Annotated in this window: 60 protein-coding genes (1 of these 60 running past the window's edge); 31 read left to right on the forward strand and 29 right to left on the reverse strand. The window is 45.3% G+C overall.

The window, feature by feature from the left end:
- Window positions 1-193: 193 nt before the first annotated feature.
- A complete protein-coding gene (locus E2R66_RS16910; protein ID WP_133232898.1) occupies window positions 194-2,623 on the reverse strand; it encodes an outer membrane beta-barrel protein in 2,430 nt (809 codons plus the stop codon).
- 242 nt (window positions 2,624-2,865) lie between these two features.
- A complete protein-coding gene (locus tag E2R66_RS16915; protein ID WP_133232896.1) occupies window positions 2,866-4,884 on the reverse strand; it encodes a M13 family metallopeptidase in 2,019 nt (672 codons plus the stop codon).
- Window positions 4,885-5,047: 163 nt separating this feature from the next.
- Here E2R66_RS16915 and E2R66_RS16920 point away from each other — a divergent pair, with 163 nt between their 5' ends.
- The gene (locus E2R66_RS16920) at window positions 5,048-6,484 is read left to right on the forward strand and encodes a Shedu immune nuclease family protein (protein WP_158288430.1); all 1,437 of its coding nucleotides are present in this window, start codon (window positions 5,048-5,050) and stop codon (window positions 6,482-6,484) included.
- A 185-nt stretch (window positions 6,485-6,669) separates the two neighbouring features.
- On the opposite strand, the gene ychF is transcribed toward E2R66_RS16920, so the two are convergent.
- Window positions 6,670-7,773 carry a redox-regulated ATPase YchF gene (gene ychF, locus E2R66_RS16925; protein ID WP_133232892.1) on the reverse strand — a complete coding sequence of 368 codons (1,104 nt, stop codon included), beginning with the start codon at window positions 7,771-7,773 and terminating at the stop codon, window positions 6,670-6,672.
- Between the two features lie 200 nt (window positions 7,774-7,973).
- On the opposite strand from ychF, the gene mgtE reads away from it, so the two are divergent.
- Window positions 7,974-9,344 carry a magnesium transporter gene (gene mgtE / locus E2R66_RS16930; RefSeq protein WP_133232890.1) on the forward strand — a complete coding sequence of 457 codons (1,371 nt, stop codon included), beginning with the start codon at window positions 7,974-7,976 and terminating at the stop codon, window positions 9,342-9,344.
- Between the two features lie 60 nt (window positions 9,345-9,404).
- A complete protein-coding gene (locus E2R66_RS16935; RefSeq protein ID WP_133232888.1) occupies window positions 9,405-9,899 on the forward strand; it encodes a DUF5362 family protein in 495 nt (164 codons plus the stop codon).
- Between the two features lie 89 nt (window positions 9,900-9,988).
- On the opposite strand, the gene E2R66_RS16940 is transcribed toward E2R66_RS16935, so the two are convergent.
- Entirely contained in the window at window positions 9,989-10,309 is a 321-nt protein-coding gene (locus E2R66_RS16940) for a DUF3276 family protein (protein WP_133232886.1), read from the reverse strand.
- Window positions 10,310-10,565: 256 nt separating this feature from the next.
- Here E2R66_RS16940 and E2R66_RS16945 point away from each other — a divergent pair, with 256 nt between their 5' ends.
- Complete coding sequence (locus E2R66_RS16945; RefSeq protein ID WP_133232884.1) at window positions 10,566-11,141, forward strand: hypothetical protein; 576 nt, start codon at window positions 10,566-10,568, stop codon at window positions 11,139-11,141.
- A 21-nt stretch (window positions 11,142-11,162) separates the two neighbouring features.
- Here the strand turns inward: E2R66_RS16945 and E2R66_RS16950 are convergent, their stop codons facing one another.
- The 3 genes from E2R66_RS16950 to parS form a co-directional block, all read right to left on the reverse strand.
- Window positions 11,163-12,950, reverse strand: a complete 1,788-nt coding sequence (locus E2R66_RS16950; RefSeq protein ID WP_133232882.1) for an ABC transporter ATP-binding protein — start codon at window positions 12,948-12,950, stop codon at window positions 11,163-11,165.
- 74 nt (window positions 12,951-13,024) lie between these two features.
- Window positions 13,025-13,474, reverse strand: a complete 450-nt coding sequence (locus E2R66_RS16955; RefSeq protein WP_158288431.1) for an RES family NAD+ phosphorylase — start codon at window positions 13,472-13,474, stop codon at window positions 13,025-13,027.
- 2 nt (window positions 13,475-13,476) lie between these two features.
- Window positions 13,477-13,962, reverse strand: coding sequence for a type II RES/Xre toxin-antitoxin system antitoxin (gene parS / locus E2R66_RS16960; RefSeq protein ID WP_133232878.1), 486 nt, complete (start codon window positions 13,960-13,962; stop codon window positions 13,477-13,479).
- A 233-nt stretch (window positions 13,963-14,195) separates the two neighbouring features.
- On the opposite strand from parS, the gene E2R66_RS16965 reads away from it, so the two are divergent.
- The 11 genes from E2R66_RS16965 (at window position 14,196) to E2R66_RS17010 (ending at window position 21,140) form a co-directional block, all read left to right on the forward strand.
- On the forward strand, window positions 14,196-15,281 hold the full coding sequence (locus E2R66_RS16965) for a Glu/Leu/Phe/Val family dehydrogenase (RefSeq protein ID WP_133232876.1): 1,086 nt from the start codon (window positions 14,196-14,198) through the stop codon (window positions 15,279-15,281).
- A gap of 52 nt (window positions 15,282-15,333) precedes the next feature.
- Window positions 15,334-16,281, forward strand: coding sequence for a transcription antitermination factor NusB (gene nusB / locus E2R66_RS16970; RefSeq protein WP_133232874.1), 948 nt, complete (start codon window positions 15,334-15,336; stop codon window positions 16,279-16,281).
- 7 nt (window positions 16,282-16,288) lie between these two features.
- Window positions 16,289-16,711 carry a DUF1573 domain-containing protein gene (locus E2R66_RS16975; protein WP_133232872.1) on the forward strand — a complete coding sequence of 141 codons (423 nt, stop codon included), beginning with the start codon at window positions 16,289-16,291 and terminating at the stop codon, window positions 16,709-16,711.
- Window positions 16,712-16,729: 18 nt separating this feature from the next.
- Entirely contained in the window at window positions 16,730-17,059 is a 330-nt protein-coding gene (gene yajC / locus E2R66_RS16980) for a preprotein translocase subunit YajC (protein WP_133232870.1), read from the forward strand.
- A 127-nt stretch (window positions 17,060-17,186) separates the two neighbouring features.
- Window positions 17,187-18,131: a CdaR family protein gene (locus E2R66_RS16985; RefSeq protein ID WP_133232868.1), complete on the forward strand. Its 945-nt coding sequence runs from the start codon at window positions 17,187-17,189 to the stop codon at window positions 18,129-18,131.
- A gap of 111 nt (window positions 18,132-18,242) precedes the next feature.
- Window positions 18,243-18,554 carry a type II toxin-antitoxin system HigB family toxin gene (locus E2R66_RS16990; RefSeq protein WP_133232866.1) on the forward strand — a complete coding sequence of 104 codons (312 nt, stop codon included), beginning with the start codon at window positions 18,243-18,245 and terminating at the stop codon, window positions 18,552-18,554.
- Window positions 18,538-18,897: a helix-turn-helix domain-containing protein gene (locus E2R66_RS16995; protein WP_133232864.1), complete on the forward strand. Its 360-nt coding sequence runs from the start codon at window positions 18,538-18,540 to the stop codon at window positions 18,895-18,897. The genes E2R66_RS16990 and E2R66_RS16995 overlap by 17 nt, the downstream gene beginning before the upstream one ends.
- Before the next feature lie 49 nt (window positions 18,898-18,946).
- Window positions 18,947-19,555, forward strand: a complete 609-nt coding sequence (coaE, locus tag E2R66_RS17000; protein WP_133232862.1) for a dephospho-CoA kinase — start codon at window positions 18,947-18,949, stop codon at window positions 19,553-19,555.
- On the forward strand, window positions 19,552-20,490 hold the full coding sequence (locus E2R66_RS17005; RefSeq protein WP_133232860.1) for an MBL fold metallo-hydrolase: 939 nt from the start codon (window positions 19,552-19,554) through the stop codon (window positions 20,488-20,490). Before coaE ends, E2R66_RS17005 begins: the two co-directional genes overlap by 4 nt.
- Window positions 20,490-20,648 carry a DUF5522 domain-containing protein gene (locus E2R66_RS28385; RefSeq protein WP_158288432.1) on the forward strand — a complete coding sequence of 53 codons (159 nt, stop codon included), beginning with the start codon at window positions 20,490-20,492 and terminating at the stop codon, window positions 20,646-20,648. Before E2R66_RS17005 ends, E2R66_RS28385 begins: the two co-directional genes overlap by 1 nt.
- A 39-nt stretch (window positions 20,649-20,687) precedes the next feature.
- Window positions 20,688-21,140 (forward strand): MarR family winged helix-turn-helix transcriptional regulator, encoded by a 453-nt coding sequence (locus E2R66_RS17010; RefSeq protein ID WP_133232858.1) that lies wholly within the window; start codon window positions 20,688-20,690, stop codon window positions 21,138-21,140.
- Window positions 21,141-21,213: 73 nt separating this feature from the next.
- Here E2R66_RS17010 and E2R66_RS17015 read toward each other — a convergent pair whose 3' ends face one another.
- Window positions 21,214-21,783, reverse strand: coding sequence for a phosphatase PAP2 family protein (locus E2R66_RS17015; RefSeq protein WP_133232856.1), 570 nt, complete (start codon window positions 21,781-21,783; stop codon window positions 21,214-21,216).
- A gap of 127 nt (window positions 21,784-21,910) precedes the next feature.
- On the opposite strand from E2R66_RS17015, the gene glmM reads away from it, so the two are divergent.
- Window positions 21,911-23,302, forward strand: a complete 1,392-nt coding sequence (gene glmM, locus E2R66_RS17020; RefSeq protein WP_133232854.1) for a phosphoglucosamine mutase — start codon at window positions 21,911-21,913, stop codon at window positions 23,300-23,302.
- A gap of 67 nt (window positions 23,303-23,369) precedes the next feature.
- The gene (locus E2R66_RS17025) at window positions 23,370-24,506 is read left to right on the forward strand and encodes a cysteine desulfurase family protein (protein ID WP_133232852.1); all 1,137 of its coding nucleotides are present in this window, start codon (window positions 23,370-23,372) and stop codon (window positions 24,504-24,506) included.
- 254 nt (window positions 24,507-24,760) lie between these two features.
- On the opposite strand, the gene E2R66_RS17030 is transcribed toward E2R66_RS17025, so the two are convergent.
- Complete coding sequence (locus tag E2R66_RS17030) at window positions 24,761-25,303, reverse strand: hypothetical protein (protein ID WP_158288433.1); 543 nt, start codon at window positions 25,301-25,303, stop codon at window positions 24,761-24,763.
- 88 nt (window positions 25,304-25,391) lie between these two features.
- Here E2R66_RS17030 and E2R66_RS17035 point away from each other — a divergent pair, with 88 nt between their 5' ends.
- Both E2R66_RS17035 and E2R66_RS17040 read left to right on the forward strand, forming a co-directional pair.
- Window positions 25,392-25,823: a hypothetical protein gene (locus E2R66_RS17035; RefSeq protein ID WP_133232848.1), complete on the forward strand. Its 432-nt coding sequence runs from the start codon at window positions 25,392-25,394 to the stop codon at window positions 25,821-25,823.
- Window positions 25,824-25,902: 79 nt separating this feature from the next.
- A complete protein-coding gene (locus E2R66_RS17040) occupies window positions 25,903-26,193 on the forward strand; it encodes a hypothetical protein (protein WP_133232846.1) in 291 nt (96 codons plus the stop codon).
- Window positions 26,194-26,487: 294 nt separating this feature from the next.
- Here the strand turns inward: E2R66_RS17040 and accD are convergent, their stop codons facing one another.
- A complete protein-coding gene (gene accD / locus E2R66_RS17045; RefSeq protein ID WP_133232904.1) occupies window positions 26,488-27,351 on the reverse strand; it encodes an acetyl-CoA carboxylase, carboxyltransferase subunit beta in 864 nt (287 codons plus the stop codon).
- Between the two features lie 273 nt (window positions 27,352-27,624).
- Between accD and fbaA the strand changes: the two genes are divergently transcribed.
- From fbaA to E2R66_RS17060, 3 genes are all read left to right on the forward strand, one after another.
- Entirely contained in the window at window positions 27,625-28,704 is a 1,080-nt protein-coding gene (gene fbaA / locus E2R66_RS17050; RefSeq protein WP_133232844.1) for a class II fructose-bisphosphate aldolase, read from the forward strand.
- An 85-nt stretch (window positions 28,705-28,789) separates the two neighbouring features.
- A complete protein-coding gene (locus E2R66_RS17055) occupies window positions 28,790-29,293 on the forward strand; it encodes a low affinity iron permease family protein (RefSeq protein WP_133232842.1) in 504 nt (167 codons plus the stop codon).
- Window positions 29,253-29,693 (forward strand): GNAT family N-acetyltransferase, encoded by a 441-nt coding sequence (locus tag E2R66_RS17060; RefSeq protein ID WP_133232840.1) that lies wholly within the window; start codon window positions 29,253-29,255, stop codon window positions 29,691-29,693. The genes E2R66_RS17055 and E2R66_RS17060 overlap by 41 nt, the downstream gene beginning before the upstream one ends.
- Window positions 29,694-29,957: 264 nt before the next feature.
- On the opposite strand, the gene E2R66_RS17065 is transcribed toward E2R66_RS17060, so the two are convergent.
- Entirely contained in the window at window positions 29,958-31,628 is a 1,671-nt protein-coding gene (locus tag E2R66_RS17065) for an amidohydrolase (protein ID WP_133232838.1), read from the reverse strand.
- A gap of 1,414 nt (window positions 31,629-33,042) precedes the next feature.
- Between E2R66_RS17065 and E2R66_RS29140 the strand changes: the two genes are divergently transcribed.
- Window positions 33,043-33,165, forward strand: a complete 123-nt coding sequence (locus E2R66_RS29140; RefSeq protein ID WP_262710306.1) for a hypothetical protein — start codon at window positions 33,043-33,045, stop codon at window positions 33,163-33,165.
- A gap of 164 nt (window positions 33,166-33,329) precedes the next feature.
- Here the strand turns inward: E2R66_RS29140 and E2R66_RS17070 are convergent, their stop codons facing one another.
- The 11 genes from E2R66_RS17070 to E2R66_RS17115 form a co-directional block, all read right to left on the reverse strand.
- Window positions 33,330-34,187, reverse strand: coding sequence for a hydroxymethylglutaryl-CoA lyase (locus tag E2R66_RS17070; RefSeq protein ID WP_133232836.1), 858 nt, complete (start codon window positions 34,185-34,187; stop codon window positions 33,330-33,332).
- Complete coding sequence (locus tag E2R66_RS17075; RefSeq protein WP_133232834.1) at window positions 34,187-35,500, reverse strand: NAD(P)/FAD-dependent oxidoreductase; 1,314 nt, start codon at window positions 35,498-35,500, stop codon at window positions 34,187-34,189. Before E2R66_RS17075 ends, E2R66_RS17070 begins: the two co-directional genes overlap by 1 nt.
- Window positions 35,501-35,802: 302 nt before the next feature.
- Window positions 35,803-38,778, reverse strand: coding sequence for a protein translocase subunit SecDF (secDF, locus tag E2R66_RS17080; protein ID WP_133232832.1), 2,976 nt, complete (start codon window positions 38,776-38,778; stop codon window positions 35,803-35,805).
- 114 nt (window positions 38,779-38,892) lie between these two features.
- The gene (locus E2R66_RS17085) at window positions 38,893-39,375 is read right to left on the reverse strand and encodes a dihydrofolate reductase (RefSeq protein WP_133232830.1); all 483 of its coding nucleotides are present in this window, start codon (window positions 39,373-39,375) and stop codon (window positions 38,893-38,895) included.
- Complete coding sequence (locus tag E2R66_RS28390) at window positions 39,372-39,545, reverse strand: hypothetical protein (protein ID WP_158288434.1); 174 nt, start codon at window positions 39,543-39,545, stop codon at window positions 39,372-39,374. Before E2R66_RS28390 ends, E2R66_RS17085 begins: the two co-directional genes overlap by 4 nt.
- 8 nt (window positions 39,546-39,553) lie before the next feature.
- Complete coding sequence (locus tag E2R66_RS17090) at window positions 39,554-39,889, reverse strand: hypothetical protein (RefSeq protein ID WP_133232828.1); 336 nt, start codon at window positions 39,887-39,889, stop codon at window positions 39,554-39,556.
- A complete protein-coding gene (locus tag E2R66_RS17095) occupies window positions 39,879-40,100 on the reverse strand; it encodes a hypothetical protein (protein ID WP_134737943.1) in 222 nt (73 codons plus the stop codon). Before E2R66_RS17095 ends, E2R66_RS17090 begins: the two co-directional genes overlap by 11 nt.
- A gap of 150 nt (window positions 40,101-40,250) precedes the next feature.
- The gene (locus E2R66_RS17100) at window positions 40,251-40,631 is read right to left on the reverse strand and encodes a type II toxin-antitoxin system death-on-curing family toxin (RefSeq protein WP_133232824.1); all 381 of its coding nucleotides are present in this window, start codon (window positions 40,629-40,631) and stop codon (window positions 40,251-40,253) included.
- Window positions 40,628-40,828, reverse strand: a complete 201-nt coding sequence (locus E2R66_RS17105) for a hypothetical protein (RefSeq protein WP_133232822.1) — start codon at window positions 40,826-40,828, stop codon at window positions 40,628-40,630. The genes E2R66_RS17100 and E2R66_RS17105 overlap by 4 nt, the downstream gene beginning before the upstream one ends.
- Before the next feature lie 25 nt (window positions 40,829-40,853).
- Complete coding sequence (locus tag E2R66_RS17110) at window positions 40,854-41,675, reverse strand: thymidylate synthase (RefSeq protein ID WP_133232820.1); 822 nt, start codon at window positions 41,673-41,675, stop codon at window positions 40,854-40,856.
- A gap of 125 nt (window positions 41,676-41,800) precedes the next feature.
- Window positions 41,801-42,175 (reverse strand): four helix bundle protein, encoded by a 375-nt coding sequence (locus tag E2R66_RS17115; RefSeq protein WP_133232818.1) that lies wholly within the window; start codon window positions 42,173-42,175, stop codon window positions 41,801-41,803.
- A 127-nt stretch (window positions 42,176-42,302) separates the two neighbouring features.
- On the opposite strand from E2R66_RS17115, the gene ispE reads away from it, so the two are divergent.
- On the forward strand, window positions 42,303-43,109 hold the full coding sequence (ispE, locus tag E2R66_RS17120; protein ID WP_133232816.1) for a 4-(cytidine 5'-diphospho)-2-C-methyl-D-erythritol kinase: 807 nt from the start codon (window positions 42,303-42,305) through the stop codon (window positions 43,107-43,109).
- A 91-nt stretch (window positions 43,110-43,200) separates the two neighbouring features.
- On the opposite strand, the gene E2R66_RS17125 is transcribed toward ispE, so the two are convergent.
- The 5 genes from E2R66_RS17125 to E2R66_RS17145 all read right to left on the reverse strand — a co-directional run bounded on the left by E2R66_RS17125 (window position 43,201) and on the right by E2R66_RS17145 (window position 48,990).
- On the reverse strand, window positions 43,201-43,479 hold the full coding sequence (locus E2R66_RS17125) for a hypothetical protein (protein ID WP_133232814.1): 279 nt from the start codon (window positions 43,477-43,479) through the stop codon (window positions 43,201-43,203).
- An 880-nt stretch (window positions 43,480-44,359) separates the two neighbouring features.
- Window positions 44,360-45,262 (reverse strand): DMT family transporter, encoded by a 903-nt coding sequence (locus E2R66_RS17130; protein WP_133232812.1) that lies wholly within the window; start codon window positions 45,260-45,262, stop codon window positions 44,360-44,362.
- The gene (locus tag E2R66_RS17135) at window positions 45,263-46,378 is read right to left on the reverse strand and encodes an LptF/LptG family permease (RefSeq protein ID WP_133232810.1); all 1,116 of its coding nucleotides are present in this window, start codon (window positions 46,376-46,378) and stop codon (window positions 45,263-45,265) included.
- The gene (tgt, locus tag E2R66_RS17140; protein ID WP_133232808.1) at window positions 46,379-47,509 is read right to left on the reverse strand and encodes a tRNA guanosine(34) transglycosylase Tgt; all 1,131 of its coding nucleotides are present in this window, start codon (window positions 47,507-47,509) and stop codon (window positions 46,379-46,381) included.
- A 44-nt stretch (window positions 47,510-47,553) separates the two neighbouring features.
- A complete protein-coding gene (locus E2R66_RS17145) occupies window positions 47,554-48,990 on the reverse strand; it encodes a DUF1593 domain-containing protein (RefSeq protein WP_133232806.1) in 1,437 nt (478 codons plus the stop codon).
- Window positions 48,991-49,155: 165 nt separating this feature from the next.
- On the opposite strand from E2R66_RS17145, the gene E2R66_RS17150 reads away from it, so the two are divergent.
- The 6 genes from E2R66_RS17150 to rsmG all read left to right on the forward strand — a co-directional run bounded on the left by E2R66_RS17150 (window position 49,156) and on the right by rsmG (window position 52,787).
- A complete protein-coding gene (locus tag E2R66_RS17150) occupies window positions 49,156-49,605 on the forward strand; it encodes a DUF6934 family protein (protein ID WP_133232804.1) in 450 nt (149 codons plus the stop codon).
- Window positions 49,606-49,632: 27 nt separating this feature from the next.
- Complete coding sequence (locus E2R66_RS28395) at window positions 49,633-49,794, forward strand: hypothetical protein (RefSeq protein ID WP_158288435.1); 162 nt, start codon at window positions 49,633-49,635, stop codon at window positions 49,792-49,794.
- Between the two features lie 78 nt (window positions 49,795-49,872).
- On the forward strand, window positions 49,873-50,103 hold the full coding sequence (locus E2R66_RS17155) for a hypothetical protein (RefSeq protein ID WP_133232802.1): 231 nt from the start codon (window positions 49,873-49,875) through the stop codon (window positions 50,101-50,103).
- Between the two features lie 353 nt (window positions 50,104-50,456).
- Complete coding sequence (locus tag E2R66_RS17160) at window positions 50,457-51,575, forward strand: glycosyltransferase (protein ID WP_133232800.1); 1,119 nt, start codon at window positions 50,457-50,459, stop codon at window positions 51,573-51,575.
- Window positions 51,566-52,171 carry an RNA polymerase sigma factor gene (locus E2R66_RS17165; RefSeq protein WP_133232798.1) on the forward strand — a complete coding sequence of 202 codons (606 nt, stop codon included), beginning with the start codon at window positions 51,566-51,568 and terminating at the stop codon, window positions 52,169-52,171. The genes E2R66_RS17160 and E2R66_RS17165 overlap by 10 nt, the downstream gene beginning before the upstream one ends.
- Window positions 52,161-52,787, forward strand: a complete 627-nt coding sequence (gene rsmG / locus E2R66_RS17170) for a 16S rRNA (guanine(527)-N(7))-methyltransferase RsmG (RefSeq protein WP_133232796.1) — start codon at window positions 52,161-52,163, stop codon at window positions 52,785-52,787. The genes E2R66_RS17165 and rsmG overlap by 11 nt, the downstream gene beginning before the upstream one ends.
- On the opposite strand, the gene E2R66_RS17175 is transcribed toward rsmG, so the two are convergent.
- Together E2R66_RS17175 and E2R66_RS17180 are read right to left on the reverse strand one after the other, a co-directional pair.
- Window positions 52,788-54,518 (reverse strand): M56 family metallopeptidase, encoded by a 1,731-nt coding sequence (locus tag E2R66_RS17175; RefSeq protein WP_133232794.1) that lies wholly within the window; start codon window positions 54,516-54,518, stop codon window positions 52,788-52,790.
- The gene (locus E2R66_RS17180; protein ID WP_133232792.1) at window positions 54,515-54,892 is read right to left on the reverse strand and encodes a BlaI/MecI/CopY family transcriptional regulator; all 378 of its coding nucleotides are present in this window, start codon (window positions 54,890-54,892) and stop codon (window positions 54,515-54,517) included. Before E2R66_RS17180 ends, E2R66_RS17175 begins: the two co-directional genes overlap by 4 nt.
- 315 nt (window positions 54,893-55,207) lie before the next feature.
- On the opposite strand from E2R66_RS17180, the gene dprA reads away from it, so the two are divergent.
- Window positions 55,208-55,760 carry the 5' portion of a DNA-processing protein DprA gene (gene dprA, locus E2R66_RS17185; protein ID WP_133232790.1) on the forward strand. It continues 548 nt past the right edge of the window, so 553 of the gene's 1,101 nt are visible here — the first part of the coding sequence; its start codon is at window positions 55,208-55,210; its stop codon lies beyond the right edge, outside the window.

The raw sequence follows: 55,760 nt of genomic DNA on the forward strand, positions 1-55,760 counted from the left end.
CTCCCAACACTTTTCATCAGTTGAGAATTTCTCAGTAAACTCCAGTATATTTAATCCTTGAAACATAATTTTAGCTTGTTTGGTATCTATAGGTTAAATATACTAAAATTATTAGCAATACTCAGGCGCCTTATTCTACTATTAAATTCTGTCCATTTTATAAATTCGTTCAATTCGAGTTCAGACAAAAATCCTACCCATTCCCCACCCGTTCTATCTCGTCACTTGCACTGCCGCCGCTTCGTTTTACGGTTTTGTATTGTTTGCCAAAACGGTAGGTGAAGGATATACTGTAAACCCGGCTATCTCTGCGCAACAAAAAGTACTCCGTTGCGCTGGGGAAGGTGGTAAAGCCTTCCATGGCATTGGTGTAGAATACATCGCGTGCGCTTATTTTCAGCGTGCCTTTTTTGCCAAACACAGGGCGCGATAAACCTACCGACATTTGGCCGGTGGGGTAAAGCAACTCCGCCACATCGTTACGCGCGCGGGTGGTATAAAAGCCCGATAGCTCGGCTGTGTATTTTTTGCCGATGCTGAATTGGTTGCTGGCATTCAGGTTCAACTGATCAATCTGCGTGGTGTAGGTATTGCCATTGAAGCCTTTTAACTGCTTGTGGTTGTATTGGGCCTGGGCAGTAAGCTGCCACCAGCTTGTGGGCGTGGTAGTTAAAGTGAGCGATGCGCCCAGGTTATGGGTAGTGCCTACGTTACCCTGGGTGTACAGTAAAATGGCATCATTACTTGGGGCGGCCACAAATATCTGCGAGAAATAGTTTTTGATACGGTTGTAGGATACTGCCGTGCGCAGCAGGTTTTTATACTGATGACTCAGCTCAAAGTTCCAGCTGAATTGCGGCAGCAGGTATGGGTCGCCGGTGATGTAGGTGTATTTATTTACAATAAGGTAAAAAGGATTAAGGTTTTGAAAGGCCGGCCGGTCTATACGGCGACTGGCGGTTAAGGTGAAACTGTTAGCGCTATCTGCCTCCATACTTAAATAGCCGCTCGGGAAAAACTGTCCGTACGAGCGCGAGAACGACGAATCTTTCTGCATGGCATTGCCCAATTGGCTGGCATCGTAACCGGTGTGCTCATAGCGCAATCCAAACTGCCCACTTACTTTACCCAATTTGGTATCATACGAAGTGTAGAGCGCGTTTATCCGCTCCTTATAAATAAAGTGGTTGTTCTTAACATTGTCATCCGTCCAGGTACCGCCAATCAGGTTCTGGTAATCAGCCAGGTTATCTGTATTGCTAAACGAGGCTTTGCCGCCAAATGCCAGTACGTCGCTTTTCTTTAGCTTGATGGTATAATCCACCTTGGCGGATCCTATACTGATGGTAGTGGGGATATTTCCGCGCGATACTTCCAGGTAACCATTGGGGCCACTAAGCTCGTTTTGGAAGTTTTGGTTGGCTTTGATGCTGTAGTGCAGGTAATCGGCATCAAACGCAAGATCCTGATTTGCCGTAACCTTATGCCTGAGGTTAAGGTTGATGGCACCATTACGGAAATGGTTTTTGCTGGTGTTGGTGGTGTAAATGGACGAATCTACCACGCCTTGCGGGTTTTGCCAGTCGGCGTTGGCACGGTTGCTGGTATTGCGGTTAACGGCAGTACCGGTGAGCACAATGCCGATGGTGGTTTTATCGTTCAGGTAATAATCCAACCCGGTTTTTAGCGTGTTGTTTAGGGCTTTGATCGGCGAATACGAAAACTGATCGAGCAGGGCGGTAAGCTGGTTATTGCTGTCGTAGTATTTGCGCAGCGCATATATACTGAAAAAGTTGACGTTATAATTTGCGCTGTAATTGAGGAAAGTATTGAACTTCCCTACCCGGTAATTCAGCGTGAGGCTATTATTGGTTTTGGAGTAAACCCCCTGGCCAAAAGAACCGGTTACCGAGCCATTGAAACCCTTCACCGTACTCTTTTTGGTTTTGATGTTGATGATGCCTGCATTGCCGCTGGCATCGAATTTTGCGGTAGGGTTGGCAATCAGTTCAATCTGCGATACCTGTGTAGCGCTCATGCTGCCCAGCAGGTTGGCCAGTTCGGTACCCGATAGGTAGGTGAGCTTATCATCTATCATTACGGTTACGCCGGGCTTGCCGTTTAGCGCAATGCCACCGTTGCGGTCTACTGTTACGCCGGGCGAACGCTCCAGCACCTCCAGCACGGTAGAGCCAGTGTTGGTAACGGATGCGTTCACATCCAGCACCACCTTGCCTTGTTTATATTGTACAGGCAGTGTTTTGGCGGTAATACTTACTTCGGTGAGCCCGGTGCTGGCGGCTTGTAGGGTAACAGAATCTTTGCTGATGCCGGGGATATGGTACGCGCGCGTGGTAAGGGGCGTATAACCTGTATAGGTAATCACGAAAGTATAATCGCCTGTTTTAATATTGCTAAAGCTGGCCATGCCCTGCAAGTTGGTGAGGGTAGTTTGCAGCACAGTACTCCCTTGTTGCAGTTTAACGGTAGCAGCCTCGGCAGGCTGGGCTTTTTCTACAGATACGATGAGCGTGAAACGGTGCGCATTATTGGGCTGGCTGTGGGCATATAGGCAAAAAAAGCATAGCAAGGCCATGCAGGCACTCGTTTTTAAATAATTCATCGATCAGTATTTTTTGTAAGACTCCCGCACTTCTTTAATAGTTACAGGTCGCCTTAGCAATATTTAAAGCGTATAGTTACTGTTGGTAGAGAAATAGATAACGCAGACAGTCAATGCTTTTAAGTTAATGAGATGCTGTAAAGTTGATTTCACGCAAAGGCGCGAAGAATTTTAAGCTTTTAACTTTGCGGTCTTGGCGCCTTTGCGTGAAATCAGTCCACTTTATATTCAAAATCGAAGCCCTACCAAATCCTTATCCTCTCATTTTCGGCTTTATAATTTTTATCGCCCGGCTGTACGTTAAACGCCCCATAAAACGGGTCGAAATTCATCAAAGGGCCGTTTACACGCCACATGGCAGGCGAATGCGGATTGGTATTTACATAGGTGCGCAGGAACGCGTCCCTTGTTTTTACGCGCCATATCCGGGCAATCGACAGGAAAAAGCGTTGGTCGGGCGTAAAGCCATCAATTTTAACATTTCCCTTTCCTTGCTCTGTCATCTTGAAAGCATCATAAGCTATGGCAATACCGCCGTTATCGGCAGTGTTTTCGCCCAGCGTAAGTGCACCTTTTACATGAACAGTATCTAAAACCGTAAATGAACCATATAACTTAACCACCTGGCTTGTTTTAGCTTTGAATTTTTCATAATCCTCCTTGGTCCACCAGTTTTTTACGTTGCCATCCTTATCAAATTGGGCACCCTGGTCGTCAAAGGCGTGTGTCATTTCGTGACCTATGACCATCCCGATGCCGCCGTAGTTAATGGCATCGTCTGCCGAAAAATCAAAATAGGGGAACTGCAGGATGCCTGCGGGGAACACGATCTCGTTATACGACGGGTTGTAGTAGGCGGTAACCGTAGAAGGTGTGGTGCCCCACTCGGTTTTATCAACAGGCTTATTCAGTTTTGCCAATTGAACCTGGTAGTCGTTTTGGTTAAGCGAGAGTACGTTTTCAAAATAGTGATTGCGGTTGATACGCACCCTGTCGTAATTACGCCATACATCGGGGTAGCCTATTTTTTTGGTAATAGCATACAGTTTTTCTTTTGCCTTTTGTTTGGTGCTATCGCTCATCCAATCCAGGTGATTGATCCTGTTTTCGAACGATTTTTGCAGGTTATTCACCAGCACCAGTACGCGTTTTTTGGCATCCTCGTTAAAATACCTTTTTACATACAACTGCCCCAATGCCTGGCCCAAATAGTTATCTACATCATCGGTGATGATTTGCCTGCGCGACTTTTGCTTATTCTGCCCCGATAATACTTTACGGAACTCAAAAGAAGCATCTACAAACGGTTTGCTCATTGTGCCGGCGTAGTTGATAAGTGTATTGGCTTTTAAGTAGATTTTCCAATCGTTTAAGGGAACAGACTTTAACAATGCATTCACCTTATTGTAGTAAGCAGGCTGCGCCATGTCGATCGTATCGGTTTTGGCACCTAAGTTGGCAAGCAATACTGCCCAGTTAATGTTAGCCTGCGTTTTGCCAAGGGATTTGACAGCCACTTTATGGTAATTGGCATTGATGTCCCTTAACTCGATATTGGTTTTATGCGATGCTACAATTTGTTTCTCAATGCTATAACAAACGGCGGCATTCCTGGTGGCTGTAGCGGCACTGCTGCCAGTCAATTGAAATAAGGTGCTGATGTATTTTTTATAGGCTTGCTGCGTGCGCAGGGTAGAAGAGTCTGTTTTTAAATAATAACCCTTTTCCGGTAAGCCGGTGCCACTTTGGTAAGCATGGGCTATGTTAATACTGCTATTCTTGTTATCGGGCGAGATACCGAAGCTAATGATGGAGGAGTTGCCCGTTTTTGCTTCATCCGCTACAAATTTCATGAGCGATGCAACGTTGGTTATCGCATTGATACGAGCCAGTATAGGCGCAACAGGCTGGTATCCGCGTTTGTTGATGGTTAAGGTGTCCATGCCCGAAGCATAAAAATCGCCAACTTTTTGGTCGATGCTGCCCATGGTATTTTTCGTTTTCGAAACACTATCCAGGATATTTTGCAGCAGTTGCTTTTGCGGGATATTGAGGAACGAGTAAGACCCCACGCCGGCCTGGTCATCCGCAATTTTGGCGGTATCGTACCAGCGGCCGTTCACAAAACGGAAGAAATTGTCGCCCGGCTTTATAGTGGAATCTATTCCGGCTACATCAACGAAACGTTTTTTGGGCCCATCCAAAAAGGTCCATGCGCTCAGGATACATAAGGCTAAACAGGTGTAAAGTACTTTCTTCATAACATTTATACAATTGTTTAAAGATAGAAACTTTTAAGTTATTAAACGCCGAACACCGAATGCCAAACGCCGAATTGCGAAGTGAAAAAGATTTTTATGTTTACCGATTTAATACTTTGGTTGGTCCACAAAACATATGTACTTTCACCTTAAACAAAAACTTATGGCCCTTCCTTACCCGTCTGAATCCCTGCAACCTGAGGGACTATTGGAAGTTGAGCAAATTTCTGATTGTCTTTATAGAGGGTATTTTACACCTCCCGCAAATGCAATCTCTCAATATGATAGAAATCCTGACCAGTACAAAAGACGCATAGCAGAAGTTGATATCCAGTTAAAAACCATTACGATTGTGCCGTTTAAGGTTTGGAGTCTGGTCCCAATGAGCAAACGTTACTTTAAATTAGCGGAAATAGTTTTTGAGCTTTCAGGGTATGAGGAACGATATCTTGAAGGAGCCTGGGATTTTGAAGGTTTACTTTCTATTGCAGTACCTGAAGTCTTCACACAAGATATCAATTATGGCTTTGGCTTCAAAAAGCACTATACGCATATCGCTTCTATTCTTGAGCAACTGGATGTTGAAAAACTAGTAATTACCACGAAACAGAAAACCAATATTGATGCTGCTAATCACATAGCTACCATTAACAGGTTCGACTTGGACGGATTCAAAAGAACGGTTGATACAATCATTCGGCGTTCCCAAGCGCTTACTGTCAATATGAAGCGGGATGCGTTGAGTGCTGCGCTATTTGCTGCTCTTCAAAATTCTGATACTACTGTAAAAACTCCTGGGAAAATATCCAAAGAGGAATTTGTAACTCTTGTCGGAAAAACTAACCGATTCGTTGAGAATGGAGCAACTTCGACTGAACGAAAAGAGGCGCTTACCGTCATACATAAAAATGTAAATAAGATTTTTGAGCAGCAGCCTCAAGAATTTATCAAATTGAAGAATGACCTGGAGCTCGTTAATTTGGAAAAATTGATTGAAAGGTTTGAAGGGATGATTGAGAAGAAGGTAAGTGAAGCGCAATGGCAGACTCTTTTCCAACAAAATCCCTTTGTCATCAACATGGCGTTCGGAATCCCAGTCGTGAGCGTTCAGGGCCAAGCTTCCGTCGGGGGGCGCCGGTTGTCAGGGGGCGGAGAAAAAATAGCGGACTTTTTGGTCAAAAATTCCCTTAGTAACAATACCGCAATAGTGGAAATTAAAACTCCAGCCACTAATCTGATTTATGCAACGGCTTATCGAAGCGGCGTTCACGGCCCTTCGCAAGAACTTAGTGCGGCTGTCACTCAAGTGCTTGATCAAGTTTATTTTTTACAAAAAGAAATCAATAGCATAAAAGTAAATTCAAAAATTTATAACATTGAAACTTATCATGTCCTCGGAATATTGATTGTTGGTTTAACACCAAAGGGGACTGATGAGCAGAAATCCTTTGAATATTTCAGAGCTAACTCTAAGAATGTACAAATTATTACTTTTGATGAGCTGTTAGAAAAACTGAAATATTTATATCAGTTCCTCTTGCCAGATAAGCCTCACACTACATCTTCCGTAGATAGTGTTGACGATGACCTTCCGTTTTAATGAATTATTAAATTTGAAACATCGCATATTTACGTGTGGGCACCTTGACCAGGCGAATGGTTATTAAACGCCGAACACCGAATGCTGAACGCCGAATTGCGAAGTAAAAAATCACTTCATCATTCATCATTCGAAATTCGGTGTTCAAAATTCTATTCCCCCTTCAGGGGGTTAGGGGGCTTCGCTTACACGTTAAACCTAAAGTGCATGATGTCGCCATCCTGTACAATATAGGTCTTGCCTTCTATGCCCATTTTGCCCGCTTCTTTGATAGCTGCTTCCGAGCCGTTATGTTTTACAAAATCTTCGTATTTGATAACCTCCGCGCGGATAAAACCTTTTTCGAAATCGGTATGGATAACGCCCGCAGCCTGCGGTGCTGTAAAGCCCTGGGTTATGGTCCAGGCGCGAACTTCCTGCACACCGGCGGTGAAGTAAGTGGCGAGGTTAAGCAGGCGGTAAGCTGCTTTGATCAGTTTATTTACACCCGATTCGGCCAGGCCCAGGTCCGATAAAAACATCTGGCGGTCATCGTACGAATCCATTTCGGCAATCTCTGCTTCAATCTGTGCAGAGATAATAAGCACCTCGGCATTTTCTTCTTTAGCTACGGCTTTTACGCGTTCTACATAAGCATTGCCTGTAACAACCGAGCCTTCGTCCACATTACAAACGTACATTACCGGTTTAGCGGTAAGCAACCATATATCGGCAATATATTCCTGGTCTTCTTCGGCAACAGGGGCGGTACGGGCGCTTTTACCTTCCAGCAGGTGGTTGCGGTAAATGGTCAGCACATCGTAAGCTTTCTTGGCTTCTTTGTCACCGCCGGTTTTGGCCATCTTTTCTATTTTCGATATCTTTTTTTCTATCGAATCCAAATCCTTCAGTTGTAATTCGGTATCAATGATCTCCTTATCGCGGATAGGATCTACCGAGCCATCAACATGTATCACGTTATCGTTATCAAAGCAGCGTAAAACGTGGATAATCGCATTGGTGGCACGTATATTGGCCAAAAACTGGTTGCCCAAGCCTTCGCCTTTGCTGGCACCTTTTACCAGGCCGGCAATATCTACTATTTCGATAACGTTTGGCATTATGCTCTTGGGCTTCACTATTTCGGTAAGCTTGGTGAGGCGCTCATCCGGAACAGTAATTACGCCCACGTTGGGCTCAATGGTACAAAACGGAAAGTTAGCCGCCTGTGCCTTGGCATTTGATAAACAGTTAAAAAGCGTCGATTTCCCCACGTTTGGCAAACCCACTATACCACATTGTAAACCCATATTTTATTTTTTAGAATCAAGAAGCGAGAATCAGGATGCAAGACAAAAATCTTGATTCTTGACTCTTGTTTCCTGACTCTTTTAAAGGCGCAAAGATAACAGAAAAAAAGCCTTGAAATTTGAAAAAATAAACGACTTTTGCCAGCATAACAGCAGGGTATAAACAAGGTTAAAAAGATGTAAACAAGAGGGTTTGTGGTATGGAAGAAATGGTTGAACAGGTAGAACTATTGCTGGAGCAGGAAAACGCAGCGCAACTGCAGGATTATTTGAACAACCTGAATATATCTGATGTTGAGGAACTTATAGGCGAAATTCCCGAACACGGCCCCAAAATAATTGCTACCTTATCGCTCAACCGGGCGGTAAACGTATTCCGCATACTCGATTTCCCCACCCAGGAGCGCATCATCAAAAAACTTACCGGCCAAAAAGTTGGCGAGATATTGAATGCCCTGCCGCCCGATGACCGCACCTCTTTTTTTGCCGAATTGCACGGCGATGCGGTAAAGAACCTCATTCTGCATCTTAGTCCGGAAGACCGCAAAGAAGCCCTTTCCCTATTAGGTTATGAAGAGGAAAGCGTTGGCCGTTTGATGACGCCGGATTACGTGGCCGTTAAGAAAACATGGGACGTAACGCGTGTACTATCGCACATACGCCGCTACGGTAAAAACTCCGAAACCATCGACGTTATTTATGTGATCGACGAGAACGGCGTACTGCTGGATGATATCCGTATCCGCGAGATATTGCTGGTAAAACCCGAAACCAAGGTAAGCGATTTGATGGACGGCCGCCTGATAGCCCTCAGTGCGAGCGATCCGCAGGAAGAAGCCATCAACGTTTTCAGGATGAACAACCGCACAGCCTTGCCGGTGACAGATGCAGAAGGCATATTGCTGGGCATTGTTACGGTAGATGATATCTTGTGGATAGCCAACGAAGAATACACCGAAGACATCCAAAAGATTGGTGGTACCGAGGCCTTAGACGAGCCTTACCTCGATATCAACCTGTTTTTGCTGGTAAAAAAACGTGTTGGCTGGTTGGTAATATTATTCCTGGGCGAAATGCTAACCGCTACTGCTATGGGCTTTTTTGAGCACGCTATTGAAAAGGCTGTGGTGCTGGCATTGTTTATACCACTCATTATTTCCAGCGGCGGTAACAGCGGTTCGCAGGCATCAACATTAATTATACAGGCAATGGCCCTCGGCGAAGTAACCATTGCCGATTGGTGGCGTGTAATGCGCCGCGAAATATTGTCCGGTTTAATGTTGGGAATAACTTTGGGTGTTATCGGCTTTTTCCGCATAGCGGCATTCAGTTTGTTTAGCACTATGTACGGCCCGCACTGGATATTGGTTGGGGCTACCATCGGTTTTTCATTGGTAGGGGTGGTGCTTTGGGGTTCGCTGGCGGGCTCTATGCTGCCATTGCTATTAAAGAAACTCGGTGCCGACCCGGCCACCTCTTCCGCACCATTCGTAGCTACGTTGGTTGATGTAACGGGTCTCATTATCTACTTTACGGTGGCTGTGCTTTTCATGAAAGGCGTTTTATTGTAAATTTTGTTGGCGTTTGCGTAGTTTTTTTATATTTTTAAAAGAAATACTTAAACCCAAACAATGGAACTACCACTACCACCTCAAGAAACATTTCCGCCGGCAGATCAGCCGCAAATCGTACTTACCGACGAAGCAAGATATTACTTGCAAAAAGCAGGGCAATGGGCCTATTTTTTAGGTATTATGGGCTTTATAGGGACGGCTTTTATTGCAATAATGGCCTTGTTTGCAGGTACTTTGTTTACAACCATGGCTCGGGCAAATCCTTTAATGGAAGGGATGGCCGCTGGCTTGGGTACTTTAATGACTGTAATCTATTTACTGTTGGCAGTATTTAGCTTTTTTTTTGCTTTATACCTTTACCAATTTGGTGATAAGATAAAAAATGCAGTAGCTTATAACAACACTGCCGAGGCAACCCTGGCCTTCAGTAAATTGAAGTCTTTTTTTAAACTATGGGGTATTACCACAATCGTTTACCTTTCATTTACAGCATTGGTACTTGTTGGTAGCATAGTGGTCGGTATCGGTGCAGCATCTATGATGAGCCGCTAACGCCATTTTCAATTAGCCATAAAACAAAAATACCCTGCCTTTCGGCGGGGTATTTTGCTTGTAATATTCAGGTTTAAATTAGGGCCTGCTTAATAAGAGAAATCTTCGTCAGCCTTGGCAACTTCATGCCCCTCGCTAAACTCGTAACGTTTCTCTACCACCTCCTGGTGTTCTTTGATGTAATCTACCGTATCTTTCAGTCCTTCGGCAAATTTTTCGAAATCTTCCTTGTATAAAAATATCTTGTGTTTTATAAAAACTCCGTCTTCCAAACGTTTCTTGCTCTCAGTAATCGTAACATAGTAATCGTTGGATCGGGTTGCTTTCACATCAAAAAAATAAGTCCTTTTCCCGGCTCTCACCTTTTTCGAATACACCTCTTCACGTTCTCTGTTGTCAAAATCTCCCATAAATAGTTATCGTAATAGTTTTGGTTGGGATAAATATAACTAATTTTTTAAACCACAACTATTAATTATAACAATATTGAATATTTATTAAAACTAAAAGGCAATAAAAATGTATGGTGCGGCGTTTGTGAAAAATTTTTTTAAACGAGTGGAACTTCCTTTGTACATAGATAATCCATCCGGCGAGCGTTTTAATGCTCACTATTTATTTGTACAGATGCGCTTTGCCGTAATTTATATATAAATTTAACACCCAATGGGCCTTGATATTTCTATCGCAACCAACAACTACGAGGAAGTTTATTCTCCGGATTATTACGACGAGGAGAACAACTATTTTTCTACACATAATTTAAGCAGGACCTTCTGCAATTTTATATGCCGCCGGAACGTAATAAGCCACGAACCAGAGCTAGACCAGATTGGGAAACTAACCGGCGTAGATATTAATCCGATTTACAGCATGGAAGATTACCCTGTTGGCGATGGGCTGGAATTTTTCCTTGAAAAGGCTGAAACGGAAGAAGAAAGGCAGGCCATTTTACGCGACGCCAAAGAACGTAAAGAACAACTTGAGGGGAACATTGATTTGGTGATTGCAACCATCTCCAACCTGATTGCCAATTTGGCGATGATTAAAAACCTGCCGGCGCTGCTGCAGCAAACCGATTTTGATTCATTGGATAATGACGACTATTTTTCTGATTTCGATATTGACAAGGGCGATGGGTACATCGGTAATAATTTTGGGCAGGATTTAAGGAATTTCGAACGGTCTTTAAAATTCGCAAAAGAGAAAAATGCAACTACTGTTTGGTTTACTTACGGTTAAGGATACAGGAAAATTAAAACTTTAAGCCTTCTCCGCTTCCTCCAGCAACTGCATTTCATAAAGCTCAAAGTATGCAGCTTTCATTTCCATTAATTGCTCGTGTGTGCCTTGCTCAATAATTTGGCCGTTATCAATCACCAATATTTTGTCGGCGTTTTTAATGGTAGATATGCGGTGCGATATAATGACGCTGGTTTTGCCCTGCATAATACGGCACAGGTTGCTCAGTATCTCTTCCTCGGTACGTGTATCTACGGCGGATAGGCAATCGTCGAATATGAGCACCTGCGGCTGTTTTACAATGGCGCGGGCAATACTCACACGTTGCTTTTGCCCGCCGCTTAGGGTAACGCCACGCTCGCCAATCAAGGTGTCGAAGCCTTTCTCCAGCTCCATAATGTTGTTATAAACGGCGGCATCTTTAGCGGCCTGCTCTACGCGCGGCATATCCAGCACATCGGCACTAAAAGCAATATTGTGCGATATGATATCCGAAAACAGGAACACCTCTTGCGGTACGAAACCGATTTGCGATCGGTAACTATCCAGGTTTAGTTGTTTTAGCGGCTTGTCGTCAACCAGAATCTCTCCGCCGGTGGTATCATACATCCGCATAATTAAATTGCCGATGGTTGATTTGCCCGAACCCGTACGCCCAATGATGGCTACCATTTCGCTCGGGTTGGCCACAAATGATACATGTTGCAGCGCTTTAATGCCTGTATCCGGATAGGTGAAGGATACGTCCCTGAACTCGATTTTGCCTGTCAAGGCATGCGGCAATGCTTTGGGCGATTGTATTTCCGGCTCTTCCTGCAAAAACTCGTTTATCCGCTTTTGCGAGGCAGCTGCCCGTTGTACCAACGAAGTTACCCAGCCCAGAGAAATCACCGGGAAAGCCAGCATGTTAAGGTAAACGATAAACTCGGCAATGTTGCCCGCAGTGATGTTTCCCTTCATCACCTCTACGCCACCTATGTAGATAGTGATAACGTTGCTCAGGCCTATCAGTAATAGCATCGATGGGAAAAACATGGCCTGTACTTTGGCCATGGCCATGCTCTGGGTTTTGTAGTCCTCGCTCTCGGCGGCAAATTTATCGCGCACGAAACCCTCGCGCACGTACGATTTGATAACCCTGATACCGGAGAAATTCTCCTGCACAAAACTGGATAGACCCGATAAGCGCTTTTGTATCTGCTCGCTGCGGTGCTCGATAATGGTATTTACATAAAAGATGATCACGGCCAAAATGGGCAAGGGCAATATCGAGAATATGGCCAGCCGCAGGTTAACCGTAACCATGGCGTATATCACCAATATAAAAAGTATGACGGTATTGATGCTGTACATAATGCCCGGCCCCAGGTACATGCGCACGCGGCTCACATCCTCGGTAACACGGTTCATGAGGTCGCCGGTGTTGTGGCGGCGGTAAAAAGCGAGCGATAAACGCTGGTAGTGGCTGTAGATCTCGTTCTTCATATCATACTCGATATGGCGCGACATGAGGATGATCGTCTGCCGCATAAAAAACAGGAATAGCCCCCTTAGCAAAGCAAGCAACAAAACCAACAAGCCGAACAGCAATAAGCTGCTGCCAAAAATATCATAAATGCCGTTTTGCCGCTCGAATCCGTTAAATAACTGATAAGTGCTGATGTTCTCGGTAACCAGATCGAACGCTACCCTAACCACCTGCGCCGGCAATACCGCAAATATGTTCGATATGATCACAAACAGCACACCGGGTACCAGCCGCCAGCGGTATTTGTAAAAGAATTTATTGAGGTATGCGAGTGCTTTCATTGGCTGTGGCCAAAAGTAGGCAAAAGCCAACAAGGTTAGAAAGATAAAAAACGAAAGATGGCGTTGCCATGGCGTTATTTCACCAGCCGCATATCAAACCTGAAGGGCTGGACATCGCCAATTTGCAAACTGGCAGCTTCCCGATGCATGGGGTTTATTAAAACATTTTTAGCCAGCGGGTCAATTGCGCTGGGGATATATAGCAGCAACGCACCTTTTGATTTTAACCAGGCGTTTCCAATCCGCTGCAGTATAGCAGGTGCAGGGTATTTGCGCCAGTTAAGCGGCAATTGGGCAATTTCAATCCGTTCGCTGCTTGCATCGTCGGGTATGATGATGCTTACCGTCACCAGGTCGTTATGTATCTCGCCGGTTTGTAGGTGTACCAATTTCTCTAAAATAGAAGTGGATGAATTTACCGACGCATATATCACCGGGATATGCTTATGCCAGCGCGCTATTGATAGTAAACCGCCTTTACCACTTAAGTCACGGGCGTATTTTTCCCGGGTTATCCTGTACACTATCACGAGTAAAAGCCGTACTCGATGTTAGAAAGCAAATCATTAACCATACGCGCACCCTCGCCGGTATCGAGCAGTTCTATGGGCGATACTTCGCCCAGGGCCATATTGGGGCGGGCCAGCCAGGCATCAATGGAGGCAGCATCGCCAAGGATATCCAGGCCGCGGGTGTAAATACGCGTAAACTCGTATAAAAAATTCGATTGCTCTATGGAGAGACGTTCGTCTTTTTCGTAACGGTTTAATTGGCGGGTACTAATGTGCAATATGTTGGAAAGCTGCGTGCGCGAAATATTGGTTTTTGCCAAAACCGTATCAATGGCCTGCTTGGGTAGGCCATCGCGGATTTTATCGATTGCGTTTTCCGTAGCGGTGGTAGCGTGCTGATAAACAGCACTTGGTTCTGCTAACAAAAAGTTTAGCACACTATCGCTCTCTGATAATTCGTATGGGAGCGATGATATATCGAATAGTTTAGGCTCTTTCATCTTTCATCTGCTTTATGTCCTCAAATATACAGACATTTGTCTTGAATTTGAAATTTTTATTTAATTTTTAGCATCCTATCTACTCATACTTTACTTCTTTCCAACTTTTCTAACCTTTTTAACACTTCCAACCTTTCTAACCTTTATTTACTCGCGCTAATAAACTTTGCGCCTATTAAAAAAACCCCTACTTTTGCAGAACTGAAAAACTAATACTTTTTTGCCGTTCTGTAATGCCCTCTAATCAACCAACCGATAGTATTTTTAACCAGCTCGACGCTTTCGGCCACAAAAAAGTTGTGTTTTGCAGTGATCCGGAGACCGGGTTGAGGGCCATCATCGCTATTCATGATACGACACTGGGCCCTGCTCTAGGCGGCACCCGTTTCTGGGCTTACAAAACCGAGCAGGAAGCGCTGCAGGATGTGTTGCGCTTATCTAAAAGTATGACCTATAAATCGGCCATTGCGGGTTTAAATCTGGGTGGGGGCAAGGCCGTTATCATCGGCGATTCGCGCAAGGATAAAACCGAGGCCCTGTTGCGCAAGTTTGGCCGTTACATTAAAAACCTTAACGGAGAATTTATTACCGCCGAGGATGTGGGTACCAACCCGCGCGACATGGAATATATACGCATGGAAACCCAGCACGTTACCGGCGTGCCCGAAACCATGGGTGGCAGCGGCGACCCGGCACCCATTGCAGCCTTAGGTGTTTTTATGGGTATAAAAGCCTGCATAAAAGAACTTTACGGAAACGATAATGTGACCGGTAAATCAGTTATAGTACAGGGCATAGGCCACGTTGGCGAGCAGTTGGTGAAGCTGTTGCGCGAGGAGAATGCCAAGGTTTACATTAGCGATATTGATGACGAGCGCACCCGCCAGGTATCAAAAAAATACGGGGCAGAAGCGGTATCAAACAATAGCATCTTCGATATTAATGCCGATATCTATGCGCCATGTGCTTTAGGTTCTACCATCAATACACAAACCATTGGCAAACTACAGTGCGGTATCATAGCCGGATCGGCAAATAACCAGCTGCAGGATGAGGCCCTGCACGGGCAAATGCTGTTAGATAAAGGTATCTTATTTGCCCCCGATTACGTAATAAACGCAGGTGGCATCATCAATTGTTATTCAGAACTGATGGGTTTCAGCAAAAAGCGCACCATGCAGCTTACCGAGAATATTTACGAGGCTACCCGCAATGTGTTGCGCTTATCTAAGGCCGAGGGAATTTCTACTACCATGGCGGCAAACAAAATAGCCGAAAAACGTATTGCAGATATAAAACAAGTAAAATCAACCTATTAATATATTATCATAAACAGCCCCGGTTTACGCGGGCATAATCGTTCTTACAAACATGTTAAACAGAAGACATCTCAGGGTAAAGGTATTACAATCGTTATACGCATACCACCAGTCGAACTCAAACGACATTAAACATCACGAAAAGCAGCTGCTGAGCAGCATAGACCAGGTATATGAAATGTACATTTGGATGCTATCGCTCATTAGCGAGGTAATCGCCTACACCGAGCGCGATGCTGAAGAAAGGGCCAATAAGCATTTGCCTACAGCCGATGACCTTAACCCTAACCTTAAGATATTAACCAATAAATTCTATACATCGCTTGGCGATAACAAAGAGTACCTGGTTTCGCTCAAGAAGTACAAAGTAGATTGGTCGTTCGACCCGGAGCTGGCAAAATCCTTGTTCATTACGCTAAAAAACTCGACAGAATACGCCGATTATCTGGCCAAAACAGACGATACCATCGGTACAGATAAAGACATTATCAAATTCATCTTCAAAAAAGTTATCCTGAAATCGTCGCTCGCGGAGCAGGTTTTCGAAGATAAGTTCATCTACTGGCCGGTGGATAGGGAAGTACTACAGGCCTTGATAGCCAAAACATTCAAGAATTTTGCTTACGACAATCCTAAAGAAAACCAACTGGCTGAAATTAGTGGTAACTGGGTAGAAGACCGCGAATTCGTAATCAACCTGTTCGAACAAACCATTCGTTTCGATACGCCCTACCAGGAACTGATAGCCGAGAAGACCCAAAACTGGGAGCCCGACCGTATTGCCATGATGGATACGCTTTTAATGAAGATGGCTATCGTAGAATTTATTAATTTTACCTCCATACCGGTTAAGGTAACCATAAACGAATACCTGGAAATTTCAAAGGAATTTAGTACGCCTAAGAGTAATTCGTTTATAAACGGTATCTTAGACAAGATTTTGGCCGAATTGAAAGCCGCAAATAAAGTAAAGAAAATAGGCAGGGGATTAATAGAATAAACATATCATGAAAAAGTTGATTTTAGGTATGATGACAGCCGCCGCATTGATGACGGCCTACACTTCTTGCACACAAGCCGGCGGGACTGCCGCTGTCAACACCGCGAGCGCAACCAACGTGCCGGTTATTAAGTTTGAAAAAGAAACGCATGATTTTGGTAAGATAAAAACCGGCGACAAGGTAACCTACGAGTTTAAGTTCACCAATACAGGTAAATCGCCACTAATTATTAAGGATGCCATAGCAACCTGCGGATGCACCAAGCCCGAATGGCCGCAAAAGCCAATACAACCCGGCGAGAAGGGTGCCATTAAGGTCACTTTTAACAGCGCAGGTAAAATAGGCCTGCAGGATAAACAAATAACCGTTACAGCCAATACCAACCCTGCACAAACCATGGTGCACCTAATTGGCGATGTAGCTAAATAAATTTTACACAAACAAAAAATGACAGCAACAATTTTTTTACAGGCAGCAGCCCCTACTATTTTTGGTATTAACCCCCAGATCCTGATGTTTGGGTTAATTGCCATCGTATTTTATTTCTTTATGATACGCCCGCAAATGAAAAAGGCCAAAGATCAGAAGAAATATGTAGAAGAACTTAAAAAAGGCGATAAAGTGATTACTACCGCTGGCATACATGGCAAGATTTACGAAGTTGCCGAAACCACTTTCCTGATAGAAGTAGAAAACGGTGGCCGCATCCGCTTCAGTAAATCGGCTATCTCTTTAGAAGAATCCAGGGCTTTGAATACCCCTGCTGTAGTTAAATAGCGAAAAGCCTAAGGCATAAAGCCAAAAGCACCCGGAAACAAATAGAAGCGAAAAGCTTAAAGCACGGCAATAAACCTTATTTTTGCTAACGCTTTAAGCTTTTCGCTTTCTGCTTTAAGCTAAATAAATGGCAATAATCAAGTTATCGGCAATAGAGCGCAGGCGGTTATCCGCATTTGCTACATGCCTGGTATTGTCGGTTTTTGCCTGGTTGTTTACAGCGTTGTCCAGTCAACAAAAGTATAAAGTAAAGCTTTTGGCTGTCTTTAAGAATTCACCGCAAAAACGCGCTTTCCACTCCCTGCAGCCCGATAGTATTTATGCCACTGTACAAGGCACAGGCTGGAAGATGCTGTTTTCGCGCATGAATGGCGACGACAATAAAATAAGCATAGATCTTAGTGCCCTCGAGAACAAAAACTACGTTGTTTTAAGCACGCAGCTAAAGCAGATAAATGCAAAAAGGGATATAGAGCGGCAGGTAGTTTCAATAGACCCCGATACACTGTACTTCGATTTGTCTAACAGGCTGATCAAGCGCGTGCCCGTAAGATTAGTTACGGCGCTTAACTACCAGCAACAATTTGCCCAGTCGGATGCTATCAACATAAAACCATCCTACGTAACCATTAGCGGCCCGGCAGATGTATTAGCAAAAATTACCTACTGGCAAACCGATTCCCTTATCCTTAACAACCTCAACGAGAGTTTTAACGCCCGGGTAAACTTACACCCTCCGGCAGAAGGGAACCTGACCGTGCTTCCCAAAAGCGTAACTGTAAAAATACCCGTAGACGAGTTTACCGAGAAAACCATGCAAATACCCGTAAAACTCATTCATAATCGTAATTTTTATGATGTAAAGATATTTCCGCAAAAGGTGAAGGTTACGTTTACTACATCCTTAAAAGATTATCCCGATATCAACGAGGACGATTTTGAGGCGGTTGCCGATCTGGATCAGTGGTTACAGGGTTACCGTGTACTTACCGTGCGACTTACGCACATGCCATCATACAGTAAAATAGTTAAGATAGAGCCGATGAATGTTGATTTTATCGTAAAAAAATAACTTAAGTACTTACTGCACGGGATGCTTTCAGCGTCCGGTTTTTTTGCGTCTTACAACTTCTATTTATTTTCCATGTTACCAATTTGGTAACAATAGCGTATCTTTGTAAAGATGCGTGTAATAGCTATAAAAACCTTAAAGGATTATATTACAGAATTTCCTCAGGCAGAGCAGGCTTTGCTAAGCTGGCATGAAGAAGTAGCAGCTGCCTCTTGGGATAATCCAAATGAATTGAAAGCGCAATATAGAAATGCATCTGTGCTAAATGAAAAGAGGTTGGTATTTAATATCCATGGGAATAGCTATCGTTTAATAGTGGATATTGAATACCGTTTAAAAATTGTTTTTGTTGTGTGGTTCGGAACGCATAAACAATATGATAAAATAAATGCTAAAACAGTAAGTTATGCTAAAACCAATTAAAACAGAAGATGAGTACAATGATGCATTGGCGCGTATCTATGAACTTATGCAAACAGATATTTTAGATGGTTCTGCAAATTCCGATGAACTGGAGATCCTGAGTATATTAGTAAAGGAATATGAACTGGTTCATTATCCTGTTGCCTATCCTAATCCCTTGGAGGCAATAAAATTCCGGGTAGAACAAATGAATTTATCGGAGAGTGAGCTAAGCAATATCTTAGGAAACAGGTCAAGGAAATCTGAAATTTTATCGGGGAAAAGGAAGTTAAGCTTGTCGATGATTCGTAAACTAACCGAAATGCTGAATATTCCTGCAGAAGTTCTGATTCAGGCGTATTAATGATTGCATCTGATCACCTCTGTTTTAATATAATAGTTGTTAAAAAGTAATGTTTAAAGTAGGCATCACAGGCAATATCGGCAGCGGTAAAACTACCGTTTGCAAAATATTCGAAACGCTGGGTATACCCGTTTTTTATGCCGATGACGCCGCAAAAAAAGTAATGGTAAGCGATACCATATTGATCGAAGCCATCAAAAAGGCCTTCGGTGCCGAATCGTACCAAAGTGACGGCACGCTTAATCGCAAGCATATCTCAGCCATCGTATTCAGCAGCGAAGAACAACTGGCTAAACTAAATGCCCTAGTACACCCTGCTGTTTTCCGTGCATTTGATGTATGGGTAAAGCAGTTTGAAGGGCAGAAGGACGTGCCTTACGTTTTAAAGGAAGCGGCTATCCTGTTCGAGAGCGGATCTTATAAAATGTGCGATCGCTCATTAATGGTTTCTGCGCCGCAATCTTTACGAATCCAAAGGGTAGTGCAGCGCGATAACATACCCGCCGAAGAAGTGCAGAAGCGCGAAAGTCGCCAAATGGCCGAGGAGCAGAAGCTGCAACTGGCCAACGATGTAATTATTAACAACGATACCCAACTGGTGATACCCCAGGTGCTCAGGTTGCACCAACTATACCTGTCTCTGGCCAATCAAAAATGATATTAGAAGATTTTTTGCGCATCAATGCCAACGGCATATACTGCCGCTACGGCGATTTCTACCTCGACCCTAAAGAGCCTGTAGATAAGGCCATTATAAGCCACGCCCATGCCGACCATGCTGTTAGCGGCAACAACAATGTTTACGCTACGGCGGCCACAATTGCTTTTATGCAGTTGCGCTATGGCAAAAGCGCAGGCAAGGTAATATACAGTGCTGCCTACCATGCACCGTTCAACGTTGGTGGGGTGCAGGTAACTTTTATATCTGCCGGCCATATGCCCGGCTCGGCACAGATACTGATGGAATATCAGAGCACCCGCTACCTGTACACCGGCGATTATAAGCTACAGCCAGATGCTACTTGCGAACCTATGCAGTTTGTTGAGGCCGATGTGCTGATAACCGAAACCACTTTTGCTAACCCTGATACCGCCCACCCCGACCCGGTTGAAGAGATTAAAAAGCTGAACGATATCAAAATAAATATCCTGCTGGGTGCTTACAGCCTGGGTAAAAGCCAGCGGCTGATAAGGATGATAAATGATTACGCCCCGCAGAAAAAGATACTGGTGCATCACCGCATTATGCCCATCAACGCCATATACCAGAAAATGGGTTTTGAACTGGGCAAACACCAGATGTATGGCCGCAAGTTGATGAAAACACAGGAGGAGTGGGTGTACATTGTGCCGCCATTCACTTTCGATAGTTATTTACGGGCAACAGGGGTGAAGCGGTTGTTTGCTTCGGGGTGGAAAAACCTGCAGGTAAACGTAAATGATACGCTTTATATATCAGACCATGCCGACTGGAACGATATCATCTACACCATTAATCAAACCCGGCCAAAGCAGGTATGGACCCTGCATGGCGACGGAAAACAGCTGAAAGATTATCTCAAAAATGATATTTTTGTAAAGTTATTAAACTAATGTTGCAGGAAAACGTAGACTATTACATTAACGCCGATGGCAATTTTGTGTTTACTGAAGCCTATCACCTTAAACGAGGCTACTGCTGCAAAAACAAATGCCTACACTGCCCCTGGAAATACGGCAGGGAAGACGAGGATGAACAAAAAGAAAAATAAATATTTATATTTGCATCAAAATCAAGCTATTGCGCTATAATGGGAATTGAGGAAGATATAAAAAGTACGAATTTTGAGGATAACTACCACAAGGCAGTTATCAACTTGTCGTACACGTATGGCTGGATGGCTAATATTTCCAGGCCGAAATTTGAGCAATATAACCTTACGCAGCAGCAGTTCAATATACTGCGTATACTGCGCGGGCAATACCCTAAGCCGGCTACGGTTAACTTGCTTAAAGAGCGCATGATCGATAAGATGTCTGATGCATCGCGCATAGTAGATAGACTGGTACAAAAGGGCCTGGTATCGCGTTGCACCAATAGCAAGGATAGAAGGGCCGTTGATATAGGCATTAGCCAGGAGGGCCTACAGATACTATCTAAAATGGATAAAGAATTCAAGACGAAAGATATTTTAAAAGATAACCTTACCGAAGAAGAAGCCGGTCAGTTAAGCGATCTGCTGGATAAGATGCGAGGGGCGTAGGGGAGAAGCAGGACTAAAAGAACCAGGAATCAAGGAAGATATGAAGGCATTCGTGAATGCGAATGCCTTTTTGCTATGCCACAAAACCCGGCTGCCATTTTTTAAATCCTGTAAAAAATAACCAACTCACCAATCCCCCATAAATTGCGCCGGCGGTTACATCAACCGGATAATGCACCCCCACATAAATCTGCGCAAAACAAATCAGGGCGGCCCACACGATAGCCGCAGGTACCACCCACTTCCATTTTTTGCCAAATGCCAGGCATAAGAATATGGCTAACGCAAAATGGTCGGTAGCATGGGTAGAGGGGAAGCTGTAGCCTGTGCCGCAGGGCACCCGACTGATGACAGTTTGGGATGTTACAACATCCCGGCAGGGCCTGTCGCGCTGCACGTATTTTTTAATAAGGCTGGCGCTGGTAAAATCGGCGAAGCCTGCCGCTAAGGCCAGCATCAGTACCAGTATAGCGCCCTGTTTTTTATATCGCCATATGGTGAACGCGATGATGAAGATATACAGTGGTATCCAAAACCTGGGGTTACGCATCAAGGGCATTATCCAATCAAAAAAAGCATTGGATAAATCGTGATTGATGAAGTAGAAGAAATGCCTGTCGAGCTGTAAAAGGAAATCGGGCATTGGTATTGGGCAGATAAATAACGTTTATCCCGCAAATATAGCCAATAAATTCAGCCTTAAAACTACGCGAATTTTACATTGCTATTAGTTAAATAGCTTATTTTTGCACCCTAAAACACGGTACATTTTGACACTGATTAAATCGATTTCGGGCATAAGGGGCACCATAGGCGGTGCGGCGGGCGAGGGCTTAACCCCCTTGGATATCGTGAAATTCACCTCTGCTTATGGCAGTTGGGCGGTAAAACGCTCGGGCAAAAATAAGATCGTTATCGGCCGCGATGCACGCCTTTCCGGCGATATGGTGAACAACCTGGTGATTGGTACTTTGCAGGGTTTGGGTATTAATGTAATAGACCTTGGCCTATCTACCACCCCAACCGTAGAAGTAGCCGTGCCCGATGAAGAGGCAGCAGGCGGTATCATCCTCACGGCCAGCCACAACCCCAAACAATGGAACGCCCTTAAATTGTTGAACGCCGATGGCGAATTTATCAGTGATGCCGATGGCAAAGAAGTACTGGAAATTGCAGAGAACAGCGATTTTACTTACGCGGGCGTAGATGCTTTGGGCAAAGTAACCAAAGACGATAGCTACCTGCAAAAACATATCGATAAAATACTCGCACTGCCATTGGTGGATGTGGAAGCTATTAAGGCCGCCGATTTTAAGGTGGTGATTGATTGCGTAAATTCTACAGGAGGTATATTCGTACCGGCTTTATTGAAAGCCCTTGGCGTGAATACCATCCATGAATTATACTGCGAGCCGGATGGCCATTTCCCGCATAACCCCGAGCCGCTGCCCGAGAATTTGGTAGCGCTTTCGAAAGAAGTATTGAAGAACCGCGCCGACATAGGCATAGCCGTAGACCCTGATGTTGACCGCCTTTGCTTTGTTTGCGAGGATGGGAACGTATTTGGCGAGGAATACACGCTGGTGGCCGTTGCTGATTATGTGCTGAAGAATAACAAAGGCAACACGGTATCCAACCTGTCGAGCACCCGTGCCCTGCGCGATGTTACCGAAAGTGCCGGTGGCGAATATCATGCTGCCGCAGTGGGAGAGGTGAATGTAGTTAACAAAATGAAGGAAGTTGGCGCTGTTATAGGCGGCGAAGGCAATGGCGGGGTTATTTATCCCGAACTGCACTACGGTCGCGACGCTTTGGTGGGCATTGCTTTGTTTTTGACCCATCTGGCTAAATTCGGCAAGCCGGTATCGGTTTTAAGAGCATCTTATCCCGGTTACTTCATCTCTAAAAATAAAATTACGCTTACGCCCGAGATGCATATCGACGCACTATTGCTGAAGGTTGAAGAGAAATACCAAAAGCAACCGCATAGTACAATTGATGGCCTCAAAATAGAATTCGACAAAGAATGGGTACATTTGCGCAAATCGAATACCGAGCCTATTATCCGCATCTATTCTGAGGCAAACTCAGAAACCGTTGCGAACAATCTGGCCGAAAAGATCATCCGTGATATAAAAGAAATATTAAATTTAAACGATTAGAGATAGCCCGAAAGTCCGAAAGACGAAAATCTAACCTCTAATTATCTGTCCTCTAATCTCTAAACACATGCGCGTTTACTTTGATAATGCTGCCACTACCGCTCTCGATCCTGAAGTTATAAAGGAAATGTATAAAGTAATGGAGGGCCAGTTTGGCAATCCATCATCCATCCATGCCCATGGCCGCGAAGTGCGTACGCTGCTTGAACGTTCGCGCAAAACCGTAGCTAATTTGCTGCATACCTCACCAGCGGAGATATTCTTTACCAGTGGCGGTACCGAGGCTGATAACACCGCTATCCGCTGCGGCATTATCGATCATAAACTTACCCACGCCATTACGACCAAACTGGAGCATCACGCGGTTATCCATACTTTGCAGTCGATGGAGAAATCGGGCGTTATCAAGTTAAGCTATGTGGACGTTGATTGTAAAGGCAACGTAGATTACGATCATTTAGAAACGCTGCTGAAGGATAATGAGCGTAGCTTTGTATCCCTGATGCATGCCAATAACGAACTGGGTACCATTACCGATATCGAGCGCGTAGGCGACCTTTGCGAGGCCTACAACGCCATATATCACAGCGATACCGTACAGACCGTCGGTCATTACAAACACGATCTGAGCAAGCTGAAAGTACACTTTATGGTATGCGCGGCCCATAAGCTACACGGTCCCAAAGGCGTTGGCTTTTTGCATGTAAACCATAAAGTAAAAATCAACCCCATGATATACGGCGGCGCGCAGGAACGCAATATGCGCGGCGGCACCGAAAACGTTTACGGCATAGCCGGCCTGGCCAAGGCGCTTGAACTGGCCTACGCCGAAATGGATGCTCACCAGGCTTATATACAAGATCTGAAAAGCTATATGATGGCCAAACTGCAGCAAGAGATTGCCGGCGTGGCCTTCAACGGCGAAACAGACCCGGCAAAAAGCCTGTACACAGTACTCAACACCTCCTTCCCGGAAATGGACATGGCCGATATGCTGTTGTTTAATTTAGACATAGCAGGCATTTCGGCATCGGGCGGTAGCGCCTGTAGCTCGGGCTCCGATATCGGCTCGCACGTACTTACCGCCATTGGTGCCAGTGCCGATAGGCCGTCCGTTAGATTCTCTTTCTCTAAGTACAATACTAAAGATGAGGTGGATTATACTGTAGCCAAGCTAAAAGAGCTTTGCATGGTGAGTGCGTAAACGGGTATTACGCAGCCAATCATTCCTCATCACATTTCACCGCCATGTCATCCCGAACGAGCGGTAGGGCATTGCGCGCAGGGGCGAGGAGGGAACTTGTTCGCACTGCAATTCAGTGGTTCTAAGCCGCCAAACATACCGCAGAAGTTCTCTCCTCACGCCATCCCACGACCCTGCTCCGATTCGTTCGAGAAGACATAGCGGGAGCGTTCCCCGAAAAGTAATTCGGGCTTGAATTGCGGCTTATTCCACGTTTATTCTCTTGAAAATATGATGGCCTGACCTAAGATGAGGTCATCAATCGGGATGATAAGCTCGTAAGGTGAGCTGTTGCCCATCAACACCCAGGTTTCAAAGTTATTGTCAATATTTGTCAAGGTGATGCCCCAACAAGGCGTTTTGTGCCCCAAAATATTTTCTTTGTTCCTAACAGTATCAATCTTCCAGCGCCCGGTTGCCGATATCTCCGGACTTCTTTCTGCTTCTTCACCACCAAAAACATTTGGAATCTTTTGTATTTGGTAAGTCCCGTCCGGTTTCAAAATGATTGTACTTTTTTTAGAGCCGGCAATTGAATGTTCAGCTACAGTTCCTCCTTTAAGTTGGTAAAATCCAACCACGTCGGTTTTTGTTGGCTGCTCTGTAGTAAAATCCGTTTCGTATGGTCCTTCATAGCAACCGCTAATCACCAATATAAGCATTACCACAGCGGAATTTACCAGGCGTTTCATGCATCCAATATAATTATAAATAGGTGCCGGCGCCAATAAAAAAGCATATTTCATTGCCAATACCATTTTATTAATTATTTCTTTTTAGGATAATTATAAAAACATTAGGTTAATTACTAGGTTATATTAGTAACAAAACAAACTATAAAATCCTATGAACATTAACGAGCAAAATGCCTGGGATGCCCAGGACGAAACACAGAATTACGGGTCGGGCTTTGCAGTAGCCGATTCACAAACTATCAATGGCTTCACCTCTGCTGATTCAACAGAAGGCGAAGATGGTGAGCTGGAAACAGCCTACGAACCTAATGCTGAGGAAGATTTTGATACCGAAGAGGAGTTAGGCACCGAAGATGACTTGGATACAGAAGAGGATCTGGATACCGAAGAGGACTTAGGCACCGAAGATGATCTGGTTACCGAAGAGGATTCGACAACCGGCGATAGCCTGATTGATGACGATGACGACCTTGTAAGCGATGACGATGCCCTGGCTGACGAGGATGATTTGGCCGATGACGAGGACGAAAGTTTGCTGGATGATACCGAAGGCGGCGCGGCTGCAAGGCCGGGGTTAATTTAAAGGTTAAATAAATAAACTGTCTAGCGACTTTGGTACTGTTTTTGGTATTTTATTTAAACAAAAATTAAAACTAAACATTATGGAAACCAACGAAATCAATCCGGAATACAATCCGATCCATAACCCGAACGAAACACCTGAAGAACGCGAAAGTGGCGAAGGCGGTTCGGGTTATCGCCCGCAAACAGAACAGGAACAGCAGGAAGATGGTAACGATGCATCTTACAGTGAACAGACTGATGTAACGCCACCAAACCAACACGAGTTCCCGTCTGAAGGGGTAGCCACTAAAACTAATTTCGAAAGCCGTCCGCATGGCCGCACAACAGGTCGCATGGTAGGGCATGAGCCTGGTACGGAAGGGATATAAACACGCCCGCCACCCCCCTGAACGGGGAGTTTTTGAAAAGCATAAACAGGCAAGGCTTCACAAAATGTGAAGCCTTGCCTGTTTATTTACCACCCCGTCATTGCGAGGAACGAAGCAATCTCCCGATTAGCAGAGCGGCATGCAATAGCCGATAAGCAGGGTTGCCATTCCTATGAGATTGCCGCGTCGCCCCTGCGCTCAGTTCCCTGCCGCTCCTCGCAATGACAATTGGGCTATAGCAAACAAAAAAGGCCACCCCGAAAGGCAGCCTTGATATCTTGATAATGATAATTATTAAACTTCGTTAACTGCTACCGGTGCCAACATTTTTAAGAATGTGGCCAGTTTTTCTTTCATTTCCCTGCGGTCAACTATAAAATCAAGGAAACCGTGTTCCTGCACAAATTCCGCAGTCTGGAAACCTTTTGGTAAATCTTTTTTAATGGTTTCTTTAATAACGCGTGGACCGGCAAAGCCTATTAGCGAACCCGGCTCGGCAATGTTGATATCGCCAAGCATGGCATATGATGCCGTAACGCCGCCTGTGGTTGGGTCGGTAAGCAAAGAAATGTATGGGACTTTTGCCTGGCTCAGCAGGGCAAGCTTGGCCGATGTTTTAGCCATCTGCATCAGCGAGAAGGCTGCTTCCATCATCCTGGCACCGCCAGATTTGGATATCATCAGGAAGGGTACCTTGTTTTTGATACTGTAATCGATAGAGCGTGCTATCTTTTCGCCCACTACCGAACCCATAGAGCCTCCGATAAAGTTGAAATCCATGCAGGCAATCACCAGGTCCTCGCCGTTCATTTTGCCCACGCCTGCGCGTATGGCATCCTGTAAACCGGTTTTCTTTTTGGTTTCTACCAGGCGGTCGGTATATTTTTTGGTATCGGTAAAATGCAATGGGTCGCCCGATGTGAGGTCGCCAAACAGTTCGGTAAACTGGTTATCATCGAATAAAATAGAAAAATATTCTTTGGAGCCAATGCGTATATGGAAACCACAGTAGTGGCAAACGTATTGGTTTTCAACCTGTTCCGAGTAGTGAAGGGGTTTCTTACAGTTGGGGCATTTGTTCCAGATGCCATCGGGGGCTTCTTTCTTCTCCTGTGTAGTCGTAATTATCCCTTTGATTTCTCGCTTAAACCACGCCATATCTATATCTAAGTCTTTCAAGTGACACAAAGAAACGAAAAAAGGTTGTAAAAAGTTAGAATTGGTTGGAAAGGTTAAAAAAGTTAGAAGGGTTGGAGAGGTTGGAGTTGGCTAAGAAGTTAGAACTGTTTGAATGCCGCCAGGTAAACTACCTATTTAGCTACTCTAACGTTTTTAACTTCTCCAACTTTTTTAACTTCTATAACTTTTCAACCTTCAAACCTTAAAACTTTTCAACTAATTTTATAACTTCGGCGCACAAACATAAAGTTAATGAGTTTAAAAGATTACAAAGGAGTACTCACCGGAGATCAGGTGCAGGAACTATTTGAAGCAGCTAAGGCACACCAGTTTGCTTTGCCGGCGGTAAACGTTATCGGCACAAATACTATAAACGCAGTAATGGAAACAGCTAAGGCTGTTAACTCACCTGTAATTATCCAGTTATCAAACGGCGGCGCGCAGTTTTATGCGGGCAAATCGCTTGATAACAGCAAACTACAGGCCTGTATCCTGGGCGGTGTATCTGCTGCAAAGCACGTGCATTTATTAGCTGAACACTACGGTGTTGCTGTAATTTTGCATACCGACCATGCTGCAAAAAAATTATTGCCATGGATTGATGGTTTGTTAGAGCATGGTGAAAAATTCTTTGCCGAAACCGGCAAGCCTTTGTTCTCATCGCACATGCTTGATCTTTCTGAAGAACCTATCGAAGAAAATATTGAAATATCTGCTAAATACTTAGCCCGTATGGCTAAAATGGGCATGACCGTTGAAATTGAGCTTGGCGTAACCGGCGGCGAAGAAGACGGCGTTGATAACTCTGATGTAGATAGCTCACGCTTATATACCCAGCCCGAAGAGGTTGCTTACGCTTACGAAGAACTATCAAAAGTGAGCGATAAATTTACCATTGCTGCTGCGTTTGGTAACGTACACGGTGTGTACAAACCGGGTAACGTTAAATTACAGCCGGTTATCCTGCACAACTCACAGGTTTACTTAAAAGAGAAACATGGCCTTGCTGCTGAGAAACCGATCAACTTCGTGTTCCACGGTGGTTCTGGTTCCAGCCAGGAAGAGATCCGCGAAGCAATATCATACGGTGCTATTAAAATGAACATCGATACCGATATGCAGTTTGCATTTTGGGAAGGTATAAAAGATTACTACCAGGCAAAAGAAGGCTATTTGCAAACACAAATCGGTAGCCCGGATGGTGATGACTCTCCAAACAAAAAATACTACGATCCGCGCGTTTGGTTGCGCAAGGCAGAAGAAAGCTTCGTAAAACGCTTAACTGTAGCCTTCGGCGATCTGAACTGCATCGACGCTAACAGCAAGTTATAATTGCTATAGCCAATAAGCATAAAAACCGCCCTTGTTTAAGAACATCGGCGGTTTTTTTGCGTTGTATGCGTAAATATTTAACACTATGGCCAACCATAAGAACAAGAATTTATTTGAACGCTTTGCCAACTGGGCTACTACTGCAACCGGCAGTTCGGCAGCCTTTATCATAGCGGCTGCCATTATCATCATCTGGCTGGTTACCGGGCCAATTTTTCAATATTCCAATACCTGGCAACTCATTATCAATACAGGTACTACCATCGTTACGTTTTTAATGGTATTCCTTATCCAGAAAACGCAGAATAAAGATTCCAAAGCGATCCATTTAAAACTGAACGAACTACTAGCGTCGCACCAGGGGGCCAGCAACCGGATGGTGGTGATTGAGGATCTGAGCGAGAAAGAATTGGACCAGCTGCACAAATTTTACGTAAAATTATCCGATCTTGCCGAGAAGGAAGATGACCTCACCTGTACGCATTCTATTGATGCAGCGGAAGAGAACCATAATACCAAGCTAACCGGCTTTAAGAGTAAACCGCATTATGCCCGATCCATCAAAGATAGAAGTAAACCAGGTAAATAGCCCGGCCCAATTGGAAGATGTATTTGCCATCAGGCACGAAGTATTTGTTTTGGAACAGGGCTGCCCGCCCGAACTGGAAATAGAATTCAACGAACACAGCATCCATTTTTTAGCAACCGTTGATGGCCAGGCCGCCGGTGCCTGCCGCTACCGCAAAACCGATAAAGGTTACAAATTAGAACGCTTTGCCGTATTGAAGAGATGCCGTGGCTTTGGCCTGGGGCAGCAGATGGTACGTGCTATCTTAGCTGCTTTACCCGCCGATGCCGAATACGTTTACCTGCATGCCCAGTTGGATGCCGTTAGCCTATACGCCCGCTTCGGTTTCGAAAAAGATGGGCCGGAGTTTGAAGAAGCAGGGATAAGGCATTATAAGATGGTTCGCCCCCCGGCCCCGTGACCGCCTGCAGCCCTAGCTTTAGCGGTGGCGCAAGGGGGAGCAGAAGTTTGATTGGTAGGTTACTCTTACTCTATTCCTACATTGTCATTGCGAGGCTCAAGGGGAGGAATGTGCGAAAGGGAGCCGCGGCAATCTCTTCGCGCGGACTAACAAAGTGGCCATGCATACCACGAGATTGCTTCGCCGCACAATCCACCACACAGGCCTTCGCTGGCAATGACAAGGTTTAATTTTTAGATTTGTTCCCCGAGTACTTTAGCCAAACTACTTCGCCTGAAAAACCACTTTCCCGTTAACAATCGTCGTATTTACTTTGATATCCTTAATCTTATCCGGGTCAACAGCCGTTGGGTCTGCATCAAGGATTATCATATCTGCAAAATATCCGGGCAGTAATGAGCCTTTCTTTTTTTCCTCGTAGGTGGTATAGGCACCGCCGTAGCAATAGGCTTTGATGGCGTCTTCGGCATCTACGCACTGGTTGGCACCTATTACGTTGCCTTCTTTGGTTTTGCGGGCAACAGCGCTACCCAGGCGGATCATGGCCGGGTAGGTGGATATCGGCGCATCCGAATGCAGGGCATATACAATGCCCATATCCTGTGCGGTACGGGTAGGGTGCAGCATCTTCAAGCGTTCTTCACCATAAACGGCCATCTTTTCGCCAAGTTCGTACAGGTAGCAATGGAATACCGGGATAATGCCATCCCGCTTGATATCCTCCATTATCTTCATCGTGGTTAGGCTGCAATGCTCAATGCGGTGGCGCGGATCGGGCCGCGGGTTTTGCTGCATGGCTTTTTCTATGGATGATATTACCATCGCTATCTCGCGATCGCCGTTGGAGTGGCAGGCAATTTGCCAGCCCGCATTATGTATGGCCAGGAACAAGCTATCCAGTCCGGCCTGGCTGCGGGCAGGTGGAATACCGTAGTAATCGCGTTTGCCGGTTAGCGGGTTAATCATATCGTATGGGTCGTTAAGCCAGCAGGTTTTGCCACTGAGCGAATTGCCCTGCACCACTTTTATGCCTGCAATGCGCAGGAAATCGGTTTCCGTGCGTGGTATTGTTCCATTCAGCACCTGGTCCAGGTATTCCCACCAGATGAGCAGGTTAAAGCGCATAGGAAATTGCTCCGCTACCAGTTTGCGGTAAATGGCCACCTTTTGCGGACTGGTGTTGGCATCGCCGATGCTGGTTACGCCACTGGCCAACACCTGGTTAAAATAGAGGCGGTAGCCTGCCATTTCTTCTTCATCGGTTGGTTTGGGCGGGTTGGTTATTTTTGCGCGGCGCAGGTAACCGGCTGCAGATTCCTTGCAAATACCATCGGGTTTGTTAGTGCCCGGATAACGCTCGAAGAGGCCGCCTGCCGGGTCTTTGGTGCTTTCGTTAATGCCGGCCTTATCCATCAGGAAGGAGTTGGCAGCAGAGAGGTGCCCGCTCACGTGGCTCAACAGCACCGGGTGCTCGCTTGTGGCTTTATCCAGACTATCCCGTATGGGTTGGCCGCCCAATAAAGTTTCATTGTAACCAACACCGCGTATCAACATGCCTTTCGGTGTAATGGCTGCTTTGCGTTTGACGAGGGCGATCAGGTTTTTCATCGAAGTAACCGTATCCACTCTGATGGTAGCGTATAGCGCCTCGAACGGATATACCGGCGCGGGGTGCTGGTGCACATCGTTAAAGCCGGGGATAACGGTTTTGCCGTTCAGTTTGATGATTTTGGTATTCTTGCCTGCGTATTTGGCTATCTCAATATTGCTGCCAACTGCCAGTATCCTGCCATTAGCCATGGCTAGTGCCTGTGCACGGTGGCCTTTTTGCTTCAGGGTGATGATATTGCCGCCGGTGAGTATCAGGTCGGCTTGTTGGGCATGTAAGGGTAGGTATAAGGCAATCAGGACGATGAGCGCGAGCAGCTTTTTCATGGCCGGAAAGGTCGGCAATGGATGTTAAGCCGAAGTTTAGGGAATGTGATGGTTTGGGTGGTGACATATGCTTATTTTCTAATATCACCAAGCTCTTACAACCATATGATTGCGAGTACGCCCTGGTGGGCACTTCCGATGAAACTCAGGGCCATAACTTACTACCCAACCGTCGGTTAAAACCGACGGCAATGAAGGTGGATGAACGAAGCACCTTCATTGCCGCCTCATTTATGGGACGGAATAGCAGGTAGTGAATGTAGATTTGGGGATGTGACGTGCTTCATCTTTGCATGTTGCCCGTCGGTTGAAACCGACGGCAATGAAGCAAGGATGGGAAAAGTTCGAAGTCACAACTTCATTGCCGTCCCATTTATGGGACGGAACAGGTGCAGAGCCGCTTTGCGTTCGGTTTATGCTTGCTACCCAACCGTCGGTTAAAACCGACGGCAATGAAGGTGGATGAACGAAGCACCTTCATTGCCGCCTCATTTATGGGACGGAAACGGTTCAGAGCCGCTTTGCGTTCGGTTTATGCTTGCTACCCAACCGTCGGTTAAAACCGACGGCAATGAAGGTGGATGAACGAAGCACCTTCATTGCCGTCCCATTTATGGAACGGAAACGGTTCAGAGCCGCTTTGCGTTCGGTTTATGCTTGCTACCCAACCATCGGTTAAAACCGACGGCAATGAAGGTGGATGAAAGATGCACCTTCATTGCCGTCCCATTTATGGAACGGAAACGGTGCAGGGCCGCTTTGCGTTCGGTTTATGATTGCTACCCAACCATCGGTTAAAACCGACGGCAATGAAGGTGGATGAAAGATGCACCTTCATTGCCGTCCCATTTATGGAACGGAAATGGTGCAGAGCCGCTTTGCGTTCGGTTTATGCTTGCTACCCAACCGTCGGTTAAAACCGACGGCAATGAAGGTGGATGAACGAAGCACCTTAATTGCCGCCTCATTTATGGGACGGAAACGGTTCAGAGCCGCTTTGCGTTCGGTTTATGCTTGCTACCCAACCGTCGGTTAAAACCGACGGCAATGAAGGTGGATGAACGAAGCACCTTCATTGCCGTCCCATTTATGGAACGGAAACGGTTCAGAGCCGCTTTGCGTTCGGTTTATGCTTGCTACCCAACCATCGGTTAAAACCGACGGCAATGAAGGTGGATGAAAGATGCACCTTCATTGCCGTCCCATTTATGGAACGGAAACGGTGCAGGGCCGCTTTGCGTTCGGTTTATGATTGCTACCCAACCATCGGTTAAAACCGACGGCAATGAAGGTGGATGAAAGATGCACCTTCATTGCCGTCCCATTTATGGAACGGAAATGGTGCAGAGCCGCTTTGCGTTCGGTTTATGCTTGCTACCCAACCGTCGGTTAAAACCGACGGCAATGAAGGTGGATGAACGAAGCACCTTCATTGCCGCCCCATTTATGGGACGGAACAGGTGCAGAGCCGCTTTGCATCCCGTTTATGCTTGCTACCCAACCGTCGGTTAAAACCGACGGCAATGAAGTTGGATGAACGAAGCACCTTCATTGCCGCCCCATTTATGGGATGGAGCTTGCTACCGCGGGCTTCCAGCCCGCGGTAGGCACAAGGTGAGCTTTCATCTGGCGCAAGCTGGAAGTTTGCAACATGCCCACCACGAGATACGCTTCGCTGATCTCGCGGTAGCTCAATAATAATTATAAAAAGATGTTCCCGGAATATTCCATCGCTTCGCCCAGTTTATCTAAATCGAGCCCTAAATCGCTGTTTTGATGCAGCAGGTAGGCGATGAGGTTTTCGGTAGCAATATTGCCGGTAAGCTCATCTTTGGCCATGGGGCAGCCGCCATAGCCTTTTAGAGCGGCATCGAAACGGGTGCAGCCGGCTTCGTAGGCTGCGGCTACCTTTTCCTGCCAGGTATCAGGGGTAGAGTGCAGATGCAGTCCGAAACTAGTAATAGGCGAGAGGTTTACCAAAGCGGGGTAAAGCGTGCTGATCTGCTCCGGCGTGGCAATGCCGATGGTATCCGACAGGGCAACATACCCGATGCCCTCATCAATCATCTTTTGCGCCCAGAGCTGTACAATTTCGGTGTTCCATTCATCCCCATACGGGTTACCAAAGCCCATGGATAGGTAAATGAGCAGCGATTTATCTTTGGCAAGGCATAGCTCGTTGATGCGTTTTACATTATCGAAAGCCTGCGCAATGGTGGTATTGGTGTTGCGTAACTGAAAAGTTTCTGATATAGAAAAGGGGTAGCCCAGGAAGGTAATTTCTTCGTGCGCCGCAGCTTCTTCCGCACCGCGATAGTTAGCGATGATAGCCAGTAACCTGGAGCGCGTGCTGCTCATATCCAGTTTGCTTAATAGCGCTGCCGTATCGCGCATTTGCGGGATAGCCTTCGGCGATACAAAGCTGCCGAAATCGATGGTATCAAAACCTACCTGTAAAAGCAGGTTGATATAGGCCGCTTTTACATCAGTCGGCACAAAATCGTGCAGACCCTGCATGGCATCGCGGGGGCATTCGGTAATTCTTATCTGATCAGCCATTAGTCTATTTTTGAAACCTGTACATCCTTCTGTGCCAGTTGTTCCGGCTCGAATTTACGGATAATGAGCCTGCTGCCGCCGTTGTTGTTCATGTAGCTGGCCACCCAGTTGATGAATACGATAACCCTGTTACGGCCGCCCATTAATGATATCAGGTGGATGAACATCCACACCAGCCAGGCAAAAAATCCCTGGAAACGTATTTTGCCCAAATCGGCAATCGCTTTATTCCGGCCAATGGTAGCCAGCGAACCTTTATCGAAATACTTGAAAGGCTCGGGCTGCTCGCCGCGGACCAGGCGATTGATGTTTTTGCCGGTAAGCTGGCCCATTTGTATGGCCACCTGTGCCACGCCCGGATGTCCTTTTGGCGTATCGTCGGTAATCATGGCAGCCACATCGCCAATAGCGAAGATATTGCTGCTGCCTACCATGCGGCAAATGTTATCTACTTTGATGCGGTTGCCGCGTTCTATAGCTTCCTTGTTCACACCGCCCGGCACTACGCCCGCCACCCCTGCACTCCAGATCACATTTTTGGTGCGGATGCTTTTGCCGCCTTCGAATTTTATCTCGTTGCCGTCGTAGCTTTCTACCTTTACATTGAGCAACACCTCAACGCCCATTTTGGTGAGGAAGCCTTCGGCAGCTTTAGAGCCTTGATCTGAGAAGGGGCCAAGCACCTTCGGCAGAAAATCTACCAGGTACACCTTCATCTCGTCTTTAGAAAGCTCTGGGTAATCTTTATGCAGTACGTGGTTGCGCAACTCGGCCAGCGCCCCAGCAAGCTCTACACCGGTAGGACCGGCACCCACCAGCACGAAGGACAGGTAAGGCGCGCGCTCTTCTTTAGAGGGCTTTAAAATGGCTTCTTCCAGGTTCTGCAACACCATATAGCGCAGATTAAGCGCCTCGGGTATCGATTTCATGGGCATGGCGTACTTTTCAATATCCTTGTTGCCAAAGAAATTGGTGGTAGAGCCAGTGGCTATCACCAGGTAATCGTAGGGAAAAGGGCCGATATCGGTTTGTACGATATTCTTTTCTGTATCGATATTACTCACCTCGGCAATGCGGAACCGCAGATTTTTTTGCCCCTCGAAGTTCTTACGGAGCGAGAAACCAATCGATTCGGCCTCCAGTCCCCCTGTTGCCACCTGGTAAAGTAATGGCTGAAACGTATGGTAATTATGTTTATCCAGCAGTATAACTTCTACCGGCTTATCTGCAAGCTGTTTGGCAACCTGTATGCCGCCAAAGCCGCCGCCAATGATAACTACTGTTGGGAATTTTGAAAGATTGTTGGTATTCATATTGAAGTATTTAGCCCCCTCTAAATCTCCCCCGGCAGGGGAGACTTTTTTATTAAACTAAGAATTTAAATCTATCCAATTTAATCAGCCCTCTAAATCCTGCCTACCCGGCAGGCAGGCTCCCCTCCACAGGAGTCCTTTGGACCAGTAGGGGAGACTTTCTAAAGCCCCTCTCTACCGGAGAGGGGTTTGGGGTGAGGCTGCCCTCCCTTCCGGGGAGGGTTGGGTGGGGCTGCTTTTTGTTAAACAAAAAAGGCTCCAAATGTTCTTTGGAGCCTTTAATTATAATGTCATATTATATATTATCTGAGGTCTTTTTTTCCAAAGTCGATGATAACCGGCGTTGCTACGCAAATTGACGAGTAAGTACCGAAAAGTACCCCGATCAATAAGGCGAACGAGAAACCACGTAACACATCGCCACCGAACAGGAACAAGATGATCAGAATCAGCACCACGGTGAATGCAGTGATAATGGTACGGCTTAACGTGTTGTTGATCGCATGGTTGATCACCTCTTTCGGATCATCGGTTTTTGCATGGTGCAAGTTTAAGAACTCGCGGATACGGTCGAACACCACCACGGTATCGTTAATAGAGTAACCGATTACGGTGAGCAGCGCCGCAATAAACGCCTGGTCGATATCTAATGAGAACGGTAATATATCTTTAAACAACGAGAAGAAAGATAATACCATCGCAGCATCGTGTGCGGTAGCAATCATCGCCCCAAGGCTAAACTGCCATTTGCGGAACCTGATCAATATATAAGCCGATATGACCAGGATGGCAATAATGATGGTCCATTTTGCCGAAGATTTTAACTCGTTGGCAACGGTGGCTTCCACTTTTTGGTGGCTTAAAATATCTTTTGAAGTGATAGTAGTAACCGGGTTTACTTTTAAAGCATTGATCAAAGCGTTCGCTACTTTTTCGTCTGCGTCAGGTGCCGTATCGTTAATCAGGTAGTTGGTCGTGATGCTGATCTTATCGGCACCATAGGTTTTTACCTCAGAACCAAAGCCCAATGCTTTATCCAGTTCCTGGTGAATCTCATCGGTTGTTGCTGCTTTGTTAGGGAACTGCACCAGGTAGGTACGGCCACCACCAAAGTCAACACCGTAGTTAAAGCCACGGGTTACCATAGATACCAAACCGGCAGCAATGAACAAGCCCGAGAAGATATAGAATTTGAAACGATTCTTAACGAAACCGTAGTTAGCGTTTTTAAAGGTATGTGAACTCCATGGGTTTGAGAATTTGATATCCCAGCCTTTTTCCAGCATGAATTCAAATATCAACCTCGAGATCAATAAAGAGCAGAACAAGGTAGTAACGATACCGATCATCAACGTAGTTGCGAAACCCTGTATTGGGCCCGAACCGAAGATGAATAAGATGATACCTGTTAAGAAAGTACTGATGTTGGCATCAAGGATAGAAGGTAAGGCATGTTTAAAACCATCTGCAACCGCAATGCGGATAGATTTGCCTAAACCGAGTTCTTCACGCACACGTTCGTAAACCAATACGTTGGCATCAACGGCAACACCTAATATCAGGATGATACCTGCTATACCCGGCAGCGTTAATACTGCACGTATGCTTACCAAAACACCCAGCAGGAAGAATACGTTAACCAGTACGGCTATTACCGCAACAGTACCTGCACGGTTGTAGTAGGCTATCATGAAGATGAGGATAACCACTAAACCCAGGATACATGATAATAAACCGGCGCTGATAGCTTCCTGGCCTAAAGAGGGGCCTACCACTTCGCCGCCAACAATGCGGGCAGGTGCAAGTAAACGACCAGCCTTTAAAACGTTGGCCAAATCTTTGGTATCATCTTGTGTAAAGCTGCTACCCGAGATAGAAGATACACCGCCAGAAATTTCGTTCTGCACACCTGGTGCAGAGTAAACGTTATCATCCAATACAATGGCGATAGACCTTTTGCTAACAGCTGCTGCTGCGGTGATGGTTTTCCAGGCATGGGCACCTTGCGAGTTCATGTACATGGTAACCTCGTAGCCGCCTTTTTGCTGATCGATATCGCTTTTGGCATCGGTGATCACATCGCCCGATAATACGGCGCCGTTTTGTGCACCGGCAAGTTTAATAGCATACAGGTCAAACTGTTTTTTGTCGTTCGACTTAACACCCCAAAGCAATTTCAGGTTTGTTGGCAATTTGCTTTTAACATCAGCACTGCGCAGGTAGCTGTTTACCTTGGCGGTATCTGTTTTGTAAGCCAAACCAACAACCGGGCCCGGTACAGGTTGTATTTGCCCTTGTTGACTTTGGTAATAAGCAGGGCTTAAAACACTGAACAATGGGTTTTGAGCAGCCAGCTGGCTTTTGCTTAAGTTAGCAGCGGTATCGGCTTTTACGCTTTTTTTCAATTTTGCCAATAAAGAGTTGGCAGAGTCTTTCGCAGACAGTGGCGCTTTGGTGCCTGTCTTTGTTTTGGCTGTATCAGCCTTTGCAGTATCGGTAGTCGCTTTGTTTTTTGCAGCCAACATGGTGTTGATGTTGCTTAACAAGCCGGCAACTTCTGTATTGTCATAAGTTTCGTAAAACTCCAGTTTGGCAGTACCCGATAAAAGCTTGTTAACACGATCCGGTTCTTTAACGCCCGGCAGTTCTATCAAAATACGGTTGGTGCTTTTTTGCAACTGGATATTTGGCTGCGTAACGCCAAACTGATCTACACGACGGTGCAATACGGTGTACGATTGCTGCACGGCGGCAGAAGCCTGGTCTTTCAGGTAAGCTTCAACCTGGCTGTTTGTTGAATTGAACTTCACTTTGTCCTGGTTGCTGCTGTTTGCAAAAATGGCAGCCAGCTTTCCGTTGGGAGCGCGTTTTTCGTAAGCATCAACAAAAAGGGTAATGTAGTCCTTGTTGGTTTTTTCAACAACATCTTTTTCAGCATCGGCCATTGCCTGTACAAAGGCGGGGTCGGTGTTGTTGTTAGATAGAGTTTGAACCAACTCACGCAACGAAATTTGCATGGTTACGCTCATACCGCCTTTTAAATCGAGGCCGAGGGCCAATTCTCTGTCAAGGCAGTATTGGTAGGTGTGCCCAATGAGCGGATACACCGGTTGAGTAGCCATGGAATCTAAATAGGCTGTTTCCTTTTTAGGATCGCCATTGGAATGAACCTTGGCATCGTTCTCAACTTTATGGGCCACCCACGTAAATGAAAGCTGGTACAAGCACACAACAGCCAGCAGAATGGCGAAAAATTTAATAACCCCTTTACCTTGCATCGCGAATTTATATGTAATTAATTAGTTTATAAGCTTTTTAAAAATAGACGGCAAATCTAATAAAATTTCGCAAGCATGAAATTTTTAATTGAAACAAAATAACAGCAGGTTTTGTTACCGGCGATCGAGCTGGATGAACGAATAAGGCAGCGGATTTTTCTCGTCGGGTGCAAAATCTTCGCGGCTTGTTTGCTGCCAATCCGCATCATCAATTTGCGGGAAGAAAGTATCTGCATCGAAAGCCTGGTGCACTATGGTGAGATAGATGCGGTTGGTGATGGGCATAGCCTGCCGGTAAATTTCAGCGCCGCCAACAATCATCACTTCTTCTTCGGGCCCGCAAAGCGCCAGACCTTCCTCAATGGATTTCACCACCTCGCAGCCGGATATCTCGATGTCCTGACGGGTAACCACGATGTTCCTGCGCCTGGGCAGCGGCTTACCCACCGAATCGAAAGTCTTTCGCCCCATGATCACGGTACGCCCGGTAGTAACGTCGCGGAAGTGTTTAAGGTCATTTGGCAGGTGCCAAAGCAGTTGATTGTTTTTGCCGATGGCGTAATTTTCGGCAATCGCTACGATGATAGAGATGATCATTCGGCAAGCCGTTTAAAAACCTCGTAGTCTTCTTTTATTGTCTCCTCAAAAAACTCACGGGGCCTGGCTCGTTCTATTTTATTTATATAATCTAAAATCTCGTGCAAGCGGTTTTCAGGTAGCTTATCAATAGGAGCGTGTATTTCTTTCCGTAATTCGTCAGCAGTCATGTTCGTATTTATAAATCGAAGCCTTCAGCTTTTAAGTTTTTTAAAATAGTTTTCTCGTCAATCGAGGAATGTTCGCTTTTGTCATAGATATCCGCTAAAAGCACTTGCTCATTTTTATGAATGACACAGGTTATTACACGTGCGACTCCAGATTTACCCCTTCCCTTGCTAGTGATCTTTAATCTAATCTTAAAGAGATTATTACCGAGGGATATACCCGTATCGGGGCTATCGGTCAATTCGACGATTAAGTTTTGAATATCTTGTTTAAGGGAAGGGTATTTTTTCGCTAATGGTTTTATTTCCCGTAGAAACATGTCGCTATACAGAATCTCATAACTCATTGAACAACTCAGCTATTGGATAAGTTTTTAGTTTACCTTGTTCAAATAATTTGGCATCAGCGAGTATTTGTTTAAAACGAAGTTTCAACTCAGCTTCCTCCAGCCGTTTTTTTAATTCCTCTTGCTGCTTATTTAAAGCATCCCATTCCTTCAAGGGAACCAGAACACTCGTTTTTTCGCCTTTGGCGTTTGTTAAAAATTGCACGCTCATAATATCAAACTTACGCAATCCTAAATTAAACCGCAACAATCCCTTTTTATTGATTTATGAAATCCGGAAGCTCAACTTCTGTTCCACCAAAATTTAAATTTGTTTTGCCGATGGTGTGGTTTTCGGCAATGGCTACGACGATGGAGATTGTCATTGGACTTTTATTGAATGTGCAGCAATCCAATCTTTTATTTGATCGAAATGGATTTCGCCCATACTGGCAGCAATTGCCATGTCATATTTTTCTTTTTGAGACGCGACCATCGTTATGTTTTCAATGCGCACCGTAAGGCGAAGCAAAAGATAAGCTATTCGCTTATTTCCATCGATAAAAGGGTGGTTAATGATTAAGCTCTCGAATATCGCAGCGGCTTTATCCACAGCAGTTGGATAAAGGTCTTGCTGGTCGAATGTCATATAGGGACGTGCCAACGCTGCTTCTAAACCTGCAATATCCCTGATGCCTTTACTTCCTCCGAATTGGTCAATTAAGCCGTTGTGATAAACCTCGACTTCCTGTAAATCTATCATTGTGCAAGCTTCCTGAACACTTCTTCGTCTTCGGCAATAATTTCTTTTACATATTCAGCCCGTTTTGCTCGCTCTGCAATTTTATTGCTGATATCTTGTATGTATCCCAAAGCTTCCTGTAGTACACTCTCTGGTGCGCTTTCCGGAATTTGCTTTACAGCTTTTTCTATCTCTTCTTTTAATTCAGCGGTACTCATAATTTCAAATTTACGCAATCCAGTCTTAAACCGCAACAATTCCTTTGATGTGCGGATGCGGTTCGTAATTCTCCAAGGTGAAATCCTCAAACTTAAAGCCAAAAATATCTTTCACATCCGGATTGATTTTCATGGTGGGCAGGGGCTTTGGTTCACGGCTTAGTTGCAGGCGGACTTGCTCCAGATGGTTGTTATAAATGTGGGCATCGCCAAAGGTGTGGATGAAGTCGCCGTACTCCAGGTCGCATACCTGGGCCATCATCATCGTAAGCAGGGCGTAGGAAGCGATGTTGAAAGGCACGCCCAAAAATATATCGGCACTGCGCTGGTAAAGCTGGCAGGAGAGTTTTCCTTTTGTTTCGCCCTTGGCAGCATCTGCCGGCTGCACATAAAACTGGAACAGGCAATGGCAGGGTGGGAGAGCCATCTGGTTAACATCCGCCACGTTCCAGGCCGATACCATGATGCGGCGCGAATCGGGATTGTTCCTGAGGGTATTCACCACCTGGGTAATCTGGTCAATGTGGCCGCCATCTGGCGTGGGCCAGCTGCGCCATTGGTAGCCGTAAACCGGACCGAGGTTGCCATCGGCATCGGCCCACTCATCCCAAATGCGCACGCCGTTATCTTTCAGGTATTGGATATTGGTGTCTCCGCTCAAAAACCATATTAGCTCGTGGATGATGGATTTGAGGTGGAGTTTTTTGGTGGTCACCATCGGGAAGCCTTCCTGCAGGTTAAAACGCATCTGGTAGCCAAATACGCTGAGGGTGCCGGTGCCGGTACGGTCGTGCTTTTGCGCGCCGGTATCCATCACGTGCTGCATTAGGTCGAGGTATTGTTTCATGGTTGTTATAAAAGTTAGAGAGGTTAGAAAAGTTAAAGAAGTTAGAAAAGTTGGAGGAGTTAGAAATGTTAGAAAACTTCATTAGCCGTTTTCACAAATCAACACTTCGCGTACTTTTCATTGATCTACCCTTTGCTCTGGTCTAGCCTGGTTTTTAAATAAGCAATATATCCGTTTAAGAGCCGGAAACAGTTTTCGTAACTGGTCCGTAGCTCGTTTAATTTTTCGGTGGTGATAATGTTTTCGTCGTTAGCGCAAATGAGGTGGTCTAGGGTTTCGTTTAGCGAGCCGCGGGCATTTCTGCAAAATTTAAGGTTGTCGGCATAATGGAATCGCCCATGCCCCTCTGCAATATTGGCAGTAACGGATCTGGAGCATCTTGCTAATTGGTCTATCAGTAGATACTTTTCTTCGCGCGGGAATGTCTTCAAAGTTTCGCGGATTGCAATTCGGTATAGGCGGCAATGTTTCCAAACCTCCAAATCTTCAAAACTGTTCATGCGCTATCAACTTTTTTAACTTCTCCAACCTTTTTAACGTTTCCAACTATTCTGCAACAAAGAAAAATAATCTAATTTTGGTATCCTACCGATGTGCAAAAATACACCGGTTGTTAATCAAATCCTGATGATCGTATTTCCGAACGCAAAGATAAACATAGGCCTCAATATTACCGAACGTCGGCCCGACGGCTACCACAACCTGGAGACCGTTTTTTACCCCATCAAAATTAACGACGTGCTGGAGGTGATAGAAGCCGACGAGCTCGGCTTTGAGTCGTCCGGAATCGAGATTCCCGGTGATGATGCCGACAACCTTTGCATCAAAGGCTACCATTTGCTGAAGAAGGATTTCCCGAAATTGCCGCCGGTAAAAATCCACCTGCACAAAAATATTCCGATAGGTGCCGGGCTGGGCGGCGGCTCAAGCGATGCCGCGTTTTTCATCAAGCTGATGAACGAGAAATTTGGGCTGGGACTATCTGCAGATGCCATGATGGATTACGCCCGGGTACTGGGTGCCGACTGCGCTTTCTTCATCGAAGCCAAGCCCGTTTTCGCTTTCGACAAAGGCGACGAGTTTGAAAGCGTGAAATTAGACCTCTCGGCGTACAGAATTGTTTTGGTGATGCCAGATGCCCATGTCTCCACCGCGGAGGCCTACAGGGGCGTAAAACCGGCCCCGGTGAAAGAATCTCTTTACGAACTCATACAAGCCCCCATCGAAACCTGGAAGAGAAATATCAAGAACGATTTCGAAGTGCACATCTTCCGCGATCATCCGGCCATCCGCGGGGTGAAGGCTGAGCTTTACGAACGGGGGGCGTTGTACGCCGCCATGAGCGGGAGTGGGGCATCGGTCTTTGGCATATTCGATACCCTGCCCGACCTGAGCGCTATGGAAGCCGAAAACCAGGTTTTTTATGATGTTTAGGGTTTACCAGGCAGTTCAAAGAATACCACAGAAAAGCACCGATTTTTCTCCGGTTTTCCCGGGTAAAATGAGGTGTTTTTTGCTGTAAACTTCAATCGATATAATCCCTGTCCTCGTCACTTAGTGTACGGGGTTTGGGTCTGTCGTCTTCATCTTCATCGTAGCTGGTGTGGTTATATTTACTGCGACCGGGCCTGCCAACCAGGTAGCCCAAAATAAAGGTGGCTACGCCAACGATCAGCATCATGGTAATTTTAGAGATGTACATCGTAGAGAACAAAACCGTGAACTGAACCTTATCCAGGTTTTGCATAAAAATAATGGTCAGCAAAATTGCAATGATGAGTACGACGATGGTTTTTATGCTCATGGCTTGGCTTTGTTTATGGTTGCCACAAGATGCGATTTTTTTAACCGGTTTTAAAATCGGTTTTTAAGAGACCTGAAATCTTACCCGAAAGCACGATGGCAGCGCGGCCAAAATCCCGGTACTTATCGCTGCGCTTTTATTGACTCCCACAACGTACAAAAAGTGCTATCCATTTACCTCGTCTGATTTTTGCCTCGCACCTAACCTGGCCATGGCTCCATTGTTTCCCGGATATTTTAAAGGAGCGGCTACTTTAAAAACAGCACCTAATTACTGACGTTTTTTACTGCTGATTTCCCGCCGGAAAAGCGCTGTTCGTATATGCGGGCAGTACCTCGCCGATTTTTAGTTGACGCTCAATTTTCTGCTCAATACACTTACATGAACAGTTCTGTCAAAAACGCGCGTGTGTATTTTTAAGTTATATAACACCTTCTATAATTCTCATTATTAGTATAATGAATTCATATTTTATAAGGTTCGTTAATGTGTACTAATATTTTTAGTATTCTGAATTTTTAAAAGTTTATGTTATTTGAATTTTTGATTTAGTTAATTTATATAAATAACTGATTTTAAGTAGAGTGATTTTTTGGAAATTTTCATTATTTAAAAAATAAGAATGTTTTTTATGTATGTAGTATGGGTGTTAAGCGTATTTCAGTCTTCTTTGCTGAAGTTTTTGTTCAGTACACTATCAAAAAAGTAGATTTTGCGCGTGTGGAAATTAATAAGGCTGCGACGAGCAATTCCTCGTCGGGAAATTTGGATGCCTTAGAAGGGCTAAAAATGGCTTATTTGCAGAGGCGTATTTAGCCCCTACCCCAGGTTACGTTGGGATGATTAGATGAAAAAACGGAAGAAAACAAAGGCTTAAAAATTACCTGCCGCGGCGTTTTATTACGTGCTTTTGGGCGAGGGGATAAAGAAAAATAGTGGAAAGGATAATGACCGCACCAATCCAAAAACCGGGTGTTACCCGGTTCCTGTCGCCCAAAAAAAGGAAGGCCATAATGATGCCGTAAACGGGTTCCAGATTGGTGATGAGCGCCACCCGGAAGGCCGAAAGTTCGCGCATTACCGATACCCCTGCCACGTAAGCCAGCGATGTACACACCGTACCCAGCAGTACGAGGTAGCCGATATCGGATAATTTGGGTATGCTGAAATTGGCGAAGCTGCCGGTTACCAGCAGGTAAATAGTTATCCATACGAAGGCCCCCGTAAGCTCGTAGAATGCGATAACAGGTGCCTCGTAGGTCTTCACAAACCGCGAATTGATAATGGCGAAGAGGGCTGCCAATACCGCGCTGGCAAGGCCTGCTATGATGCCCTTAGTGTATTGTGTTTCGAATTTAAAAATCAAAACAATGCCGACGATGATCAAAAACCCTGCTACGATTTCCATTTTGGAGATGCGCGTTTTGTTGATGATCGGCTCAAAAATTGCCGTGAAAAGTGTGATAGAAGAGAGGCAAACCAGCGTAACCGGCACGGTAGAAAGTTTGATGGAAGCGAAGAAAAGTATCCAATGCCCACCCACCAAAGCGCCGGTAAAGGCCATTTTTACCAGTGTTTTTCGGAGGATTTTCGGTGTTTTTCTTTGAAAAATAAGGTAAAAAAACAGCGAAATTGCTGCAATTCCAACCCTGTACCACACCAAAGTTACCGCGGATATAGTGATAAGTTGGCCCAGTATGCCGGTAAATCCCCATACAAAAACGGTCAGATGAAGGATGATGAGGTTTTTACTAAGGGCTGGGTTGGTGGTTTTTTCGGGCATTTATTTGGGTGCTTTCAGTATCAATACTGTGCCCAATATACCAAAAACTATGTTAGGAATCAGTACCGCAATCAAGGGTTCATAACCACCTTTAACGGCAAAAACGAGTGCGAAACGGTTCACTACGATGTACACAAAGCAGATGAAAATGCCTATCCCCAGGGGTAGTCCTACGCCACCGCGCACCTTGCGCGAGGAGATAGCAACGGCAATTACACATAGCACGAAAGAAGAAAAAGGCTCTACAAAGCGGCGGTATTTTTCAAACTGCATATCAATTAAAGCACCCGTGCCGCGCTGCTTTTCTTTCTCTATAAGGGTGTTCAAAACCTTTAAACTCATGCCTCCATACACGTTGCTGTTCACGTTATCGTGCACCTCAAAATCTATTGGGCGCATGTCTAAAACGGTGTCGATTGGCGGGCCGTTCGAGATGAATTTTTCCTTTAAACCGTTCACATAACGTATAGATGGGCTGATAATATTCCACCTGGTTTTCACCGTATCAAACTGTATACTGGGTGCAGTTAGCCTCATTTTTAGCTCGTCGCCATCAAATTTTTCCAGCATAAACTGGTAGCCAATATGCACCTGGGGGTCGTAAGATTGCAGGAAAACGAAGGTGTTTTTGTCTAGCTGGATGTGTACTTCGCTCTTGGTTGGGTCGTCGCCGATGAAGAAATATTTGCTTTCGAAATCAACTTTTAGCTTATTGGTGAAGGGGATTATGAAGATATTGGCCAGTATAGATACCGTAAAAATGACCGTTGCCGACAGTATATAGGGCCGCATGAAACGGTAAAAACTGGCCTTACTGGTGAGGATCGGTACGATCTCTGTTTGGTTGGCCATCTTCGCCGTAAAGAAAATAACCGCCAAAAAATTGATCAGCGGAGATAGCATCATCATATAATACGGCACAAAACCGGCGTAGTATTTAAACACGATATCGCTTAAAGTAGCGTTTTTTCCCAGGAAATTATCCAGGTGTTCTGACACGTCGAACACGATGGAAATAGCCATAAAAATGCCCAGGGTGAATATAAACGTGCCCAGGTATTTCTTGATGATATACCAATCGATGGTTTTTAAGTACCGGTCTAAAAACTTCCTCATTTATAAGCGTTGGCCTAAGCGGCTCACCATTATTTTCTTCCAGTGGTAAAACTCCCCGCTGATGATTTTATTGCGCGCCTCGGTTACCAGCCACAGGTAAAAATGCAGGTTGTGCAGGGTGGCTATCTGCGCGCCAAGCATCTCTCCGGAGTGTATCAGGTGGCGCAAATAGGCCTTGGTATATTGCGTATCGGCATACAAATCGCTATCCGCTTCTATGGGCGAAAAGTCGTTTTCCCACTTTTTATTACGCATATTCAGGATGCCATTTTTGGTAAAAAGCATGCCGTTGCGGGCGTTTCGGGTAGGCATAACGCAGTCGAACATGTCAATTCCAAGCGCGATATTCTCTAAAATATTCACCGGCGTACCCACGCCCATCAGGTAACGAGGCTTGCTTTGGGGCAATATATCGCATACAATTTCCGTCATGGCGTACATTTCTTCGGCCGGTTCGCCTACAGATAAACCGCCTATTGCATTGCCTTCGCGCTCAAAAGAAGCGATAACTTCGGCCGACCGCACACGCAAATCCTTATACACAGAGCCCTGTACAATGGGGAACAAAGTTTGGTTATAATCGTACTTTGGTTGGGTGTTATCGAACCGGTCGCAGCAGCGTTTTAGCCAGCGATGCGTCATTTCTATGGAGCGTTTTGCGTAGTTATAATCGCATGGATAGGGGGTGCATTCGTCGAAAGCCATGATGATATCCGCACCAATTACGCGCTGTATATCCATCACATTTTCGGGTGTAAACAGGTGTTTTGAGCCATCCACATGCGAACGGAAGGTAACGCCTTCTTCTTTTATTTTGCGAACATCCGTAAGCGAATACACCTGGTAGCCGCCGCTATCGGTTAAAATAGGGCCTTCCCAACCGTTGAATTTATGCAGGCCGCCTGCACTTTCTATAATATCCAGGCCCGGCCGCAGGTATAAATGATAGGTGTTTCCTAATATGATCTGGGCCTTTATATCGTTCTTAAGTTCGCGCTGGTGTACCGCTTTTACCGTACCGGCGGTACCCACCGGCATAAAAATAGGCGTTTGTATTACACCATGGTCGGTAACCAGTTCGCCCGCGCGGGCTTTAGATAGGGGGTCTTGAGCTGTTAAAGTAAATTCCATTAATCCCGCAAAATTAGTGATTTAGGTTGAAAGCGACGTAAGCCTTAACGTGGTTTAATCGTCAGGAATACGCGTTTGTAGCGCGACAATGCGGGCTTCCCCTTATCGGTTACTTTCAGGATAAATTGGGTTGTTCCCGTTGTTTTTACCTCGGGTGCTAACAGAAAAATTTTATATAAATTTTCTGCCACGAGGATTTTTACCGGTGTTTTTAGCGTACCAGTTTCTGCGTACTGAAACCATAAATAGCTTAGGTTATCGCCATCCGGATCGGTTGTGCCGCTTGCATCGAGCGAAAAAATTTCGCCGGCTGTTACTGTAATAGCCATTGAATGCCCTACTGCAGGCACCGGCGGGTGGTTGGCACCACGGTAAGGCTTGGTTGTCCAATCCATCCGGGCCGCAAAATCGTTCTGATAATCATCGCGCCAGCGCCAAATGGTTGCCCAGTTATCATGAAAAGATACCGTATCATTGCGCACAGCACGGCCATAATTGTTAAAAAGTACGGGTGTATAACTATCCGCAGCATTCGTAAAAATGGGCCTTGTTTCGGATTCTATCGGTACGCCACCGGTAAAACCTTTTGCATCAAAATCGGCCAGGTTAGGCTTATAAAGTTCGTAACGGCCGCCCCATCCACCCCATTCCGGATGGTTTGGAACGTTCAGCCCGTTTGGTATCAGCGATAGCCATGATGGCGTATCGCCCTCCATTGTATAGGCAACATCGGGATAAAGTGCACCCAACGGCCCCTTGCTTTGTTGGATATTATCGGCTATCCATCTATTGCTAATCGTTTCGTTATTTGCGCCGTCCACCGCCTTGCTCATGGCCAGCCAGGTGGCTTTTCCGTATCCGCCGGGGGTAAGGATATAGAACAATTCGGGGAAGTTATTCCGAATCCAAATACCGCTATCGTCCTGATCAGAGATGGTGTAAACGCGCAGTTTGGCAACCATTTTCTTCATGGTTGCCACGTCGTTAGAATTTTTAAGCGTATATAATGCCTGCGCCAAAGTGTTGGCACCGCCCCATACCGAGATCCATAATGGGCGAGGATCGTTTTGTTTCAGTTCTCTTATTATCCAATCAGAGCCCGCAGAATTTTTCCCGGCGCCGGTAGCATTTAAACCATAGCCGGGTTGCCCTTTTTTTACCAGCATACTTAATTTTTGCGCATCGGGGTAAGCCGGGTCGTGCTTCCGCAGGTTTGGCAATACCTTATTATATACACTAATTATTTTTTGGATAGATTCGGGCACTATCCACGTTTTTTGATGGACTGATGTAGTGGCAATTAAGCCCTTTATATCAATATCATTACTATATAATAATAGCCTGATGAGGCTTTGCGTGTCGTCGGCATCAGCCTCAATGTCCGTTAGTATAATTACACGGTTTTTTGGAGCGTGCTGTGCGTTGGCAACAGTAATAACAAAAAGACACAGCAGCGTTAGTACAGTTTTAAACGGATTCATAAAACAGAAATCGGCGGTTAATTGGTTGTTTACGCTAATGTAGTTATTTTAGATGATAGGGGTATATTGAAGATGAATTTGCAATTTGGGGGAGATGAAGGGGCGGGTGTATGATACAGAAAAAACATTAAGTTTGGGATGTCAACCTACAGCATTACATAATTAATGAATTTAGAAAGATATCCTTACTACGCAACCGACGACGCTCAAGAGTACACTTTTTACAGTGAAGGCCCGAGAGGGTTGATAAGGAAGGTTGTTAAATTTGTTAAAGCTCGGGATAATCCTATTATTTATAATTTGGGTTTCGGTGACGTAGATGCGTTGACGGGCATAATCGACGATTTAGCAATAACGGATAATAAGGATAGAGACAGGATTTTGGCAACAGTTGCCACAACAATCAATGAGTTTTGTGATCATCATGGTAACCATTACATCTATGCCGAAGGGAATACGCCGGCGAAAACGAGACTGTATCAAATGAGCATAGGACGCATGTTAAACGATATTAAGCCTGGTTTTGAGGTATACGGGTTTAGAGACGACGGCTTTGAAAGTTTTCAATTGAATGTTAACTATGAGGCATTTCTTGTGAAAAGGAAAGAAAAATAGTAAATTTGATATAGTAAATTTAAAGTCATGCCAGAAACAAAAAAGGTGCCTTACGAGAAAGGATTTGGTAAACCAGTAGCAATTATTGGTGAGAGTAGCTTTGATAATGATCCATTTTTTATTGAAAAGCTTGAGAAAGCCAAAAAGCGGCTTGCCAATGTCACTTTTCCCATTCAGGTAAAAAAGTAAAATTAGCTAATAGCTGCTTTATAAACTTGGCAAACTGAAATTACCCTAGTTCCCATTTATTGAGGGTGGGTAAAAGCGTTGGAAGCTAAAAAAAATGAAATTCCTTACGCATTAAAGAAATGTTATCGAAATCGCACTGTCTCGGAAATAAATATGGAATTACGGAAAGCTAGTCATAATGGTGTTATAAGTGATAAAGTAAAAGATAGGAGTAATGACCCCTACTTTGTTAAGAAAGCAGAACAGGCTAAAGAATTTATACGCAAAAATGGTTTGAAAGGATTGCCCGAGGAGTATCTAAAAAAGTAATGCCTTGCTTTATGTCCGAAGTAAAAAAAGTAAATACTATAATTGGATTTGGCGAACCTATTATAGATAATACCATGAAGACTCACGAAAATGACCCTGTTTTTATCGAACAGGCAGAGCGCGCCAAACAATTCCTTCGCCTACACCCCATACCTGATTGGATGCTGAAAAAGCACGAAAACAAATAACAGAAACGGCACCTGATATTAGGGGCCGTTTCCGTTTCAGGCAGTTGTAGCCGTAAGCTTGCCTATAATCTACACAAAAAACCTTTAAAAAACAAACCTTTCAACCTTAAAACATTCCAACGTTTCAACCTTTTTTAGCACTTTTGCACCTTATTATTAAGGGGTTTGGAAGCTTATATTCAAGAGGCGTTATTCGTTCTATTTCAGCTATGTTTTATTATTCAGCTGTATTACTTAGTAGGTAATCATACCAAGTTATATGGTTATACGCCTTCGCAGGCTTTGCCGGATGTTAGTATCCCGGTTTCTGTTATCATCAGCGCCCGTAACGAAGCCAAAAACCTGGCCGCAAACCTGCCTTATATACTACAGCAAACCTATCCCGATTATGAGGTGGTGGTGGTGAACGATTGCTCTTATGATGGGTCGGACGTGGTGCTGGAAGATATCCAACGCGAGTTTGCGCACCTTAAAATCGTGACCATTACCGAGCACGACCGTTACAAAACCGGCAAAAAATTTGCCCTTACGCTGGGGATTAAAGCCGCCAAAAACGAGCACCTTTTATTTACCGATGCCGATTGCAAGCCTGCTACACTACACTGGATAACCCGGATGGCCGCCAGGTTTGAGGGACAAACCCAACTGGTTTTGGGCTATTCACCATACTTGCGGGGGCGTAGTTTCCTCAATGCTTTCGTTCGTTTCGAAACCGTTAAAACCGCCATCAACTACCTTTCGGCTGCGCTTCGCGGCGACCCATATATGGGCATAGGGCGTAATTTGGCTTATACCAAAACCTTGTTTTTTGGCTCAAAAGGCTTCGCATCGCATATGCATATCCTCAGCGGCGACGATGATTTGTTCGTAAACCAAAACGCCTCAGCCGAGAATACGGTAATAGAAATACACCCCGATGCCTTTACCTATACCGAAGCCAAAACCACTTTAGGCAGTTGGTTTAAGCAAAAAAAACGCCATATGGGGGTAGGTAAAGAGTATAAGAACAGGCACCGCCAAATGCTGAGTATTGATGCCGTCAGCGGATTTTTATTTTACGTGTTATTTGCGCTTTGCCTGGTATTTAAGTTCGAGCCGCTGCTGGCCGGGGGCGTATTAGCCTTTAGGATGATTTTGCAATTCATTATTTATAGCAGGATTTTTAAGAAGCTGGATGTCGGGGATATACTTTGGGTATTGCCTTTTTTTGATGCGATTTACTACCTTTACTTAAACGTATTTGGATTGATAGGTACTTTTATAAAAACCACCAGATGGAAGTAAACGCAAATTTTACCGAGAACGCGAAGAACGACTTTTACCTGGTGGTGAAAGCCCGCGAGGGGAGCCAAAAGGCCTATGCCGATCTGATGCACCGTTACAAAGATTCCATTTATTTTATGGTGCTGAAGATGGTAAACAACAAGGAAGATGCGATGGACCTCACCGTGGAAACCTTTGCCAAAGCCTTCGAAAAACTGGAAAAGTACCAGCCCGAATACGCTTTTAGTACCTGGCTTTTCCGCGTGGCTACCAATAACTGTATCGATTTTATCCGCAAAAAGAAGCTCAATACGCAATCCATTCACGGTATGCTGGATGAAGATGGCGACGAAAAGCCGCTGCAGATAAAGGCGGATGTTCTCAATCCCGAAGAAACATCCATTAAAAAACAGCAAACCGAGGAGCTGAAATTGCTGATAGAAAGCTTGCCACTGCGATACCGTAACCTGATAACGCTGCGCTATTTCGACGAATTATCGTACGAGGAGATTGCCCAGCACCTGGATTTGCCCCTGGGTACCGTTAAGGCACAATTATTCAGAGCCCGGTTCTTACTGGGCAATATCATCAACAAGCACAATAAGGATGACATCTGATCTGATCCTGAAGTATTTCCCCGATATTACGCCTGTTCAGCAGGAACAGTTTGCCCGCCTGCAAGAACTTTACACCTTTTGGAACAACCAAATCAACGTGATATCGCGTAAGGATATTGATTTACTTTACGAGCGCCACGTGCTGCATTCCCTGGGTATAGCCAAAGTAATGCCCTTTATGCCTGGCGAAACGGTGCTTGATGTAGGCACCGGCGGTGGCTTCCCCGGCATTCCTTTAGCCATACTTTTCCCCGAAACAAGCTTTCATCTGGTTGATTCTATCGGCAAAAAAATAAAGGTAGTTAATGAGGTTGCGGCAGCTTTAGGGCTGAAAAATGTAAGAGGAACCCACGCAAGGGCCGAAGAAATAAAGGAGAAATTTGATTTTGTGGTATCGCGTGCGGTTACGCAATTGAAAGATTTTTACCCATGGGTAAAAGGCAAGTTCATCAAATCTACTACCAATAAACTGGCCAGCGGGATACTCTATTTAAAAGGGGGGGACCTAACACAAGAAATTGCCGAGTCGGGTTTAGCCGTTCAGCAATTCTACCTCAAGGATTATTTTGAGGAGGATTTTTTTGATACCAAGCAGGTTATCTACGTAAAAGGGTAATTACGGTTTCCGGGTTGCCGGGCTATCTATTTTAATATCCAGCTTAAGTACCGGTGCGGTTTTTACATTAACTTTTTTCAAATTTAGTGTAGTTACAGGTTTAACTTTCGGCTTTATGCTGATTTGCGTGTTGGTAACAACTACCGGAGAATCGATCACGATGTTATAATTGCGTGCATATGATACCACTACAGGTTTAACTCTTTTTGTTTTTCTAGGTTTGTCGTGAGTTATCCTGTAATTCCTTACTGTGTCTATCGTTTTACTCGGGGGACTGGGTGGGGAAGTGGGTTCATCTATCACTATCACAGGTGGCGGCGGCGGTGGGGTGCCTGCATTGCTCAATGCTAATTTTGGCGCTTTTTTGGGTTTAGCGGGTGCAGGCGGCGGCGGGGGTGGGGTGCCTGCTTCGCTCAATGCTGATTTTGACGCTTTTTTGGGTTTAACGGGCGCAGGCGGCGGCGGTGGTGGGGTGCCTGCTTTGCTCAATGCTAATTTTGCCGCTTTTTTTGGTTTAGCGGGTGCAGGTGGCGGCGGTGGGGGTAATTTACGGGTGGTATCGCTTTTGGCATCACTAGCTGCAGAAACCGGCATTAGTGTTTGGCTATCTACATCAATTACCTCTACTGTAAAATTCACGGTTTTTTTGATGTAATCGAGTTCGGTAGGGGTAACACTCTTGGCAAAAAACACCTTTTTAACCCCCTTGTGGGTAAATGAAAGGTTATCGGAGTAGGCTGTGAAATCCCTAACCTTATCTACCGTTTTAAAATACTTAATGGTTTTGGTTATGGGCTCGTCTATGCGGATTTCGGCTTGCACGGGTTTTGTAGGTGCGAGGTCGATGAACGCATAATTTTTACTAAACACGAGGGTTGATGCGCACAGCATCCCTACACAGAGGGGGACTGCGGCCAGGTACTTTAGCCTTGCTAAGTTGCCTGATCGTTTTTGATTTAACATGATGATTCGCTTTTTTAGGAGATTATAATTGAAAAAAGAATGTGCTATGGGCGAGCCTTGTATGCCGTAGGCATTATTGAGCAAAAAGGCAGAGTAGGTTAGTGCATCACGCTCTTGTGCGGCAGTTTGCTCATCGGCAATGTACTCGTGCAGGGTGCGCAGGCTACGTTGCAGCAGGTATATAAAGGGATTAAACCAGCTGACCACTTTAAGCAGCTCCACAAACATAATATCTGCCGAGTGCCGTTGGCGGATATGTACCAGTTCGTGCGCTATAATGGTATCTGCCTGGGGCACTTCGGTACCAATAAAAAGGTAATTGAAGAACGAAAACGCCGTATTATCGCCCTTAAGCTGTATCAGTTTATACTTATCTGCATAGCGAGATTTGCTCTTGCGCGTAAGCAGCGACAGGCGATACAGGCGGTAACCCAACACGATTAGTGTTACAGCCGCACCTATGATGTAGGCATAAAACAGTACATCCGGCATGGTTATTTGCGCAACGGGTTCATCTATCGTTATCTCGGGCAAGTGGCTACCGTTCACTGCGGGTGGGGTGTAAGCAACCGGCTGCAAGGTTATTTGCTCCACCGGTTTAAGCATGCTGAGTTGTGTAACCGGCAATACGAACGATACCACGCAGCTAAACAGCAGGTAAGCGCGGCCCAGCACATAATGGGTTTCGTTGTTCAGGAACAAGCAATAGCACAAATAAAATACCCCCAGGTAAATATTTGCTTCAACAAGGTAGTGCAGCCAGTTCATTGTTTTTTGTTTTTAAGGTTGTTCAATAGTTCGGTCAGCTCATCCAGTTCTTTCAGACCCAGGTTCTTTTCATCCGCAATGAACGATACCAGGCTCTTGTACGAATCGCTGAAGTAGTTTTTCATCAGCTTATCGAAGGTGAATTTCTTGTAATCGTCTTCGCTCACGATAGGGAAGTACACATGCGAGTTGCCGTAGGCCTTATGGTCGATAAAACCTTTGCCCTCCAGCACCCTTACCACGGTAGATACGGTGTTGTAAGCGGGCTTAGGTTCGGGTATGCGTTCGATGATATCTTTTACGATGGCTTCGTTCAACTGCCACAGTATCTGCATGATCTGCTCTTCGGCTTTGGTGAGTTCTTTTACTTTCATAGCAAACTATTTTTATAGTTAGGCTAAGGTAAAACTATTTTTATAGTTTGCAAACTATTTTTGTAGTTTTTTGAAGTTTTATTTCACGTAAAGGCGCTAAGACGCAAAGAAAGCTACAATGCTATAGGTAACTGATATTTTTACATTAATACGATTGAATGGGAAACAAAGCCAGAAATTGCCAAACCCGTAACATAATAAAAACACCTTTGCGGCTTAGCGCCTTTGCGTGAAATTTCAATTCACCATCTAAACTAAATTTCGTTATTTTGCTAATAATATTAGGATTATTGCTACTTTAGGGCATCTAAAACTATGTCGCTACAACACCAGCTTGCTTTAACATTTATTAAAAAGATAGGCCCCGTGCTGGCCAGATCGATGATGAGCCAGTTTGGCGATGCCGAACAGATATTCCGCCTATCTAAATCTTCGCTTAGCAAAGCCAGGGGCGTTGGCGCAAAAACGCTGCGCGAGGCCGATTTTGATGAGGCCCTGCGCCGTGCCGAAGCGGAGCTGAATTTCATCGACAGGAACAATATCGACGTACTGTTTTATACCGATGCACGCTACCCTCGGCGACTGAAGAACTGCCACGATGCGCCTTTATTGCTGTATTCGCGGGGCACTACCAACTTAAATATGCCGCGCATCATCAGCATAGTAGGTACCCGCAACGCTACCGATTACGGCAAGCAACTATGCAAACAACTGGTTGAAGAATTGCAGGAATACCATATCATGATTGCCAGCGGCCTGGCCCTGGGTATTGACGTAGCCGCACATAAAGAGTGCCTGCGGGCGGGGGTACCCACAGTAGGGGTGCTAGGGCATGGTTTCGATAGGATGTATCCCGCGCAAAACCGGG

The sequence above is a fragment of the Mucilaginibacter psychrotolerans genome (assembly GCF_004519315.1).
GTDB lineage: Bacteria > Bacteroidota > Bacteroidia > Sphingobacteriales > Sphingobacteriaceae > Mucilaginibacter > Mucilaginibacter psychrotolerans.

What these genes read in the sequence shown, in the direction of transcription:
- accD (WP_133232904.1), bottom strand. Translation starts at nt 27,351, where the DNA reads ATGGCGTGGTTTAAGCGAGAAATCAAAGGGATAATTACGACTACACAG.
- E2R66_RS17100 (WP_133232824.1), bottom strand. Translation starts at nt 40,631, where the DNA reads ATGATAGATTTACAGGAAGTCGAGGTTTATCACAACGGCTTAATTGAC.
- E2R66_RS17105 (WP_133232822.1), bottom strand. Translation starts at nt 40,828, where the DNA reads ATGAGTACCGCTGAATTAAAAGAAGAGATAGAAAAAGCTGTAAAGCAA.
- E2R66_RS28385 (WP_158288432.1), top strand. Translation starts at nt 20,490, where the DNA reads ATGTTGCAGGAAAACGTAGACTATTACATTAACGCCGATGGCAATTTT.
- E2R66_RS17165 (WP_133232798.1), top strand. Translation starts at nt 51,566, where the DNA reads ATGGAAGTAAACGCAAATTTTACCGAGAACGCGAAGAACGACTTTTAC.
- secDF (WP_133232832.1), bottom strand. Translation starts at nt 38,778, where the DNA reads ATGCAAGGTAAAGGGGTTATTAAATTTTTCGCCATTCTGCTGGCTGTT.
- E2R66_RS17055 (WP_133232842.1), top strand. Translation starts at nt 28,790, where the DNA reads ATGGCCAACCATAAGAACAAGAATTTATTTGAACGCTTTGCCAACTGG.
- parS (WP_133232878.1), bottom strand. Translation starts at nt 13,962, where the DNA reads ATGAAAGAGCCTAAACTATTCGATATATCATCGCTCCCATACGAATTA.
- E2R66_RS17095 (WP_134737943.1), bottom strand. Translation starts at nt 40,100, where the DNA reads ATGAGCGTGCAATTTTTAACAAACGCCAAAGGCGAAAAAACGAGTGTT.
- E2R66_RS16985 (WP_133232868.1), top strand. Translation starts at nt 17,187, where the DNA reads ATGGCAATAATCAAGTTATCGGCAATAGAGCGCAGGCGGTTATCCGCA.
- E2R66_RS28395 (WP_158288435.1), top strand. Translation starts at nt 49,633, where the DNA reads ATGCCAGAAACAAAAAAGGTGCCTTACGAGAAAGGATTTGGTAAACCA.
- E2R66_RS17015 (WP_133232856.1), bottom strand. Translation starts at nt 21,783, where the DNA reads ATGCCCGATTTCCTTTTACAGCTCGACAGGCATTTCTTCTACTTCATC.
- mgtE (WP_133232890.1), top strand. Translation starts at nt 7,974, where the DNA reads ATGGAAGAAATGGTTGAACAGGTAGAACTATTGCTGGAGCAGGAAAAC.
- rsmG (WP_133232796.1), top strand. Translation starts at nt 52,161, where the DNA reads ATGACATCTGATCTGATCCTGAAGTATTTCCCCGATATTACGCCTGTT.
- E2R66_RS16920 (WP_158288430.1), top strand. Translation starts at nt 5,048, where the DNA reads ATGGCCCTTCCTTACCCGTCTGAATCCCTGCAACCTGAGGGACTATTG.
- E2R66_RS16940 (WP_133232886.1), bottom strand. Translation starts at nt 10,309, where the DNA reads ATGGGAGATTTTGACAACAGAGAACGTGAAGAGGTGTATTCGAAAAAG.
- E2R66_RS17070 (WP_133232836.1), bottom strand. Translation starts at nt 34,187, where the DNA reads ATGGCTGATCAGATAAGAATTACCGAATGCCCCCGCGATGCCATGCAG.
- E2R66_RS17180 (WP_133232792.1), bottom strand. Translation starts at nt 54,892, where the DNA reads ATGAAAGTAAAAGAACTCACCAAAGCCGAAGAGCAGATCATGCAGATA.
- E2R66_RS17125 (WP_133232814.1), bottom strand. Translation starts at nt 43,479, where the DNA reads ATGAGCATAAAAACCATCGTCGTACTCATCATTGCAATTTTGCTGACC.
- E2R66_RS29140 (WP_262710306.1), top strand. Translation starts at nt 33,043, where the DNA reads ATGAACGAAGCACCTTCATTGCCGCCCCATTTATGGGACGGAACAGGT.
- E2R66_RS17035 (WP_133232848.1), top strand. Translation starts at nt 25,392, where the DNA reads ATGAACATTAACGAGCAAAATGCCTGGGATGCCCAGGACGAAACACAG.
- E2R66_RS17090 (WP_133232828.1), bottom strand. Translation starts at nt 39,889, where the DNA reads ATGAGTTATGAGATTCTGTATAGCGACATGTTTCTACGGGAAATAAAA.
- E2R66_RS17115 (WP_133232818.1), bottom strand. Translation starts at nt 42,175, where the DNA reads ATGAACAGTTTTGAAGATTTGGAGGTTTGGAAACATTGCCGCCTATAC.
- E2R66_RS17060 (WP_133232840.1), top strand. Translation starts at nt 29,253, where the DNA reads ATGCCCGATCCATCAAAGATAGAAGTAAACCAGGTAAATAGCCCGGCC.
- E2R66_RS17010 (WP_133232858.1), top strand. Translation starts at nt 20,688, where the DNA reads ATGGGAATTGAGGAAGATATAAAAAGTACGAATTTTGAGGATAACTAC.
- E2R66_RS17150 (WP_133232804.1), top strand. Translation starts at nt 49,156, where the DNA reads ATGAATTTAGAAAGATATCCTTACTACGCAACCGACGACGCTCAAGAG.
- E2R66_RS16945 (WP_133232884.1), top strand. Translation starts at nt 10,566, where the DNA reads ATGGGCCTTGATATTTCTATCGCAACCAACAACTACGAGGAAGTTTAT.
- E2R66_RS17030 (WP_158288433.1), bottom strand. Translation starts at nt 25,303, where the DNA reads ATGGTATTGGCAATGAAATATGCTTTTTTATTGGCGCCGGCACCTATT.
- nusB (WP_133232874.1), top strand. Translation starts at nt 15,334, where the DNA reads ATGTTAAACAGAAGACATCTCAGGGTAAAGGTATTACAATCGTTATAC.
- E2R66_RS16995 (WP_133232864.1), top strand. Translation starts at nt 18,538, where the DNA reads ATGCTAAAACCAATTAAAACAGAAGATGAGTACAATGATGCATTGGCG.
- E2R66_RS16965 (WP_133232876.1), top strand. Translation starts at nt 14,196, where the DNA reads ATGCCCTCTAATCAACCAACCGATAGTATTTTTAACCAGCTCGACGCT.
- E2R66_RS17130 (WP_133232812.1), bottom strand. Translation starts at nt 45,262, where the DNA reads ATGCCCGAAAAAACCACCAACCCAGCCCTTAGTAAAAACCTCATCATC.
- E2R66_RS17145 (WP_133232806.1), bottom strand. Translation starts at nt 48,990, where the DNA reads ATGAATCCGTTTAAAACTGTACTAACGCTGCTGTGTCTTTTTGTTATT.
- E2R66_RS28390 (WP_158288434.1), bottom strand. Translation starts at nt 39,545, where the DNA reads ATGACTGCTGACGAATTACGGAAAGAAATACACGCTCCTATTGATAAG.
- E2R66_RS17110 (WP_133232820.1), bottom strand. Translation starts at nt 41,675, where the DNA reads ATGAAACAATACCTCGACCTAATGCAGCACGTGATGGATACCGGCGCG.
- ychF (WP_133232892.1), bottom strand. Translation starts at nt 7,773, where the DNA reads ATGGGTTTACAATGTGGTATAGTGGGTTTGCCAAACGTGGGGAAATCG.
- E2R66_RS17005 (WP_133232860.1), top strand. Translation starts at nt 19,552, where the DNA reads ATGATATTAGAAGATTTTTTGCGCATCAATGCCAACGGCATATACTGC.
- E2R66_RS16935 (WP_133232888.1), top strand. Translation starts at nt 9,405, where the DNA reads ATGGAACTACCACTACCACCTCAAGAAACATTTCCGCCGGCAGATCAG.
- E2R66_RS17040 (WP_133232846.1), top strand. Translation starts at nt 25,903, where the DNA reads ATGGAAACCAACGAAATCAATCCGGAATACAATCCGATCCATAACCCG.
- yajC (WP_133232870.1), top strand. Translation starts at nt 16,730, where the DNA reads ATGACAGCAACAATTTTTTTACAGGCAGCAGCCCCTACTATTTTTGGT.
- E2R66_RS16910 (WP_133232898.1), bottom strand. Translation starts at nt 2,623, where the DNA reads ATGAATTATTTAAAAACGAGTGCCTGCATGGCCTTGCTATGCTTTTTT.
- E2R66_RS17065 (WP_133232838.1), bottom strand. Translation starts at nt 31,628, where the DNA reads ATGAAAAAGCTGCTCGCGCTCATCGTCCTGATTGCCTTATACCTACCC.
- E2R66_RS16990 (WP_133232866.1), top strand. Translation starts at nt 18,243, where the DNA reads ATGCGTGTAATAGCTATAAAAACCTTAAAGGATTATATTACAGAATTT.
- fbaA (WP_133232844.1), top strand. Translation starts at nt 27,625, where the DNA reads ATGAGTTTAAAAGATTACAAAGGAGTACTCACCGGAGATCAGGTGCAG.
- E2R66_RS17025 (WP_133232852.1), top strand. Translation starts at nt 23,370, where the DNA reads ATGCGCGTTTACTTTGATAATGCTGCCACTACCGCTCTCGATCCTGAA.
- E2R66_RS16915 (WP_133232896.1), bottom strand. Translation starts at nt 4,884, where the DNA reads ATGAAGAAAGTACTTTACACCTGTTTAGCCTTATGTATCCTGAGCGCA.
- E2R66_RS17085 (WP_133232830.1), bottom strand. Translation starts at nt 39,375, where the DNA reads ATGATCATCTCTATCATCGTAGCGATTGCCGAAAATTACGCCATCGGC.
- E2R66_RS17175 (WP_133232794.1), bottom strand. Translation starts at nt 54,518, where the DNA reads ATGAACTGGCTGCACTACCTTGTTGAAGCAAATATTTACCTGGGGGTA.
- E2R66_RS17135 (WP_133232810.1), bottom strand. Translation starts at nt 46,378, where the DNA reads ATGAGGAAGTTTTTAGACCGGTACTTAAAAACCATCGATTGGTATATC.
- ispE (WP_133232816.1), top strand. Translation starts at nt 42,303, where the DNA reads ATGATCGTATTTCCGAACGCAAAGATAAACATAGGCCTCAATATTACC.
- coaE (WP_133232862.1), top strand. Translation starts at nt 18,947, where the DNA reads ATGTTTAAAGTAGGCATCACAGGCAATATCGGCAGCGGTAAAACTACC.
- E2R66_RS17075 (WP_133232834.1), bottom strand. Translation starts at nt 35,500, where the DNA reads ATGAATACCAACAATCTTTCAAAATTCCCAACAGTAGTTATCATTGGC.
- E2R66_RS16950 (WP_133232882.1), bottom strand. Translation starts at nt 12,950, where the DNA reads ATGAAAGCACTCGCATACCTCAATAAATTCTTTTACAAATACCGCTGG.
- E2R66_RS16975 (WP_133232872.1), top strand. Translation starts at nt 16,289, where the DNA reads ATGAAAAAGTTGATTTTAGGTATGATGACAGCCGCCGCATTGATGACG.
- tgt (WP_133232808.1), bottom strand. Translation starts at nt 47,509, where the DNA reads ATGGAATTTACTTTAACAGCTCAAGACCCCCTATCTAAAGCCCGCGCG.